Origin of the sequence: Nostocoides vanveenii, assembly GCF_039531165.1 — a bacterium.
In the GTDB taxonomy this organism is placed as follows: domain Bacteria; phylum Actinomycetota; class Actinomycetes; order Actinomycetales; family Dermatophilaceae; genus Nostocoides_A; species Nostocoides_A vanveenii.
In genome coordinates this window covers 56,087-113,078 of the sequence record NZ_BAAAPN010000047.1, presented here as the reverse complement: position 1 = coordinate 113,078, position 56,992 = coordinate 56,087, and the positions used below count along the sequence as shown (strand labels likewise).

Genomic DNA, 56,992 nt, shown 5'->3' with positions numbered 1-56,992 from the left:
GTCGCGTACTCGAGTGGGATGATCAGCAGATAGATCGGCTTCGGCAGGCCCCGCGGGATCATCTCCGACAGGTAGCGAACGGGCCCCTTCTTGCGGATGCCAGCGATGTGATAAACGACGTAGACGATCAGGGTCAGCGCAATGGGGAAGCCGATGCGCGACATCGTTGGGTACTGGATCGGCGGGATGATGCCGAAGAGATTGTTCAGCAGGATGCACATGAACAGGCTGAACAGCAGCGGCGTGAACCGCAGGAAATCCTTGCTGCCGATGGTGTCGCGACCGATGCCATTGCGCACGAAGTCGTAGGCCTGCTCGACCAGCCACTGCCCTTTGCTGGGGACAATCGCGGCCTTCTTCGTCAGGGCCACCAGGGCAACGCTCAGGATGAGGATCGAGATCGCGAAGGTGGCCATCGGCCGGGTGAAGGTCCAGTCGCCACTGCCGAAGATGGGCCAGTAGAACTCTTGCGGAGACGGAGCGTGGAAGCCTTCACCATCACCGGCCGTCGGCAGTGCGAGGGCACTTCCCAACAGGGTCAGACTCACGTGGTCTCCTCGTGGCAACTCGATTCAGTTCGACACCCTCGACAGCGCCGATCGACCGGGCCGATCCGGGGTCTGGCGGGGAAGTCAGGACCTACCGTACCGGACCCAAACCAGGTAGAGCGACACGGCACCACCGATCAGGACACCTGGCAAGACTAGCCAATCCGTGCCGAGAATTCGATCGAGCAAATAGGCGGGTAGGCCGAGCATGATCGGGCCGGTCAGCATGTAGGCCATGGCATCCCACATGGGCGGGGTCACGCGCGGCTCGTGGCCCGCATCCAGACGTTCTAGGGGGGTCATCGGCCGCTCGGTTCCGTCCGGGTCTCGCTCGGGGCCGGGCGCGCTCACAGCGTGTCGTAGACCGGGCGGCGGGCGCGCAGGTAGCCCAGGATGCTGAACGCCTGCCAGACGAGCGCAACCACCAGGGCCGTCAGGCCGAAGGCCCTGCCGTCGAGCCAGTCGGCGTCCTGCAGTAGCAAGATCACCAGCAGCAAAAAGATCAGTTGCCCGAAGAAGACCGCGAGCGCCGTCGCCATGAAGATCAGCGGCTGCCGGACGGTCGCGAACCGGATCATCACGATCATCCCGAGCGCGAAGAAGGTGAGCGTGACGGCATACCCCAAGAAGGAGCCGAGCACGCCCTTGCCGCCGCCCGTCAGCGCGGCGATCACCAAGGCGATGGGGCCGACGAGGATTGTCGGTATGGCAGCGGTGCGCAGCATCGCGGTCAGCGGCGTCGTCGCGGGGCGGGCCGGGGCGGCATACGCCTTGGTGGAGTCGCTCACGAGGCAAAGTATCTCAATACTTCTTGGGGCGATGGCCGGCAGCGGAGAAGCGCGGGAGCCAGCGGGTCAGCCCGAGGGCCAACATGAGCAGGCCGGCGAGGAGGGCGGTCGCCCCGCCGGCCGGGAGGAAGAAGTAGGCGACGCTGCCCACCGACGCGACCGCGGCCCACAGCCACAGCAGGAGCACGGCCCGTCGGTGGCCGTGACCGATCCGCAGCATTCGGTGGTGGAGATGTTGGGCGTCCGGGCTCCACGGGTGCCGACCGGCGCGAGTGCGGCGGATGACCGCGAGCAGCACATCGAGCAGGGGCAGCAGCAGGATCCCCGTGGGGACGAGCAGGGGGAGCACACTCGCCTTGACCGCATTGGCGGAGACCTGAGCCGGGCTGATGCCCGTCGTGGAGATCATCGCAGCGGCCAGCAGCAGCCCGAGCAGCAGGGCCCCGCTGTCGCCCATGAACAGCCGCGCCGGATAGAAGTTGTGCGGCAGGAAGCCAAGGCAGCACCCCGCGAGCGCCGCGGAGACGAAGGTCGCCGAGCTGAGGACATTCGGCGGATCGAAGGTGCGCGAGATGGAGTAGCTGTAGGCGAAGAACGTCAACGCGGCGATCGCGACGACTCCCGAGGCCAGGCCGTCGAGGCCGTCGATGAAGTTGACCGCATTGGTCGCCACGACGACCGTGAAGATCGTCAGAAGCACCAGCAAAGGGGCGGGCAGCACGGTCGTGACCCCGAAGACCGGGATGCTGAACAACTGCACGCCGAGGAAGGCCATCAACCCGGCGGCGATGATCTGCCCGGCGAACTTGGTCAGCGCATCGAGTTCGACGACATCGTCGATCGCGCCCACCGCGCAGACGATGGCGCCCCCGAGAAGCACGCCCCAGATCTCCGGGGTGTCGAAGACGGCCCGCAGGTAGGGCAGTTTGGTCGCCACCAAGGTCGCGGCGAGGAAGCCGACGAAGACCGCCACTCCCCCCAGGCGCGGGATCGGCACGGCGTGCACATCTCGGTCGCGGACCTGCGTGAAGGCACCGACCCGCACGGCGAGCCGGTAGGCCGCGGGCACGGCGACATAGGTCGCCACCATGGCGACGAGCAGGACGAAGAGGTACTCGCGCACCTAACTGCTGCTAGCGGGGGTATGCCGGGAAGCGCGTGACCAGTTCGGTCACCTGGCCCCGGACCTCCTTGCTCACCGCGTTCTCCGGGTCCGCGTCGCCCTTGGTCACGGCGGTCGCGATCAGGTCGGCGATCGTGCGCATCTGCTCGGTGCCCATACCCTGGGTGGTCACGCAGGGCGTGCCGACCCGGATGCCCGAGGCGACCGACGGCGGAGCGGGGTCGAAGGGGATGGCGTTCTTGTTGAGCACGATGCCCGCCGCATCGGCTCGGGCCTCGGCGTCCTTGCCCGTCACCCCGACGGCCTGCAAGTCGTGCAGCGAGAGGTGGGTGTCGGTGCCGCCGGTGGTGGGCCGGATGCCGTGCTCGGCCAGGCTGGTCGCGAGGACCGCGGCGTTCTCGAGGACCTGGCGGGCATACGCGGCATACTCCGGGGTCGCGCACTCCTTGAAGTTGACCGCCTTGGCCGCGATGGTGTGCATCTGCGGGCCGCCCTGCATCATCGGGAAGACGGCCTTGTCGATCGCCGCCTGATGCTCGGCGCGACAGACGATGGCGCCGGAGCGCGGCCCGCGCAGGACCTTGTGCGTCGTGAACGAGACGACATCGGCATACGGGACGGGGCTGGGGATGGCCTTGCCGGCGACCAGACCGATGAAGTGGGCGGCATCGACCCAGAAGATCGCGCCCACCTCGTCGGCAATCGCCCGGATGCGCTCGAAGTCGATCAGCCGCGGGATCGCGGAGCCGCCAGCGCAGATGACCTTGGGCTGGTGCTCCTTGGCCAACGCCTCCATCTGCGCGTAGTCGATGTCTTCGGTGTCTTTGTCGACGCCGTAGTGGACGGCATTGAACCACTTGCCGGAGAAGGAGATCTTGGTGCCGTGTGTCAGGTGGCCGCCATGCGGCAGGCTCATCGCCAGGATCGTCTCGCCCGGCTTCATGAAGGCGCCATAAACGGCCTGGTTGGCGCTCGCGCCGCTGTGCGGCTGGACGTTGGCGTGGTCGGCCTCGAAAAGGGCCTTGCACCGGTCGATCGCGATGGTCTCGGCCTTGTCGACCTCGGCGCAGCCGCCGTAATAGCGCCGGCCCGGGTAGCCCTCGGCGTACTTGTTGGACAACGTCGAGCCGAGCGAGGTCAGCACGCGGGGGGAGCTGAGGTTCTCGCTGGCGATCAGCTGCAGTCCGCCGCGGATGCGGTCGAGCTCGGACAGGAGTACGCCGGCGATGTCAGGGTCAAAGGCGGCCAGTTCGTCGTAGTCGGAACCGTAGAAGGTCATCGCGCTGCTCCAGGTGTCAATGGGGAGGCCGGTCTTGTCACTCTAGGCCCTCAGGCGTGATCGCCCAGGGCTTCGTCCGTATGCAGCGCGGGCGCGTCGTCGTCCGCGTCACCGTCCGTATGCCGTTCGCGCGCCTGCTCCCCCAGCGCGGCGATGGCGCTGAGATCGTCCTCGCTGATCGCGCCCTCTCGCAGCACGACCGGGGCCGGGCCGGTGCAGTCGAGGATGGTCGAGGGCTGCTGGGTGGCCCGGGGGCCGCCGTCGACATAGACGGCAACGGCGGCGCCGAGCTGGGTCGCGGCGTCCAGGATGGTGGTGGCCGCGGGCTGGCCGTGGAGGTTCGCGCTGGTCACGGCCATCGGGCCGGTCTCGGCCAGGACCGCCAAGGCGATCGGGTCGTCCGGCATCCGGACGGCGACGGTGCCGTCGGTGTCGCCGAGATCCCAGTGCAGCGAGGGCTGGGCCGACAAGACGACGGTGAGCGCGCCGGGCCAGAAGCGCTCGACGAGGTCACGGACATACGGCTGGATGTCGGTCGCGATGCCGTCGAGGGTGCGGACTTGACCGATGAGCACGGGTGGCGGGACGTCGCGGCCGCGGCCCTTGGCAGCGAGCAACGCACTCACTGCAGCGGCATCGAAGGCGTCACAGCCGATGCCGTAGACGGTGTCGGTGGGCAGGACCACCAGGCTGCCGTCGCGGACGGCCGCGACCGCCTGGGCGACGGCGTCCGCGCGAGTGGGCTCGGTGGTGGCATCGGCGACGGGACTCACGGGGGAAAGGGTATGTCGGCCCGCTGTCGGGGGCGGTATCGATGAGTGATATCGCGGCCCTGACCGCGATATCACTCATCAATCAGGGGAGCACGCTGTCCGGGACCACGAAGTCGATCTTGGTGTACTTCGTCGCGACCACCGTCACCGGTTGCGCCCCGTCGAGCGTGAACGCCGGGCGGTACTCCCCCGACATCACGCGCTTGAAGACGTACCGCCCCGCGGCATCGGTGTAGGCCTTGACGATATCGTCCGGTCCCGACAAGGTCTCGAATGGGAACTCCTCGCCGTAAAGGCGAACCCAGAGCTCCCCGAGCGGCTTGCCTAGGGGGCCGGTGACGGTGCCGGTGATGGTCGCGCCGAAGCGCAGGCGCGTATCGAGCAGCACACCCGTCGACCCGGCAGTGAGAGTGGGGCAGATGTGGCGGTCGGGGCACAAGGTAGGACCGAGTCGGCCGATCCGGCAAGGGGCGGCGTCACATCGTGACGAAGGGAACGACCTGTTCAGAGCGGGTCAAGGGTGGGAGCTGCCCGCGGCGAGGCGCTTGGCGAGCAGATCCTTCAGGGCCATCGACTCACCATCGCGCTCACCCACGCGCAGGGGGGCCGGGCTCGGGGGCAGCTCGACGCCCTTGACCCGGGCGAGGAGCAAGGGCGGACAGGAGAGGATGAAGAAGTTGGCGTCCGCGTCGACCGCGACCGACCGATCCGGCAGGAGATACCAGCCGTGCCGGCCGGTGCGATAGCGCGCATTGCCGCGGTATGGCCGCGCGGTCAGTTCGCTCGTCGGGAGTCCGGCGGCCTGCGCTTGGGTGACGAAGTCGGCGATCAGCCGGCGGCCGGCCTCGGCCTCCCCCGCCCTGGCCCGCGCGAGGGCGGCAGCGTGGAAGTCGGCGTTCTCCTTGGCCTTGGCGCTCCAGTCCTGCTCGCTCATCAGCCCAGTATGTCGGCCGCGATTCGTGGTGGCGAGTCGGCAGCCAGGCATGACACCTAGTCAGTTGCGTGGCAGCCAGGCGGGACTGAACCGGCCAGTCGAGCAAGGACTAGGACCAAGGTCCAATGGCGGGTGGCCACGGTGCGGGCGCACGCTGGGCGCGGTTGCCGGAGAGACCGGCGGCCGAAGGAGGATCGTGATGTCCCAGACTCGCGCACACCGCGCCACCACTCGCCGCGCCACCACCGCGGCAGCCGCCATCGTCGTCGCCCTCGGTATCGGCATGCCCGCCGCCAGCGCGGGTGACGGCGAAGTGCGCACCTCGGGCGCCTGCAGCCGGACCGCTGATTGGAAGTTGAAGGCCAAGCCGGACGACGGTCGGATCGAGATGGAGTTCGAGGTGGACGCCAACCGCGTCGGGCAGACCTGGAACGTCGAGATCCGCGACAACGGCATCCTTGTGCACTCCGGTACGCACCGGACCGTGGCACCGAGCGGATCCTTCTCGATCACGAAGCGGATCGCCAATCGGGCCGGTTCCGATGTCTTGACGGCGCGCGCAGTTCGCCCGGCCACCGGGGAAGTGTGCTCGGGGCGGCTGACCTTCCCGGGCTGACGGATCGCGGCCGAGCCGGCGCAAATCGCCGCACTGGCGCCGGCGGCCGAATAGCGGGGGACTCGCCGGACCCGCAGGGCTATTCGGCGCCAGAGCCGACCTGCCACACTCCAGAGCGGACGACGCCATGACAGATCGAACCAGTGCCTGAGCCCTCGGCCCTAAGGAGTGCCGCGCCGGTCCCGGAAGCCGGGGCCGGTGCCGCGGCACGCCGCTGGCATACGTTCTCGACGTCCGCGACGCGCGAGGCGGATCCCGCGGCCATCAGCCCGAGGCGCATCTTCACCCAGTTGTTCGCCGTCGTGCTCGTGCTGCTCCTGCTCGTGGGCGGAGCGAGCGCTCTGGTCGCGCGATCGCTGGCCGAGCGAGAGGCAGTCAGTGATGCTGCGGACCTGGCCGATGTGCTTGCCGAAGCCGTCGTGCAGCCCGCCATGACGAAAGCGCTGGCCGACGGCGACCCGGCGGCCGTCCACGCCTTCGACGCCTTGATCCACGAGCGGATGCTGGCCCGCAATGTCGTCCGGGTCAAACTCTGGACCGACCGTGGCCGGATCCTCTATGCCGACGAGCCGAAACTCGTTGGCGAGATATTCGCTCTCAGCGAGGAACAACTCGAGGTGTTGCGCAACCCGCAGACCCACGCGGAGATCTCCCGGTTGACCGAGTCAGAGAATGCCTTCGAACACGCCGACCGGCTGGTCGAGGTCTATCGGCCGGTGTGGTTCCCCGACAAGACGACCGCGCTCTTCGAGATCTATGTCTCCTACAACCCCGTCGGCGACCGGACCGCGACCCTATGGCGCAGTTTCGCCGCGCTGACCATGGCGAGCCTGGTGCTGCTGGCCATCTTGCCCATCCCCTTCCTCTGGCACCTGCTCGGTCGGCTCCGTCGTGGAGAACGGCTGCGGGCTGATCTGTCCGAACGTGCCCTGGATGCGTCGGCGCGCGAGCGCCGACGGATCGCGGCCACCTTGCACGATGGCCCAGTCCAGGAGTTGGCCGCGACATCCTTCGCGATCGCCGGCGGTGCAGCCGCGGCTCAGGCCCGGGGCGACGTGGCCGCCGCCCGCGATCTCGGTGATGCGGCCACGGTCGTGCGCCGCAGCATCCGGTCGCTGCGCACCCTGCTGGTCGACATTTATCCGCCGAGTTTGGAACATTCGGGCCTTGAGGCGGCGCTGACCGACCTTGCGCAAGGGGTCCGCGGCGAGGGCGTCGCCGTTCGGGTCCACCTGGACCCAGGTGTCGAGGATCGCCTCGGAGCCAAGGACGCCCGCCTGGTCTTTCGCGTCACTCAGGAGTGTCTGCGCAACGCCGGGCAGCACGCGGGTCCGGCGACGGTGCAGGTGCGCCTGGCGGCCGCGGGTCCGCAGGCCGTTCTCGACATCGTCGATGACGGGGTTGGCTTCGATATCGCTGCGGTACTAGCGGATCCAGCGCCTGGGCACTTCGGATTGCGGGTGCTGAGCGACCTCGCGGGAGAAGCAGGCGCCCGACTGGAGGTCGCGAGCGAACTCGGCGCGGGAACACATTGGCGCCTGACCGTGACCCCGACGAAGGAATCGTCATGATCCGCGTGCTCATCGTCGATGACCATCATCTGGTCCGCAGCGGTATCCGCACCCTGTTGTCCGCGGATCCCGGCATCGAGGTCGTCGGCGAGGCCGCGAACGGCCACGAGGGCGTGGCCGGGGCGGCGCGGCATACGCCCGATGTGGTGCTGATGGATCTGTCGATGCCGCAACTCGACGGCGTCGCCGCCACGCGCGCCATCACGGCGGCCGGGACCGCGGGGGCGGTGGTGGTGCTGACCAGTTTCTCCGACCGGGACCGCGTCAAGGAGGTGCTGGCGGCCGGAGCCACCGGCTATGTGCTCAAGGACTGCGAGCCCGGCGAGTTGCTCGCGGCGGTGCGCAATGCAGCCTCGGGGCAGGTGCCGCTCGATCCGAGGGTGGCGGGGGCGCTGCTTCCGCGGGTGGGGCAGTCCGCCAGGCCGGCACTCTCGCCGCGCGAGATCGACGTGCTGCGGCTCGTTGCTCAGGGACTCGCCAACAAGCAGATCGGGCGGGCTTTGGGGATCACCGAGCGGACGGTGAAAGCGCACTTGGGGCGGGTGTTTCGCGAAATCGGTGTGCCTGACCGGACGAGTGCAGCCTTGTGGGCGAGGGATCACCTGGGCTGAAGGCCACGCGGCGCGGGGAAGCCGGCTTGTGCTGGGTGGTGTGGGCGAGGTCGGCGGTGTGGGCAGAGGTCGGCGGTCTAAACCGCCCAGGCGTGCACGGAGCGTCGACCCGTGCACGAGCGTACGACCGGAGGTCAGCGCGTCGCGGTCGTGCGCGGCACAACGACCACAGCGCTGCCGCCGCGGGCGGGGTAGGCCTTGATGGCGGCCGCGAGCTCGAGGTCGGCGGCGGTGGGACGAAGGCCGGCGATGATGTTCTTCAGGAACTTGCTCATGTATCCAGCATGAAGCAGCCGAAGCCATGCGTCCAATAGCTATTGGTTAAGTGATCCATGCACCGTTTGCATGGGACTCAGCAGGCCCGGCGGCCAGCCAGGGCGCGCGGGCGACCGGCCAGGTCGCGGTGATCCACCAGGTCGAACCATTCGCCGGCGCTTGCGAGCGCACGGCTCAGGCCCGGCCCTTGCGCGTCCGCGTGCTCCATCACGAGCACGCCCCCCGGCTTCAGCAGGGTCGCCGCGCGCGCCGCCACCAGCCGCGGGATCGCGAGCCCGTCCGCGCTGCCGCCGTAAAGCGCGAGTTCAGGATCGTGGTTGCGCACCTCGGGATCGATCGGCACCTGGCCGGTCGGGATGTATGGCGGGTTGCTCACGACCACGTCCACGCTCCCGGCCAGCTCGGGGAAGGCCCCGACCGCGTCCCCCAGCCGCAGCTCCACGTCGAGGCCGAGCAACTCGCGATTGCGCTGCGCCCAGGCATACGCGTGCTCTGACTTCTCCACCGCCAAGATGCGCGCGGCCGGCAACTCGTCCTTGATAGCCAGCGCGATCGCCCCCGACCCGGTGCACAAGTCGACGACGACCGGCTCCCGTATGCCGGCGGCCACCGCCTCGCGCGCCGCCTCCAGCGCGAGACCGGTCACCACCTCGGTCTCCGTCCGCGGGACGAACACACCCGGGCCGACGGCAAGCGTCAGCCCGCGGAAATAGGCGCGCCCGGTCAAGTGCTGCAACGGGATTCGCGCCGAGCGCTCGGCGATCAGATCCGCCAGCCGACTGGTGGCGGCGTCGTCGATCGGGTCGCGCAGGACCATCCGGCGGCGCACCTCGCTTGTCGGCACCCCGAGCACGAAGGACGCGAGTTCGACGGCGTCGGCGTCGGGCGAGGCGATCCCGGCGGACGCGAGCTGGGCACGGGCGGCGGTCAGAACGGCATACAGGCTCGGGGTCATCGCGCGTCAGTTGCCGCCGACGGCGGCAAGGCGCGCGGCTTCGTCGGCGCTCATCAGCGATTCGATCGCCGGGTCCATCTCGCCGCCGAGGAAGATGTCGAGGTTGTAGGCCTTGTAGCCGGTGCGGTGGTCGCTGATGCGGTTCTCGGGGAAGTTGTAGGTGCGGATGCGCTCGGAGCGGTCGACCGTGCGCACCTGCGACTTGCGGGCATCGGATGCGGCGGCGTCCGCCTGCTCCTGGGCGATCTGGTGCAGCCGGGCGCGGAGTACGCGCATCGCGGACTCCTTGTTCTGCAGCTGGGACTTCTCGTTCTGGCACGAGACGACCGTGCCGGTGGGGAGGTGGGTGATGCGGACGGCCGAGTCGGTGGTGTTGACGCTCTGCCCGCCCGGTCCGGAGCTGCGATAGACGTCGATCCGAAGGTCGTTGGGGTCGACATGGACGTCGATTTCCTCGGCCTCGGGCATCACCCACACCCCCGCCGCGGACGTATGGATGCGCCCCTGGCTCTCGGTGACCGGCACCCGTTGGACGCGGTGCACCCCGCCTTCGAACTTCAAGCGCGCCCACGGGGCTTCGTCGGGGCCGGGCGTCCCCTTGGCCTTGACGGCGACCTGGACATCCTTGTACCCGCCGAGATCGGACTCGGTGGCGTCGATGACCTCGGTGCGCCAGCCGCGCTTCTCGGCGTAGCGCAGGTACATCCGCAGCAGGTCCCCGGCGAAGAGCGCGGACTCCTCGCCGCCCTCCCCCGCCTTGATCTCGAGGATGACGTCGCGGTCATCGTCGGGGTCGCGCGGGATCAGCAGCCGGCGCAGGCGCTCGTGCGCGGCGTGCTCGGCCTCCTCCAGAGCGGGGACCTCGTCGGCGAAAGCAGCGTCCTCGGCGGCGAGCTCACGGGCGGCGCCGAGGTCGTCGTGGGCCGCGTGCCACGTGTGGTAGGCGGCGACGACCGGGCCGAGCGCGGCATACCGGCGGCCGACCTCGCGCAGTCTGGCCTGGTCGGCGATGACCGCGGGATCGGCCATGGCTTGCTCGCACTCGGCATGCTCGGCGAGCAGGGCATCGACGGATTCGAACACGGCCGGGACTCCTTTGACGGGTGGCGAGGGGGGGCAGCGCTGGTGAGGCGGCGGCATACGGGCAGGGAAATGCGAACGCGCCGGCTCGCCTATGAGGGCGAACCGGCGCGTCGGGAAAGCTACTTGGCGGCCTTCTTGCCGTAGCGGGCCTCGAAGCGGGCCACGCGGCCCCCGGTGTCGAGGATCTTCTGCTTGCCGGTGTAGAACGGGTGGCAGTTGCTGCAGACGTCGGCGTGGATGACGCCGTTCTTGGCGGTGCTGCGGGTGGTGAAGGTGTTGCCGCAGGTGCAGGTCACCGTCGTCTCGGCGTAGGCCGGGTGGATGTCCTTCTTCATGGGGTGCTCCTCGATCGTGGGCCGGGTCGGCGAGTCGGGCTCGCTCTGCGCCATCGGTGGCGCGCGCCGTGAACCGGTCCGAAGGAATAGTGTGCCAGAGCGGCACACGCTCTCCCAAACGCGCGCGGGCGCCGGCGCATTCCCTCGGGACGCTCCCGGGCGGGCCGCATACTTGCCGGTGTGAGCGAGGACAAACCGAGCAAGCGACGTACGCCCCCGATCACCCCTGCGAATCTGGCGCGAGCGCTGCGCCGGGAGCGGGACGAGGCGCCCACGGACGTCGAGCCGGCCGAGTCGGCGCCCGCGGGGCCGGTGATCCGACGGGCCACCGCGCGCGATCTCGCGTCAGTGGTGGCCCTGCGGGCGCTGATGTTCACCGCACTGGGGGCGGGGGCGGAGGCCGTGGCCGACAATGCCTGGCAGGCCGCCGCCCACCGCTGGTTGCAGGTGCACCTGGGCAACCCGCGGGTCTACATCTGCGTCGCCGACCTCAACGGCTCCGCGGTCGCCTGCTCGATCGGCGAGGTCGTGGATCGCCCGCCGTCGCCGGCCAACCCGTCGGGGCGAGTCGGCATGCTGGGCAATGTCGCGACCTTCCCCGAATACCGGATGACCGGGCTCGGGCAGGCCTGCGTCGATGCGGTCATGGCGTGGTTCCGCGACGAGACCGATGTTTCCAGCGTCGAACTCTTCGCCACCCCCGAGGGCCGGCGCCGATATGCCGCGCACGGCTTCACCGAGCACGAGTTCCCCCAGCTCCGCGTCACGTTGGACCGGACGCCCCGGACCTAACCTCTGGTAGCAGCATTTAGGTGACGTCGAGCAGGGTCTACCCTGCTGGAGGTCATCTAACCTGTGCTGAGTGGCCGTGGTTGGTCGGCATCTCTACCGTTTGGCCGCGGCCTTGGCCAACTCCGCAGCAACCTCGGTTGCTTTGCCGTCCCTGAACTGGGCGCGTGTCCCGTCGAGACCGCCGTCGAATTGCTCGCCGCGGCCTAGCCGATCGCCGTCGTAGGCCATGATCGTGTCGCAGGACAAGGTATTCCACCCCGGACCGTCACCCGGTGGCATTTGTTGACCAGGGCGAGGTAGGAGTGGCCCACCATCAACCACGGGCACTCCGGCGACCTCATGGCTACCTCCCCGCTGCCGTCGAAGAGCCATCTGCCGCCTGCTAGCAGGGTTTAGGAACAGGGGCCGGCGCCACGAAGTTCTGCGCCGGGGCAGCGTCAGACCACGTCTTTGCTCGCCGAGCCGGGCCAGGAGATGACGCGCCAGTCCTCGTCGCCGGCCGGGCTCCGGAAGGGAGCAGATGCGGTGACGACGACATTGCGCCCGATGATGCCCTCATCAGCGGAATGTTCCTCGTCGTCAGGAGCCACCCGCACCGCACGCACGACGGTGAACGAGACGAGGTGATCGCCGTGTTCGGCCCACTGCGCGAGCGTTTCGGCGGCAAACCCCTCGTCCATCTCGACAACGGTGCCGCCCGGTCCGGTGACAGGGGCGACGGCATCCCCGGAGCAGCCGGTCAGCGCGAGCCCCACGGCACCGAGCAGGCATACGGCAGTCAGCCGGCGAACGCGCGCCACGTCGTCAATTGTGAGCGGGGACCGGCGGGGGTCACGCCCCACCGGTCCCCGCTGCACGTGTGCCGGAACGGCGCCGGTCAGTCCTTCTCGTCGTCGAGACGGATCGAGCTGGTCTGCTGAACCTGAACCAAGAACTCGTAGTTGCTCTTGGTCTTCTTGAGCCGGTCGATCAGCAACTCCACGGCCTGCTGCGCATCCAAAGCGGACATCACGCGGCGCAGCTTCCACATGATCTTCAGCTCTTCGGGGGCGAGCAGGATCTCTTCGCGGCGGGTGCCCGAGGGGTTGACGTCAACGGCCGGGAAGATGCGCCGATCGGCGAGCTGGCGCGAGAGGCGCAACTCCATGTTTCCGGTGCCCTTGAACTCCTCGAAGATGACCTCGTCCATCTTTGAGCCGGTCTCCACGAGCGCGGTCGCGAGAATGGTCAGCGAGCCGCCGTTCTCGATATTGCGCGCGGCGCCGAAGAAGCGCTTCGGCGGGTAGAGCGCCGAGGAGTCGACACCACCGGAGAGGATGCGGCCACTCGCCGGGGCGGCGAGGTTATAGGCGCGGCCCAGGCGGGTGATGGAGTCGAGCAGCACGACGACGTCGTGACCCATCTCGACGAGTCGCTTGGCGCGCTCGATGGCGAGCTCGGCGACCGTGGTGTGGTCGTCGGCGGGCCGATCGAAGGTCGAGGCGATGACCTCACCCTTGACCGTGCGCTGCATGTCCGTGACCTCTTCGGGGCGCTCGTCGACGAGCACAACCATCAGGTGGGCCTCGGGATTGTTGGTGGTGATCGCATTGGCGATCGCCTGCAGGATCAGCGTCTTGCCGGCCTTGGGCGGGGAGACGATCAGGCCACGCTGCCCCTTGCCGATCGGGGCGACCAGGTCGATGATCCGGGTGGACAACTGGTTGGGCTCGGTCTCCAGGCGCAAGCGCTCCTGCGGGTAGAGCGGGGTCAGCTTGCCGAACTCCGGGCGGTGGTGCGCGGCGTCCGGCGTCATCCCGTTGACGGTGTCGAGACGCACCAGCGGGTTGTACTTTTGGCGCTGGTTGCGACTGCCCGCCTGCACGGTCTGGGCCTCCTCGCCGTCGCGCGGGGTCTTGACGGCACCGGTGACGGCATCGCCCTTGCGCAAGCCGTGGCGCTTGACCATCCCGAGCGGGACGTAGACATCATTCGGTCCGGGGAGGTACCCCGATGTGCGCACGAACGCGTAGTTGTCGAGGATGTCGAGGATGCCCGCGCACGGTGTTAGAACATCGTCGTCGGCAACCTGCGGCTCCGCGTCGAAGTCCCCGCCCGCGGGCTGACCGGGCATGCGACGCTTGTCGCGGTTGCGACCACGGTTGCGTCCGCGGCGGCGGCTGCCGGGCCCGTCCTCATCGTCATACCGGCCCTGTTGGCCCTGGTTCTGCTGCCCCTGCTGGGCGCCCTGCCGGCCTTGCTGGTCGCGGCTTTGCCCGTCGCGGTTCGGCTGGCCGTCGCTTTGGCGACCCTGGCCGTCGCGCTGCTGGGTGTCCTGTTGGCCGCGTTGGTTTTGCTCCCGGACGTCGCTCTGGCGCGCCTGGCCGTCGCGGCCCTGCTGGTCCTGTTGGCCGCGCTGCTCGCCCCGGTCGCGATACTGCTCCCGGTTGCGGTATGCCTGCTCGCGCCGGCCGCCGTCCACCGGCTCGCCCTCGCCGGTGCGCCCGTCCTCGCCGCTCTGGCTGTGTTCGCCCTGGCGACGAGAACCCTGGCTGCGGCGCTCGCCTTGGCGGTCCTCGCCCTGTCGGTCGGCAGCGTCACGACGAGTCTGGGCGTCGCGGCGCGACTCGGCATCACGGCCGTCCGATCGCGTCTCTGCGCGGTCCTGCTCACGCGACGCGCTGTCCTCGCGAGAGATCGTCTCGCGCTCGGCCGCGCCCTCGAGCCGCTCGGCCTGCGGGGCGCCTTCACCGCGAACACCGCGCACGACGCGGCGGTTGCCGGTGGCGGGGCGCTCGGTCGTGCCGGCGGAGGATGAGGGGGCGACGGGAGCGCCGGACTGCTTCGCCCTGATCACGTCGATGAGGTCACCCTTGCGCATCTTGGCGGTGCCGGAGATGCCCATGCTGCTGGCCAACCCCTGCAATTCGGCCAAACGCATTGCGGTGAGCGCGCCGGAGCGGCGCGGCTTCTCGCTCGTCGGTGCGGCGACGTCGAGAGTGGTTGTATCGGTCACGAAGGACCCTTTCCCTCGTCATGGGCGTTGTTCCGAGCGCGTCGGAAAGGGCCCTGGATTACGTTGCAGCCGTAGGAAATCCGGCTACCTGAGGAAGTCCCCTGCATCGTCCCGTGCCCATGTCGGCCCGAGGGCACACATGGGGGGCGATCATCAAGTGGATTGCATTCGCGAATCAAGAGCTCTGCGGCTTATGCGAGTTCGCTATTGCGGTAGCACTGTATCACCGCACTACCCCCCACAACGCAACCAGGATGTCGGGCATTCCCGCGTGCTGAGATGGTGGCACCCATCAGGGTACGGATGCCCGGACTTGCCTGGCCGCGGAATCCTGGATGAGCGTCTGCCGCTCCCGCGCCCTCCATGAGCCCTTCCTGACTCAAAAGGAGGCGGCAGCAAACCCGTGCCGATTCAGGACGGGATGTACCGCAAATCTGCCGGCGATTATCCGTTGGCTACGCGTCCGAGACCGCGGGTACGACGGTGATCCCGGAGGCGGCGAAACCCGGGTCGAGCACCTGCCAGGGCCCGCCGGCCAGGGCCAGGACCTCCGCCGGCGCCGTCGTCAAGGCCAATACCGATGGTCCGGCGCCGGAGATGACGGCCGCGTGCCCCGCGGCACGCATGCGGTCCACGAGGGCCATCGACGCGGAATACGACGGGCGGCGGGCTTCTTGGTGCAACCAATCACGGGTGGCAGGGAGCAAGAGCTCCGGGTCAGTGGTCAGCGCGTGCACGAGGAGGGCGGCGCGCGCGGAATTCGCCGCGGCATCGCGCAGGAGCACCTGGCTCGGCAGCACGGAGCGGGCGGTCGCAGTGCTCAGTTGAGTGTCGGGGCAGACGACGATCGGCCGCACGTCGGGGTGAGGAGTCAGGCATACCGTCCGCGTATGCGCGAGCGGCCCGGCCTCAGGCGCATCGTCCGGCCAACTCAGCGTCAGCCCGCCGTAGACGCTGGCCGAGGAGTTGTCCGGATGCCCCTCCATCTCGGCGGCGAGATCGTTGACGAAGGCGAGATCGATTGCCGCCGGCCCGCCCGCCGCGAGCGCGGCGAGGGCGCTCGCGGCGCCGATCCCGGAGACGATCGCCGTCGCGGACGACCCCAGTCCACGCCCGTGGGGGACGGCGTTGACGCAGGTCAGCGTCATACCGGCCGGGCGGTCGACGCCCAACGCGTCCAATCCGCGCAGCAGCGATCGGATGACCAGGTGGCGTTCGTCGGTGGGCACCGCACCGGCGCCCTCGCCGGTGGCGACGACGCGAAGGCCCGGCTCTTCGGTGACCGTCACCGTGCACCGGTCACGAATGTCCAGGCCCACGCCGATCGCGTCGAACCCGGGGCCGAGGTTGGCGCTGCTCGCCGGGACGGTGACCGTGACCGACCGCCCCGGCTCCCACATCGGGAGCGAGGGACTCACCCCTCCAGGCCGAGCGCCACGGCCGCGCTGTAGACGTCGACCGGGATGCGCGTGGGCGTGATCGACTGGCCGTCGACGCCCTTGAGAGCCCAGTCCGGGTCCTTCAGGCCATGACCCGTGACGGTGCACACGATGGTCGCGCCGCTGGGCACGCCCCCCGCCGCATGGACCTTGAGCAGGCCGGCGACACTGGCCGCGGACGCCGGCTCGACGAAGATGCCTTCCGTAGCAGACAGCAGCCGGTGGGCGGCGAGGATCTCGGCGTCGGTCACGGCCTCGATGCGCCCGCCCGAGTCGTCACGCGCCTCCTCGGCCTGCGTCCACGATGCGGGGTTGCCGATCCGAATGGCGGTCGCGATGGTCTCGGGCTCGTCGACCGGGTGGCCGAGCACGATGGGCGCCGCGCCCGCCGCCTGGAAGCCCCACATCTGCGGGCGCTTCGTCGCCGGACCGTCGGCGACGCTCGGAATCCCATGTCCCGCAACGTATTCGCGATAACCCTTCCAGTAGGCCGTGATGTTGCCGGCGTTGCCGACCGGCAGGCAGTGGATGTCCGGGGCATCTCCGAGCGCGTCGACAATCTCGAAGGACGCGGTCTTCTGGCCCTCGATGCGCGCCGGGTTGACCGAGTTGACGAGGTCGACTGGATAGACCTCGGCGAGCTTGCGGGCGACCGTCAGGCAGTCATCGAAGTTCCCTTCGACCTGCAGCAAGGTGGCGCCGTGGGCGATCGCCTGGGAGAGCTTGCCCATCGCGATCTTGCCGTCCGGGACCAGGACCGCACACGTCATACCGGCCTTGGTCGCATAGGCCGCGGCGCTCGCGCTGGTATTGCCGGTGCTCGCGCAGATCACCGCCTTGGCCCCGTGCTTGGCGGCCATCGAGATCGCGGTCGTCATGCCGCGGTCCTTGAAGGATCCGGTCGGGTTGAGCCCTTCGTACTTGACCAGGACTCGGGCATCGACGCGCGCCGAGAGCTTCTCGGCCTCGATCAGCGGCGTGCCGCCTTCGTGCAGGGTGACGACAGGGGCGCCGGCGAGCATCGGCAACCGGTCGGCATACTCGCGGATCACGCCACGCCACTGGTGGGCCATGGGTTCACGCTCCTTCGACACGCATGACGGAGACGACCTCGGCGACCGACGGCGAGGCCGCCAGTGCATCGACCGTCGCGGACAGGGCGGACTCGGTGGCCCGGTGGGTGACGACCACGAGATTGGCATGCGCCTGGCCGGTCGCGGAGTTGGCGGGGATGTGCTGCCGCACCGTCTCGATGGAGACGTCATGGGCGGCGAACGCCTGCGCCACCTGGGCGAGCACGCCCGGCCGGTCCTCGACGTCGAGACTGATGTGGTAGCGCGTCGTGGACGTCCCGATCCCGAGCACTGGCAGATCGGCGTATGCCGATTCCCCCGGCCCGCGGCCGCCCGCCACCCGGTGGCGAGCGACGGCCACCAGGTCACCCAGGACGGCCGAGGCGGTCGGGTCGCCGCCCGCGCCGCGGCCGTAGAACATCAACTGGCCGGCGGCCTGGGCCTCGACGAAGACGGCGTTGTAGGCGTCGCGCACCGAGGCCAGCGGGTGGCTGCGCGGGATCATCGCGGGGTGGACGCGCACATTGATGCCGTCCCCGTCGGGGCCGGTCGTGCGCTCGCAGATGGCAAGGAGTTTGACGACGCAGTCCATGGCCTTGGCGGCGGCGATATCGGCTGCCGTGACGTCACTGATGCCCTCGCGGAAGACGTCCGCACCACGGACCCGAGTGTGGAAGGCAAGCGAGGCAAGGATGGCGGCCTTGGCCGCAGCGTCGAAGCCCTCGACGTCGGCGGTCGGGTCGGCTTCGGCATAGCCGAGGGCCTGCGCCTGGGTGACGGTCTCCTCGAAACCGGCGCCGCTGGTGTCCATCTTGTCGAGCACGAAATTCGTTGTGCCGTTGACGATTCCGAGGACCTTGCGCACGTCGTCGCCGGCGAGCGACTCGCGGATCGGGCGCAGGATCGGGATGGCACCGGCGACCGCGGCCTCGTAGTAGAGGTCGACACCGGCGGCGTCGGCCGCGGCATACAGGGTCGGGCCGTCCTCGGCGAGGAGCGCCTTGTTGGCCGTGATGACCGACGCCCCGTGCGCCATCGCCGAGAGGAGCAGCTCGCGCGCCGGGTCGATGCCGCCGATGACCTCGATGACGATGTCGGCGCGGGTGACCAGTTCGGCGGCGTCGGTGGTGAAGGTGGCCGGGTCGACCGGCAGGTCGGTGCGGTCCTTGGCCGGGCGGCGCACGGCGATGCCGACCAGCTCGACGGGCGCGCCGACGCGGGCGCGCAGGTCGGCGGCATTCGTCACGAGCATGCGCGCGACGGCGGAGCCGACGACGCCGCAGCCGAGCAGGGCGACGCGGATGGGCTTGGCGGGTTCGTCAGTCATCGGGCACTCATCCCACATCCAGGGCTAGCAGGTCGTCGATGGTCTCGCGCCGCACCAGCACCCGGGCCTGGCCGTCGCGGACGGCGATCACGGGTGGGCGGGGCGTGTGGTTGTACTGATTGGACATGCTGCGGCAGTAGGCGCCGGTCCCCGGGACGACGAGCAGATCGCCGATGGCGAGGTCGTCGGGGAGGTATTCGTCCAGGACGACGATGTCGCCGCTCTCGCAGTGGCGGCCGACGACGCGCGCCAGGCGCGGGGCCGCGTCGGAGGACCGGGACCCGAGGGTGACCGAGTAGTCGGCTTCGTAGAGGGCCGGGCGGATGTTGTCGCTCATCCCGCCGTCGACGGAGACATACCGGCGCGAAAAGCCTTCGCCCAGGCCGACATCCTTGATCGTGCCGACTTCGTAGAGGGTCACGCCGGAGGGGCCGGCGATGGCGCGCCCGGGCTCGATGGAGACGCGCGGGGTGGCAGTCCCATCACCGGTGCCGATGGCCTTGAACTCGCGCTCGACGATGCCGGCGAGTTGTTCGGCGAGCTGCCCGGGGGCGAGGGGTGTGTGCTGCGAGGTATAGGCGATCCCGTAGCCGCCGCCGAGGTCGATCTCGGGCAGGTCCGCGCCCGTTGCGTGCACGACATCGGCGTGCAATTGCACGAGGCGGCGAGCGGCCAGTTCGAAGCCGGTGGTGTCGAAGATCTGGCTGCCGATGTGGGAGTGAAAACCCTTGAGCGACATGGTGTCCGGGTGCGCAACGACGCGATCCGCTGCTTCGCGGGCCACGCCGTCGGCGAGGCTGAAACCGAACTTCTGGTCCTCGTGACCGGTGGCGATGAACTCGTGCGTGTGCGCCTCGACGCCGACCGTCACCCGGATCATCACCGGCGCGACGACCCCGAGCTCGCGGGCGATGGTGTCGACGCGGACGATCTCGTCGAAGGAATCCAGCACGATCCTGCCGACGCCGTATTCGAGAGCACGGCGAATCTCGGAACTGGATTTGTTGTTGCCGTGCAAGGCGATTCGCTTACCGGGGAAGCCGGCACGGATCGCGACCGCGAGTTCGCCACCGGTGCAGACGTCGAGATTGAGACCCTCCTCGGCAACCCAGCGGGCGACCTCGGTGCACAGGAAGGCCTTGCCGGCGTAATACACATCGGCGCCACCGGTGAAGCTGTCGGCGAAGGCGTCGCGGAAGGCGCGGGCCCGGGCGCGGAAATCGGTCTCATCCAGCACATAGGCGGCCGTGCCGAACTCGCTTGCGAGAGAGACCACGTCGACGCCGCCGATGACAAGTCGGCCGACGGCGTCACGGCATACGGTCTCGGGCCACAGCTGCGGCAGCAGCTCCATGACATCGCGCGGATAGGGCAGCCAGATGGGCGGCCCGCCATAGCCTTCGGCGTGGAGGGCACCGGCCTCGTGTGCGCGCATCGGCTACATCCTCTCGGGGGCCGAAACACCAAGCAGCCCAAGGCCATTCGCGAGCACAACCCGGGTGGCGTCATTGAGCCAGAGGCGGGTGCGGTGCAGGTCGGTCACCGGCTCCTCGGCGTTGAGCGGGCGGACCCGGCAGGTGTCGTACCACTTGTGGAAGTGCGCGGCGAGGTCTTCGAGGTAGCGCGCGACCCGGTGCGGCTCGCGCATCGCGGCGGCCTGGCTGATCACGCGCGGGAAGTCGCCGAGAATCGCCAGGAGCGCGGCCTCGGTTGGGTCAGTCAGGAGCGCCGGGTCGAAACCTTCGCTGCGGTCGACACCGTCCTCGGCAGCCAGGCGGGCGACATTCGCCGTCCGTGCGTGGGCGTATTGGACGTAGTAGACGGGGTTGTCATTGCTGCGCTTGATCAGCAGGTCAAGGTCGATGTCGATGTTCGAGTCGCTGGAGCTGCGGGTCAAGGCATAGCGTGCGGCGTCGCGGCCAACGGCGTCGACGAGGTCATCGAGCACGACGACGGTGCCCATCCGCTTGCTCATGCGAACCGGCTGGCCATCCTTGACGAGGTTGACCATTTGACCGATGAGGATCTGCAGGTTGCGGCCTGGCTCGTCACCGAAGAGCGCGCACATCGCCATCATCCGGGCGACATAGCCATGGTGGTCAGCGCCCAGCATGATGATGCACTCATCGAAGCCGCGCTCGCGCTTGTCGAGGTAGTAGGCCAGGTCGCCAGAGATATAGGCGGGCTGGCCGTCGGATTTGATGACGACCCGGTCCTTGTCGTCCCCGTGCTCGCTGGTGCGCAGCCAGAGCGCACCGTCCTTGTCATACACGGCACCGAGTTCGCGCAGGCGCGCGATCGCCCGCTCCACGGCACCGCTGGCATGCAGGTCGTTCTCGTGGAAATAGACGTCGAAATCGACACCGAAGTCATGCAGCGTCGACTTGATATCCGCGAAGGCCATCTCGACCCCAATCGCCCGGAAGCGCTCCTGCGCCTCCTCGCGGGGTAGCTCGGTGATGCCCGGCTCGCTCGCGACGATTTCCGCCGCGGTCTCGGCGATGTAGCCACCCCCGTAGCCGTCCTCGGGTGCCGGCTCACCAAGGGCAGCGGCGAGGAGGCTACGGGCGAACCGGTCGATCTGGGCACCGTGGTCGTTGAAGTAGTACTCCCGGGTGACGTCGGCCCCGGTCGCTTCGAGGACCCGGGCGAGCGCGTCGCCCACGGCCGCCCACCGCGTGCCGCCGAGATGGATCGGCCCGGTCGGATTGGCTGAGACGAACTCCAAGTTGACCTTGACGCCCCACCCCTGGGTGCCCTGCCCGTATGCCGCCCCCTCCTCCACGATGGTGCGCGCGAGTTCGCCGGCGCTCGCCGCGTCCACGGTGATATTGAGGAAGCCGGGGCCAGCAACGTCGACGGCGGCGACGCCGGTGACGGGGGAGAGAGCGGCGGCGAGCTTGGCCGCGAGGTCGCGCGGCGGCATACCGGCAGGTTTGGCGAGCTGCATGGCGATATTGGTCGACCAGTCGCCGTGCCCCTGCTGGCGCGGGCGCTCGACGCGAAGGGTCTCGGGCACCTCGACGTTCAGCTCGCCGGCGGCGACGAGTTCGGCCAAGGCAGCGCGGATCGCGGCGGCCAGCTGTTCGGGGGTCACCGGGCGATTCTACGGAGGGCTCGGGGTGCCCACGAACCGCATTCTGGGCCGCGAGACTCGCCCGGTGGCCGCCTGGGAGGGTTATCGATGAGTGAAAATGTGGTCAGGACCGCGTTATCACTCATCGTTGAGGTGCCAGGCTCGGTGGATGCTGGCGATTCACGTCCGCCTGGCTGGGCCTGCTACCCTCAACCCTCGTTGTCGCCCCCGTAGCTCAGGGGATAGAGCACCGCCCTCCGGAGGCGGGAGCGCAGGTTCGAATCCTGCCGGGGGCACCGATAGGCCGGCATCCACGAGGAACGAGTGGAGCCGGCCTTCGGTGACTCCGGCAGAAGTAACAGGCGCCTGGAATGAAATGAGAGCGCCGACGGGGGCACGCGTGGGAGTCGAGTGAAGCACAAGTTACCCGAGCGTTACCCTGTCGATGGGGCTGAATCGGCCTCTCGACAGGGCTGAATCGGCCACTCCCACGCAGAGCGGGGGACCCAGACGGGGGATCAGGGCGCGCACATCATCGATTGCCGCGCGCAGCAGCGCCACCAGCCGCTCCGGCCCGTCCGGGATGGCAGCCTGGTGCAGGCCGATGGTGGCGGTGTGCACCATCAAGGGCGCGACCTTGCGCACCAGATGGCCCTGGTCGATCGAACACGCGCCGACCGCCTGGCGCCGCTTCACGGCCCAGTCGCGTTGCGCCGGAACCAGATCCAGCGCCGCGGCGATCTCGGCGCGAAGCCGGGCACCGCCCGGCGGCTCGGCCGTCACCACATACTGGTCGCACGACAGTGCCCCGGCGCTGAGCACGTGCTGAGCCTCCAGCGGTGCCACGGGGAGCGCCGCGACGGCCGCCCGCACGGCGACGGCCACTGCCAGGATCGGATCGCTCCCGTTCAAACCCACAACCTCAGGAATCAAGCCCACCAACTCGGCCCGTCGCTCGTCACCGACGAAGTCGTTGACGTCACGCGCCAGCGCCGCGAGCACCGGGTGGGTGCAGTCCGGATGATCGCTCCACCGCTCCCCCGCCAGATACGACGCGAACTCCATAAAGCACCCACCCGACCGAGGCGTGCGATGCCGCCCGGGCGAGAGCACGGGAACACCGATCGGGACATGCATTCGGAAAGCCACGGCCACCACCACCTGAAGCCATTGTCGCGCGCTGCGGCGGGTTTGCGCCAGGGAAAGCCCGGGTCAGTGCCGCTGTGACGCGTCGATGACTTCGCCCACCAATATCTCCAGCACGTCCTCGAGGAAGATCACGCTCGTCGTGCGGCCCGCTTGATCAACCACGCGGGCCAGGTGCGAGCCCGAGCGCTGCATCGTCGCTAGGGCGTCCTCGACCTCGTCGGCCTCACCGACGGTTGCCAGGCGCCGGACGCGCTTGGCCGGGATGGGCACATCGTGCTCGGCCAAGTCGGCATACAGGATGTCCTTGAGGTGCACATAGCCGGTCAGCTCACCGGCGGCGTTGACCGTGGGGAAGCGGGAGAAGCCGTGCTTGGCGACCAGCCGCTCGATCTGCGCGGGCGTGGCGGACTCCGCCACGGTGACCAGGCGCGCGACCGGTACGCCCACGTCACGCGCGTCCTTGTCGGAGAATTCCAGGGCGGCCCCCAGCAGGTCGAACTGGTCCTCCTCCACCAGCCCCTCCCGGTGCGATTCGGCCACGATGTGGTGGACCTCCTCGGCCGTATAGGCGCTGGCCACTTCGTCTTTGGGTTCGATGCCCATCCGGCGCACGATCGCCTTGGACACCGTCTCCATGACGAAGATGAACGGCCGCAGCACGCGCGTGAGCCAATAGAGCGGCGGCACCAGGATCAGCGCAAAGCGTTCGGGCGAGGCGATCGAGAGGTTCTTCGGGATCATCTCCCCCACCACGACGTGCAGATAGACGACGATCAGCAGCGCGAGCGCCAGAGCCAGCCCACTGATCCCGGGCTCCGGCACGCCGAGGGAGTGCAAGGGCCCTTCGAGGGCGTGGTGCAGCGCGGCTTCCGAGATCGCACCCAGCAGGACCGAGCACAAGGTGATCCCGAGTTGCGCACACGCGAGCACGCTGCCCATGTGCTCGGACGCCTCGATGCAGGTCCGCGCGCGTCGGCTCCCCGCGTCGGCGAGGGGCTCCAACTGGCTGCGCCGCGCGGCCATGGCGGCGAACTCCGAGCCCACGAAGAAGGCGTTGAGCAGGAGCAGCACGATGGTGACCCAGGCGGCCGGGCTCATGTCCTCGCCCCTTCGTCCGCACCTTCGGCGGCATCCTCACCGTCGGCGGCATCCGCACCTTCGGCGGCCTCCGCACCGTCGGCGGCATCCGCACCGTCGGCGGCAGCCACATCGGCAACGGCCCCCTCGGGTGGCAGCGGGATCATGCGTAGCCGGTCCACCCGCCGGCCGTCCATATCCACGATGACGATCCGCCAGCCGGGCAGAAAGGTCTCGTCCCCGACGGCCGGCACCCGACCGAGGGCGGCCATCACATAACCGCCCACCGTCTCGTATGCCGGCCCGTCCGGCATGGGAGCGCCGACGCGCGTGCGCACCTCGTCCGGACGCCACATACCGGGCACGATCCAGGAGCCGTCCACCGTGCGGCGACCGGTCGTCTCCGACCGGTCGTGCTCATCGCCGACGTCGCCGACGATCTCTTCGATGACGTCCTCGAGGGTGACCACGCCGGAGGTGCCGCCGTATTCGTCGACGACGACCGCGAACTGCAAGCCGGCCTCGCGCAGGGTGTCCAGCAGCGGATCGAGCCGCAGGGTCTCGGGCACGACGACCGGGTCGACCATCAGCGCGGACACCGGAACCCCGGGGCGCCGGTCATACGGGACCGAGATCGCGGCCTTGACGTGGACGACGCCGTCGACGTCGTCCCAGTCGTCGGCGATCACCGGGAAGCGGGAGTGCCCGGTAGCCCGCGCGAGGGCGACGACATCGGCCGCCGACGCCGTACGTTCGATCGCGGACGCGCGCGAGCGGGGCGTCATGACATCGGCGGCCGTCTGCTCCCCGAAGCGCAAGGACGCGGTCACCAAACGTCCGGTGCTCTCATCCAGGGTCCCAGCAGCGACCGAGGACCGCACCATGGAGGCCAACTCCTGCGGTGTCCGAGCCGCGGACAGCTCCTCCTGCGGCTCGATGCCGACCGCCCGCAAGAAGGCATTGGCCGATCCGTTTAAGACAGCGATCAGCGGTTTGGCGATCAGCGCGAAGATGCGCACCGGTCGAGCCGCCTTCTTCGCGACCCGCAGCGGCGCGCTGATGCCGAGGAACTGCGGAACCAGTTCACCAACGATCATCGAGAAGAGCGTGGCAAGCACGAGCGCGAGCACGCTGCCGACGCGTCCGGCCATACCGACACTGACGCCCGCAGCCTCGAGCCCGCTGGTCAGCAGTGCACCCACCGACGGCTGGGTGATGAAACCGAGGATGAGGGTGGTCAAGGTGATGCCGACCTGCGCGGCCGACAACTGCGTCGACAACTGCTTCAGCGAGGCCAGCACCGACTCGGCTGCGCGATCGCCCTGGTCGACGGCCTTCTGGACGGTCGGACGGTCCAGGGCCACGAGCGAGAACTCAATGGCGACGAAGAGGGCCGTCCCCAAGGTGAGGGCAATTGCGGCAATCACCAGCAGCCACTCGCTCATAGTGCGGCCATGGTACCCAAGGATGCCTGGTTGAATGGGTGCGCACCACGGGGTGCGAGGACGGGGGCAGGGGCCCCGCATCGACCGGAAAGTTGACCCAGATGAGCGCGACCGCCGATGGCGGACGGATCGAGATCACCGATCTCACTAAGAGATTCGGTGACTTCGTTGCCGTCGACAACCTCAGTTTCAGCGTGGCACCGGGGCGGGTCACCGGCTTCCTCGGGCCCAATGGCGCCGGCAAGACCACCACGCTGCGGATCCTGCTCGGCCTGGTCAAGCCCACCGCAGGCACCGCCACCATCGGTGGCGTTTCGTATGCCGGGATCTCCACGCCGCTGACGACCGTCGGGTCCGCGCTCGAGGCCACCAACTTCCACCCCGGACGCTCGGGTCGCGACCACCTGCGCGTGCTCGCCGCCACCGCGGGCATACCGGATTCTCGGGTGGACGAGATGCTCGAACTCGTCGGCATCCCGGCCGCCGCCCGCCAGCGGGCGGGGGGCTACTCGATGGGCATGCGCCAGCGCCTCGGTCTGGCCGCCGCGATGCTGGGCGACCCGCAAGTGCTGATCCTCGACGAGCCCGCCAACGGCCTCGACCCCGAGGGCATCCGCTGGCTGCGCGGCTTCCTGCGCAGTCTCGCCGCCCAGGGCCGGACCATCCTGGTCTCCAGCCACATGCTGCAAGAGGTCGAGCAGACCGTCGACGACGTCGTGATCATCTCGAACGGCCGGCTCGTCCGGGCCGGGACCATCGAATCCCTGCACGGCCCGGTCACCGCGCTGGTGCGCACCTCGGACCCCGGCCGCCTCGCCGGCGCGCTCCGCGTCGCGGATGTGACGTCGACTCCGGGGGCCGACGGCAACTCACTCTCGGTGCAGACCGACGACCTGCGCCTCATCGGCGATGTCGCCCTGCGCGCCGGGCTGCCGATCTGGCAACTGCAGCCGCAGGCCAGCGACCTCGAAGAACTCTTCTTCGCCCTGACCGAGGGCCAGAACCGCAATCTCGGCGACGGGACCGCTCCCCAGGAGCAGGACGCGATCGCCGGCCAGGACGGGGGGAACGAAAAGTGATCGGCGCCATCCGCTCCGAGCTTCGGAAGGTCTTCAGCACCCGGTTGTGGTGGGGCATGGGGCTGGGTATGGCCCTGGTCGCCGCCTTGATCGCGATGGGCTTCGCCGCCCTGCTCGGCAACGCGAATATGGACAACGGCGACAACGGCGGCCAGGGCAACCCCTTCGCCAAACTGACCGTCGGCACCGCACAGCTGATCTACAACGCCGGCATCGTGCAGCAGATGTCGCTGCTCTTCCCGCTGGCCCTGGGGGTCATGCTGATCACCGGCGAATACCGGCACAAGACGATCAGCGCGACCTTCCTCTCTACCCCCAACCGGTGGGTCGTGATGATCTCGAAGATGATCGCCGTGGCCATCACCGGTGCTCTGTATGCCGTTGTCCACGCCGCCGCCAGCATCGCCGGCGCCGTGCCGATCATCAAATTCGTCAAGCACCAGCCGACCCTCCTCGGCGAACCGAAGGTGTGGGAGTCGCTCGGCATCGGCATCCTCGTCTTCGCCATCTGGATGCTCATCGGTTTCGGCGTCGGCATGCTGATCCGCAACCAGATCGCGGCTGTCCTGATCGCCGTCGGCTTCGCCTTCATCATCCAGACCGCCCTGTCCATCATCTTCACGGTCAAGCACTGGTATTCGGCGATGAAGTGGATCCCGGGCCAGCTGACCTCGAACATGCTCATCACCAGCGATCCCACGGCCGGTCAGAGCGTCGACCCTGCCGCCCAGGCTCAGTACTTCGATCACTGGTGGCAGGCCGGTCTCGTTCTCGTCCTGTATGCCGCCGTGCTCGCCATCAGCGGTGCCTTCCTGACCACTCGGCGCGATGTGACCTGACGTCGGCGCGCGGGCACCGCGGGAATCGGCCCACTCCTGGTGGCCCGGGTAGGCTGGACGGGTTGAAACAGTTCCGTCACCGCTGACGAGTGCGAAAGAGGCGTTACGGCCGTGCCCGACCCCAAGACTCCTGCCGACCCGATGGAAGCATTCGGACCCAACGAATGGCTCGTCGATGAGCTCTACGAGAGCTACCTGAAGGACCGGAACTCCGTCGACCGGGCCTGGTGGGACTTCTTCGCGACCTACCAGCCCGGGGATAATGGCACCTCGCAGAGCAATGGGCAGTCGCCCCCGGCCGCCGCACCGGCCCAGGCGCCCGCCGGAGCCCAGGCGCCCTCCGCGGCGGCCAAGCCGCCCACAGCTGCGGCGGCCCCCGCCGCGGCATCCCCCGCCGCGAGTCCGACAACGTCAACACCGGCTCCCGCACCCGCCGCACCCGTGGCCCCTGCCGCGAACGCCGCACCGCTCGCGCCGGCCCCAGCCCCTCGTAAAGCACCTGAGCGTCCAGCCCCGACCTCGCCCTCGGCCACCCCCCGCGACGCTGCGCCCAAGTCCCCCGCCGCCGCGACGGCAAGCACCGAGGTCAGCCCGATCCGCGGCGCCAGCGCACGCGTCGTGACCAATATGGAGAATTCGCTACAGGTCCCAACGGCGACCAGCGTGCGCAGCGTGCCCGCGAAGCTGCTGATCGACAACCGGGTCGTCATCAACAATCACCTCGCCCGCGCCCGCGGCGGCAAGGTCTCCTTCACCCACATCATCGGCTACGCCATGGTCAAGGCCCTGGCTCAGCTCCCGGCGATGAACAACAGCTTCACCAAGGTCGACGGCAAACCGGCCTTGTGCATTCCGGCCCACGTCAATCTCGGCATCGCGATCGACCTGGCCAAGGACGACGGCACCCGGCAGTTGCTCGTCCCCTCCATCAAGGCCGCCGAGAGCATGGACTTCTCGCACTTCTGGGCCGCCTACGAGTCCCTGATCAAGAAGGCCCGCGGCGGCAAGCTGACCATCGAGGACTTCCAAGGCACGACCATCAGCTTGACCAACCCCGGCACCATCGGCACGGTCAGTTCGGTTCCGCGGTTGATGCAAGGCCAGGGCACCATCATCGGCGTCGGCGCGCTCGAGTACCCGGCCGAGTGGCAGGGGGCCAGCCCGACGATCCTCAACCGCAATGGCGTCAGCAAGATCCTCACGCTGACCTCGACCTATGACCACCGGATCATCCAGGGTGCCCAGTCCGGCGACATGCTGCGGATCATGCACCAGCTCCTGCTCGGCGCGGACGGCTTCTATGACGAGATCTTCGCCAGCCTGCGCATCCCCTACGAGCCGGTGCGCTGGGTCCAGGACATCGACGCCTCGCACGACGACGACATCAACAAGGTTGCCCGCGTCCAGGAGTTGATCCACGCCTACCGCGTGCGTGGCCACCTGATGGCCGACACCGACCCGCTCGAATACCGCCAGCGGCGCCACCCCGACCTCGACGTCACCAGCCACGATCTGACGCTGTGGGACCTCGACCGGCACTTCGCCACCGGCGGCTTCGGCGGCGTCCCCTTCCTGCCGCTGCGCAAGATCCTCGGCATCCTGCGCGACTCCTACTGCCGCTCCGTCGGCATCGAGTACATGCACATCACCGACCCCGAGCAGCGCCGGTGGATCCAGCGCAAGGTCGAGATCGGCTACGCCAAGACCTCGCGTGAGGAGCAACTGCGGATCCTGCGCCGCCTCAACTCCGCCGAGGCCTTCGAGACCTTCCTGCAGACCAAGTTCGTCGGCCAAAAGCGCTTCTCGCTCGAAGGCGGCGAGTCCGTGATCGCGCTGCTGGACCGGGTGCTCTCGCGGGCCGCCCAGGACGGCCTCGAAGAGGTGTGCATCGGTATGCCGCACCGCGGCCGGCTCAATGTGCTCGCCAATATCGCCGGCAAGCAGCCGAGTCAGATCTTCCGCGAGTTCGAGGGCAAGCAGGACCCCCGCTCGGTGCAGGGCTCAGGGGACGTGAAATACCACCTCGGCACCGAGGGTGTTTTCACCGCCGAGTCCGGCGCGACCACCAAGGTCTACCTCGCGGCCAACCCCTCGCACCTCGAGGCCGTCGACCCAGTCCTCGAAGGCATCGCCCGCGCCAAGCAGGACCGGATCAACCTCGGCGGCGAGGACTTCACCGTCCTGCCCATCCTGCTACACGGTGACGCGGCCTTTGCCGGCCAGGGCATCGTGGCCGAGACGCTGAACCTCTCGCAACTGCGCGGTTACCGCACCGGCGGCACCGTGCACGTCGTCATCAACAACCAGGTCGGATTCACGACTGCGCCGACCAGCTCGCGCTCGTCGATTTACTGCACCGATGTCGCCAAGATGGTGCAAGCACCGATCTTCCACGTCAACGGCGACGACCCGGAGGCGTGCGTGCGGGTGGCGGAGCTGGCATACGAGTTCCGTCAGGAGTTCAACAAGGACGTCGTCATCGATATGGTGTGCTATCGCCGCCGCGGACACAATGAGGGCGACGACCCCTCGATGACGCAGCCGCTGATGTACAAGCTGATCGAGGCCAAGCGCAGCGTCCGTAAGCTCTACACCGAGGCCTTGATCGGCCGCGGTGACATCAGCCAAGACGAAGCCGACGCGGCCTTGCGCGACTACCAGCAACAGCTGGAAAAGGTCTTCGTCGAGACCAAAGCGGCCATGCAGCAGCAGGACATGCCGGCCGATGACCCCTCTGTGCGCGGCACCGACGTCGAAGGCCACGCCGGGCTGGAGCGACCGACCGCCCAAACCCCGACCGCGCCGCGCCACTCGGCCACTCAGACCGCCATCTCCACCGAGATGCTCCAGCACATCGGCGATGCGTTCGTCTCGCCACCGCCCGGCTTCACGGTCCACCCGAAGCTCGCGCAAGCGATGGAGAAGCGCGCCTCCTCCACCCGCGAGGGCGGCGTCGATTGGGGTATGGGCGAGTTGCTCGCCTTCGGTTCCCTCCTCATGGAGGGCACGCCGGTGCGGCTGGCCGGACAGGACAGCCGGCGCGGCACTTTCGTCCAGCGTCACGCGGTCCTGATCGACAAGCAGAACGCCGACGAGTGGACGCCCCTGCGTGAGTTGAGCCCGGACCAGGCGAAGTTCTGGGTTTACGACTCCCTGCTCTCGGAGTACGCCGCCATGGGCTTCGAGTACGGCTATTCGGTTGAGCGGCCCGACGCACTCGTCTTATGGGAGGCCCAGTTCGGCGACTTCGTCAACGGCGCTCAGACGATCATGGACGAGTTCATCTCCTCCTCCGAACAGAAGTGGGGCCAGCACTCATCGGTCGTCATGCTGCTGCCCCACGGCTACGAGGGCCAGGGCCCGGACCACTCATCGGCGCGGATCGAGCGCTTCTTGACGCTGTGCGCCGAGGACAATATGACCGTCGCCTACCCGAGCACGCCGGCGAGCCACTTCCACCTGCTGCGCCGCCAGGCGTATGCCCGCCCCCGCCGCCCGCTGATCGTCTTCACGCCGAAGTCCATGCTGCGGCTGAAGGCGGCGTCCTCGATGCCCGAGGACTTTACGACCGGCGGCTTCCGACCCGTCCTGCCGGATACGACCAAGCTCGATGGCCACCAGGTCGACCGGGTGCTGCTGGCCAGCGGCAAGGTCGTCTACGAACTCGAGGCGGAGCGCGAGAAGCGCGGCGACCAGCGCACCGCCATTCTGCGGCTGGAACAGATCTACCCGCTGCCGGCGGACGAGATCGCCGCCGCCCTGGCGCAGTATCCCAACGCCGAGTTGGTCCTGGTCCAGGACGAGCCGAAGAACCAAGGGTCCTACCCGTTCCTCGGCCTCAACCTGCCTCCGGAACTGGCCGAGCGGGGCTACACCAAGCCGCTGCGTGTCGTGTCGCGGCCCGCTTCGGCCTCGCCCGCGACCGGCTCGTCGAAGAAGCACGCGGCCGAGGAGGCCATCCTCCTGGCTGCCGCCTTCGATCGCTGACGGGATCGAGGATGTACTTCACCGATCGCGGCATCGAGGAGTTGGAGACCCGGCGCGGGGAGGAGGAGGTCAGCCTCGCCTGGGTCGCCGACCAATTGCGCTCCTTCGTCGACGAGCACCCCGAGTTCGAGGTGCCCATCGAGCGGTTGGCCGCCTGGCTGGCGCGCCTGGACGACCTTTTCGCCGAGGACTGACCAGTCGCTCCGGGCCGGATCAACCGGCCCGGAGCGCCGCCAGATCGGACGGCGTCATGGTGGCCGCGAGTTGCCGGTCGTTGCCGCCGGCACCGACATTGTCGGTATGCAGCGCCTGCTCGCCTTGACTGCGCGGGATGCTGAGCATCGCCATCCCCCTTTGCATCGATGGTGCGCACGGTGATGCCGGCCCGCAGCGCGCAGGCGTTTGTCCAGATGTCGTCCGCACGCGGGCATACGTCCATGAAGGCCGCGCCGGCGGCGGCGATGGCCGCGCGCAGGGCGGCGGGGAAGACCACGCCCGCACCCCCGGTGAGGAAGACGCGCGGGGCCGGAGGACCCGCGGGGGCCGCCGGCCACTGCGCGTAGGGAGCCAACTGCCCGTTCTCCTCGAAGGACACCGTCTTGGCGCGATAGCCGACGAAGTCACCGGGTGCGGCCGCCTGCCCGCTGGCCAGGCCCGCGAGCCAGCCGCGGGGGTAGAGCAAGTCGTCATCTGCCGTGACCAGGTCCAGGCCGTCCCCGCCGGCCAGCCTGCAGTAGGGGTAGCTCTTCTTGTGCGGGCCGAAGTCATTGGTGGCGAGGACTTCCAAACCCCGCTCGGCCAGCCGGTCGATCATCCTTGCTGGCTCGGGCCGCGTCCGGGTTATCGACCCACAGCAGAAATCGGGCCGGCCGGACACGACCGGCGGCGAGCGACTCGATGGCATAACCGACGACACTCATCCGCCGGCCGTAGGAGGTGATGGACAGGGTGACCGGCGAATCCCCGGTGACGGGTGCGCTGCTAAGCCGGTCCGGGCCGCAAGGAACCCAAGGGTGGCCAACTTGACCACCTTGCGGGGCTTATCGTGCCTCGGGCTCGAGTCGATCTCCACCGAAGCATCTCTCTTTCTCAGGCAGGGACCCGGCGGATGCGCCGAGTCAACAGGCGGACCACTGCGAGCAACTGGTCGGTGTCATGGCGGCTCCAGCCGTAGAAGCCGCGCCAGGGGATACCGAAATGGCGATGCAGCCAGATGATGTTCGCGGTGCCGGCGACCAGGCTTGCGGCGACCATGGCCAGGCCGCCACCGAACGCACCCACACGAGGCGTCGCCACCACCAGTACCAGCACATTCGCCGCTGCCGCGAAGGCCATACCGAGTCAGCGCCGGCGCGGGTCGGCCGCGAGCGCCCAACCCGCGCCGGCGATCGACCCATTGGCCCCGAGGTAGGCCGCGCGGAGCACCGCCGGATGCCGGACAGAATGGCCAGCAGGATCGCGAGGATGACGGCGACAGCCGGGATGATGTCGCGCGACTTGGTCCGCGACCGGCGCCCGGCGGCACGCGTGGCGCCGCCACCTCCCCAGAAGCCTCCGCCGCGTTTGGTGGCCTGGTGCCGGTCGGTCGACTCCTGGCCATCGGCAGGCACGAACGAACTCCAATAAGTGCAGAAAGTGAGACCGGGTGGGGCCTCCCGGCCCACAAAGTCTAGGACAACGCGGCGACAATACTCGCCACGCGTGGTGCGACCCGGGGGTCGAAGACGCTCGGGACGATGGCATCCGAGGTGGGTTCGTCGACCAGGTCGGCAATCGCCCGCGCCGCAGCAATCTTCATCGCCGTCGTGATGGCGCGGGCCCCGGCATCCAGGGCGCCGCGGAAGATCCCGGGGAAAGCGAGCACATTGTTGATCTGGTTCGGGAAGTCCGAACGTCCCGTGGCAACGATGGCGGCATACCTGCCGGCGATGTCCGGGTGGACCTCCGGCGTCGGATTGGCGAGCGCGAAGATCATCGCGTCTGGGGCCATCGCGGCGACATCCGTCTCCTCGATGGTGCCTCCGCTCACGCCGATCAGGACCTCGGCTCCGATCAGCGCCTTGCCGATCGGGCCGGTCAGTTGACGCGGATTGCTCCATGCCGCAACCCTGGCTTTGTGGCCGGAGATGTCGCGCCGGTCCGGGCCGAGGATGCCGCGGGAATCGCACACGACGACATCGGCGACGCCCACCTCGTGCAGCAAATTGGCGATCGCGATGCCGGCCGCACCGGCCCCGCTGATGACGATCCGCAGATCCGCCAGATCCTTCCCGACCACCCGACAGCCGTTGATCAGGCCGGCGAGAACGACGATCGCCGTGCCGTGCTGATCGTCGTGGAAGACGGGAATCGGCAGCCGACGGGCCAGTTTGTCCTCGATGTCGAAGCAGCGCGGGGCGGAGATGTCTTCGAGGTTGATGCCACCGAAGCCGGGTGCCAGGCGGGCGATCGCCTCAACGAGTTCGTCCACCGTGCCGGTCTCCAGGCACAGGGGGACGGCATCGAGGCCGCCGAACTCCTTGAACAGCACGGCCTTGCCCTCCATGACCGGAAGAGCCGCGAGCGGGCCGATATTGCCCAGCCCGAGGACCGCCGTGCCGTCGGTGACGACCGCGACCGTATGCCGTTTGCTCGTGTAGCGCTCGGCCAGCCGGGCGTCCGCGGCGATGGCGGCGCTCACCTTGGCGACCCCAGGGGTGTAGAGCAGGGCCAGATCCTCCCGGCCCGCGAGTGGCTTGGTTGCGACTACCCCGAGCTTGCCGCCTTCGTGCGCGATGAAGACCGGGTCGTTCGCAAAGGGATCGCCCGCCTCTCCGGGCGTCGATGGATCGGTGGGGGTGCGCATGGTTACGGGCTCCAATCGAGACAGCAGGGCAGACTGATCGTGGGCGCCGGGCCACGTCGGATTCCGGGCGGGTGGGCCCGGATGGCGCCACGGGGATGACCGTAACGTTAGGCATCGTGTCATACCTGCCGGCGCCGATCGGGGTGGTTCGTGTCGAAGGCCACTCCATGTCGCCGACACTGTGGCCGGGCGATCTGCTGCTGATCCGTCGCACCCGTCGGCTGAGCTCGGGCGCTCTGGTGATCGCCCGGCTCCCGGCCGAACGCGACGGCACACCGCGCCCGGTTGCCGTCAAACGGCTCGCGGGGCGCGATCCCGCGGACCCGGCGCGCTGGTGGCTCGAGCGCGACAATCCCTCGGTCGGAGCCGACAGCTGGCTCTTCGGTTCGGTGGCCAGCAGTGACGTGCTCGCGGTGGTCGCGTGCCGACTCTGGCCGCCCCCGCTCCGGCTGCCGAGGCGATCGGCCGGGTAGGTTTGATCGCGAGCGATCCGCGTCCGGCTCGCCCGGCCAAGCACTGAGAGGACATCATGTTCCGCCGACTCATTCGCATCCCGACCGTCAGCGCCCACTGCGACCTGCCCTGCGGTGTCTACGACCCCGCGCAGGCGCGCATCGAGGCCGAATCCCTCAAGGCGATCTGCACCAAGGTTGCCGACAACGACGACCCCGACTTCCGAGTGCGGGCCGCGATCATCAAGGAGCAGCGCTCCGAGTTGGTCAAGCACCACCTGTGGGTGCTGTGGACCGACTACTTCAAGGCCCCGCATTTCGAGAAGTACCCGAACCTGCACACCCTGGTCAACGAGGCCACCAAGCTCGCCGGCGCCAGTGGCACCAAGGGCAGCTTCGATGTCGACGTCGCCGACCAGCTGCTGGCCAAGATCGACGAGATCGCGACGATCTTCGCCGACACCAAGAAGGCCTGAGCAGACCGCAGACCCGGTCGCCCGAAGGTCACCGAGCGCCTAAGCGGCGGGTGCGCGCCAGCCCCCCCCCCGTTTAGGCGTTCTCGGTGACCCGGGCGAGCGCGTCGACCACGGCCGGGTCGTATTCGTAGCCGAGGCCCAGGTGGATCCGCTCCAGGGCCGCAGCCCGGGCCGAGCGCCGGCCCCGGGTCAGGTCGTCATAGGCATTGGCGACCTTGACGATGCGGCCGGTCACGGGGATCGTCTGGCCCTGTTCGCGCAACTGCCGGAACTGCACGATGCTCCCGCGCACCGCTTCGACCATCGGCTCGGGCAGCCCGGCGGCCTCGATGATGCGCACGGTGTCGAGGACGACCTGCGCCTGCTCCGCCGGGGCTGCGCCGAGCGTGGCGCCGTCCGGGATCGGTTCCGCCAGCGTGACCTGCCCGACGTCGTGGACCAGGGCGGCGTCCCGCACCGCCAGCAGATCCAACGGCCCCAGCCCCAGTTCCTCCCCCAGGGCCACGCTGAGCCGGGCGACGCGCTGCGCATGGCCAGGGTTCGTATGACCGGTTTCGTCACTCAGGCGCGACAGCGCGGTGATCAGTTGGTGTTGAATATCGCGGATCCGTTGGGCGCGGCGCAGCGCGATGACCGCCGTGGCGATCGGCACGAGATAGAGCGGAAGGGCCCACACGCCGATGGCCGGGTAGGCGAACGCCATCAGCGCGCCGACATTGGTCATGATCGCGCCGACGGCCCCCGAACGCTCCAGATCGGCGCGGACCAGCGCCAGCCAGGAGATGCGCCAGGTGCGTGAGCGCGAGGCGGTCCATAGGGCGATCTCGACGCCGACGCCCACGGTGGCCGCGCCGATCAGCGCTAGGGCGCCGAGCCAGCGCGGCACGTCGGGTCGCTGCCACCACTGGATCAGATCCGGCCCGAACATCTGGCTTCTCCCGAGCGCGGCCACAAAACCGACGCCGATGAAGCGTGCCGCGAGATCGCTCAGTGGCGCCGGGCGCCCGGTGAGCGCCAGCACGGCGCCACCCGCCGCCAGTCCAAGCGCGACCGCCAGGACGGCTTGCGCCAGCGGCAGCCCGCCACCGTCACGCCCAAGCGGCGCCAACACCAGCCCGACCGCCGTCGCCGTGCTCACCGGCGCCAGGAGCCGATCGCCGAGGTCAAGGCGGACCAGTTCGCCCGCGGCGATCACGACCAAGGCGAGCGCGACGAAGGGCAGGGCACGTCGATCCACGGCCTGACCCGACTGGATCCACCCCACGACGGCGGCGATGACGATCCCGGCGGCCAACGCCGGCACCACCGTCGCGCCGCTGCGCAACGGCACGCTCATCCGGACGTCCCGGGGTCGCCGGCCACGGTCTCGGCGGACCGAGCGATCCCGCGATCGAGGGGGTCGACGCGTTCGAGGACCCGGCCCAGGGCCGCGATGACCGAAGGATCGAAGCGGTCGTCCTGCTGCTCCAGCAGCCGCCCGTAGGCGAGCAGGTGCGGCTCGCGCGCACCGGCGGGCACGTCACGAGCGCGCACCCGTGCATACGCATCGGCGACGGCTAGCACCCGGGCGGGCCGGAGCGGCCGGCCGACGCCGTCGTCGGGGTCGCGGTAGCGCTGCAGGATGGGCAGCGCCGGGGCCAGCACGTCCACGGAGTCGAGTGCGGAGATCGCCGAGCGGCGGCCACTTCCGTTGGGCAGCGCGAGCGCGTCGATGCCGTGCAGCGCTCCGGCTAGGCCGAGCGCCTGCGCATCTACCGAACTCATCGCCAGCTCATCGGCGATCCATTCGCAGATGCGCGCAACATCAGCGGCGTGGACCGCCGCACCGGGATGGCGCTCGTCCATGGCGGTGGTGAAGGCACTGACGGCACGTACCTGGGCGGTCCACTCATTGCTCCACTGCGCGACAGCGAATCGACTGACGACAAATATGGGCGCCAGCAGGACCACGCTCACGGCGCCGGCCCCGACGGGCACCCACGTCACCACGATGAGGAAGGCCAAGCCGATGGTGGCGAGATAGTCCAGGCCGGACTCTCGAAAAAGCCCCCGCATGGTTGTGCGCATCGAGATCCCGCGGCTGGCCCAGAGCACCCCCGCCACCAAGGTGGCTGTGGTGAGCGCCTGCACGATGATGCCCACCACGAGCCCGAGTCCCATCTGGATCAGGCCTCGGGTCTCGCCCAGGGCGGCTGCCGGGACCACGGGGGCGCCGAGGATCACATAGACCATGGCGGCCAGGACGCCCGCAAGGCAGCCGGTCGCGGCGTTGAAGACGATGCGCTGGGCGCCGACGGAGCGCCAGTTCGCGGCAGCGCCGACGATCGCGATGAGAGGGATACCCAGACCTGCGCCGACGGGGATCGCGGCCAGCATGATCGCTCCGGTCAGCGAGAGTCCGCGCCCGCGCCGGGAGTCGCGCCGCGCCAGATTGCTGATGCCGGCAACCAGGGCGAGCACCAGGGCATCGCTCCACCGACCCACCCCGTCGAGCACGAACCACGACGCGCCGAAGGCCACCAGGGCGGCCAGCGACGTTGCCAGAACGACCGCATCGGTGCGCAAGGCGAACTCGCGCTCGCGGCGCTCCTCACGCGTATAGGCGTCGCTGGCCCGGGGCGCCGGGGAGGTCACGCCATGGGAGCCTACTGGCCCTCGACCGTCCATTCCCAGATATCCGGACGGACACACCTGCCGTTACCGGCCTGCGGGGGGACTCCCGTGCACGGTGCCGGGGTGGCCGCCTGTGACGGGGGCGGGGGCGGGTCAGCCGCCGCGACACCGGCGGGAAGAACGACGGCCGAAGCGGCCAACACGGCGCCGGCGAGGAAACGACGAGGCGACATTCTGTGGCTCCGAGGAGGTCGGCGATCAGGGCGTGATCGCGGGCTGATGTGGTGCGATTGACCAAATATTCCCACCAGGGCGACACGCAGCGAAATGCCTTTCCTACCGAGCGGGCGCGGGACCGGTACGCACGGGTGCGACGCGGCATACCGAGATCAGGCGCACGGGTGGCCGAGCGAACGGCGTCTGGGCGAACTATGGGAGAATGGCCGGTATCGGGACGCTAAGTCGGCGACCCACGAACATCCCCCACCGGTATGGAGAAGGACCATGAGCAAGCGTGCCCGCAAGCGCCGCGACCGCAAGAAGAAGGGCGCCAACCACGGCCGCAAGCCGAACGCCTGAGCGTCGCATCACCAACGCCGCCACCCCGGGACGGGGCGGCGGCGTTTTGTCTGGTGGCCGTATGCGGCATTGGCCGGCTCGGTGGGCGGATGCCGGCGTGGGCGGCTCAGTCGGAGTAGCGAACCTCGATCGTGGTGATCCGCTGGACGATCATCGCGCGCAGGTGGGTCGGTGCCGACTCTGGTGGGCAGGACCGCTTGACCAGGGCCTTGACCATTGTGTCGAGGTCGTATTGCTGCAGGCAAGCGGCACAATGCGCCAGGTGGGCGGCGATCTTGGCGCTGTCGTCGGAGCCCATTTCACCGTCGAGATATTCGAAGACGCGGTGTAGGGCCTCGGAGCAGTCGGCCTCGTCGAGGTGGTGGCTCACGACTCCTCCGCTCCGGTGCGGGCGGCAGCGAAGCCGCGCTCGGCGGCATAGTCGGCCAGCAGCTCGCGCAGGAGGCGACGACCGCGGTGTAGGCGCGACATCACGGTCCCGATCGGGGTGCCCATGATCTCGGCGATCTCCTTGTAGGCGAAGCCCTCGACGTCGGCGAAATAGACCGCCAGACGGAACTCCTCCGGCAACTCCTGCAACGCCCGCTTGACCTCGGAGTCGGGCAGGTGGTCCAGCGCCTCGACCTCCGCGCTGCGCAGGCCGCGCGACGTGTGCGACTCGGCGCGTGCGAGCTGGTAGTCCTCGACCTCGGCCGCGTCGGACTGCAGCGGTTCGCGCTGCTTCTTGCGGTAGGTGTTGATGTAGGTGTTGGTCAGGATGCGGTACATCCAGGCCTTGAGGTTGGTGCCCGGTTTGAACTGGTGGAACGCGGCATACGCCTTGGCGTAAGTCTCCTGGACCAGGTCCTCGGCGTCGGCAGGGTTGCGGGTGGTGCGCAGGGCGGCGGAGTAGAGCTGGTCGATCAGCGGCATCGCCAGAGCCTCGAAACGCGCGCGGCGCTCCTGCGCGGTTTCGGTCGCGAGATCCACCTCCGGCTCGGGTGACACGTCGGTCGGCGGGGTGGGTGGGGTGGCAGTCATTGCCGACCAGCCTAGCCCCGCTTCGACGGGGGAGGGGGTCAATAGGACGAGCACGGGGCCTCCGGAGCAGGATGCGAGAGTCTGGTGAAGTTCAGCGCGGACGAGCCGGGCGGTATTCCCCGAGGTCCGACATGACAGACTTGCCGCGTTTAGTCCGGCGCTCCGCCGGCCCGCCGTTCCCGATTCACAAGGAGCCCGCTCGATGTGCGCCACCCCCTCCCCCGAGTTGACCGCGCTGGCCCAGGCCTATGGTGTGGCGACCGAGTTCTGGGACTGGCAGGGACGGCATACGACGGTCAGCGCCGAGACCATCGGGCAGGTCCTGGACGCCCTGGGCGTCCCGACTTCGACACCCGCCGAGTTGGTGGACGCGCATCGCCATCTGTGGCTGCGCCACTGGCGCCGGACGTTGCCGGCGACCGTCGTGCTCCGCGCGGGCTGGCGGCCGCACGTGGCCGTTCACGTTCCGCACGGCACGGCCGTCGGCCTGGTCGTCGAACTCGAGGAGGGTGGGCTCGTCGCGGTCCGCCAGGTCGAGAACTGGGTCGAGCCGCGCATGGTCGACGAGGTGCTGACCGGGGAGGCGACCTTCGAGGTGCCCGGCGACCTGCCGCTGGGCTGGCACCGCCTGCACGCCTTCGTCGGCGAGGCGAGCGAGCCGTCAGCGACCGCCGCGCTCATCGTCACTCCGGGACGACTAGATCTACCCGCGGGGCTGGCGCACCGGCGGATGTTCGGGTTGATGACGCAGGTCTATCAACTGCGATCGGCCAACTCGTATGGCATCGGCGATCTCGCGGACCTCGCCGACCTCGCGACGTGGGGGGCGGCCGATCTTGGCGCCGACTTCGTCCTGGTCAATCCCCTGCATGCCGCGCAGGCGACGGCACCCATGGAGGCCTCGCCCTATCTGCCGACGACGCGGCGCTTCGTCAACCCGGTCTACATCCGGGTCGAGGACATCCCGGAGGTCGGCTATCTGCGCTCGTCGCGGCGTTCGGCGGTGGCAAAGCTCGCCAAGCGCGCCCGCAAGCTCAACACCGCCGACGTCATCGACAGGGACGCGGCCTGGTCGGCCAAGAGCGCGGCGCTGCGGATCGTCCACGCCAGTGGCCTCAGCGCCCGGCGCCAGCGCGCCTTCGACGGCTTCTGCGAGCGCGAAGGCCAGGGACTCGTCGACTTCGCGACCTGGTGCGCCCTGGCCGATGTGCACGGACAGCCCTGGCGTCACTGGCCGCTCGATCTGCAGGATTCCGCGAGCGAAGCGGTCGCCGCGTTCCGTGACGAGCACCGCGCCGATGTCGACTTCTACTGCTGGTTGCAGTGGATCCTGACCGAGCAACTCGCCAGCACGCAGCACCTGGCCAAAGAGGCCGGCATGGCGCTCGGTGTCGTCCACGACCTGGCGGTGGGCGTCCACCCCGACGGGGCCGACACGTGGTGCCTGACCGACGCGCTCGCCCAGGGCATCAGCGTCGGCGCGCCCCCGGATCAGTTCAACCAGATGGGCCAGAATTGGTCACAGCCGCCCTGGCGGCCCGACCGGCTCGCCGAACTGGGTTATGCGCCCTATCGCGACATGTTGCGCACGGTGCTCCGCGATGCGGGAGGCATCCGCGTCGACCACATCATCGGCCTCTTCCGGCTGTGGTGGGTGCCGGACGGTATGACAGCGAAGGACGGCACCTACGTCCACTACGACCACGAGGCGCTCATCGGCATCCTGTGCCTGGAGGCCCACCGTGCCGGCGCTGTCGTTGTCGGCGAGGACCTCGGCGTCGTGCAGCCCTTCGCGCGCGACTTCATGTTCGAGCGCGGCATCCTCGGCACGTCGATCCTGTGGTTCGAGTGGGCCGACGGCCAGCCCTTGCCGCCGGAACACTACCGCGAGCTGTGCCTGGCCAGCGTGACCACCCACGATCTCCCGCCGACCGCCGGCTATCTCGGGCTGGAGCACGTCGCGATCCGAGAGGAACTCGGGCTGCTCACTCGGCCGGTCGAGGTCGAGCGCGAGCACGAGTTGGAGGCGATCGGCAAGGTCGCCGACGCCCTGGCCGCCCGCGACCTCCCGCACGACTCGGCCGATGTCGCGCCGTTCGTCGAATCGCTGCACCGCTATCTGGCCCGGACCCCGGCCAAGCTGCTCGGGGTGAGCGTCACCGACCTGGTCGGCGACCGCCGGGCGATCAACCAGCCGGGCACCGACAAGGAATACCCGAATTGGAAGCTGCCGCTGACCGGGCCGACGGGCGAACTGGTGACCATGGAGATGCTCACCCGGGGCCCGGGCCCACGCCGGATCACCCGCTGGTTGCGTCAGGAGACGGCGGTCCCGAAGAGCCGGCCGATGCCATAGGTCACGGCCATCGCCAGGATGCCGCCGAGAACCACACGCAGCACCGCGCGGCCGATGGCCGCGCCCCCGAGGCGGGCGCTGATATAGCCGGTGAGGGCGAGGGCGACCAGCACGACGACCACGGTCCCCGGGATGCGCCAACCCGTGGCCGGGTTGAGGATGGCCAGCAACGGCAGGAGTGCGCCCATGGTGAAGGAGATCATCGAGGCGATGGCGGCGTGCCAGGGATTGGTCAAGTCGTCGGGGTCGATGCGCAACTCGGCCTCGGCGTGCGCGGCCAGGGCATCGTGTTCCGTGAGCGCCTTGGCGACATCGAGAGCCAACCTCGGCGGCAGGCCCTTGCCCTCGTAGATCTCGGCCAACTCGAGCAACTCGGTGTGGGGCAGTTGGGCCAGTTCGAGGCGCTCCTTGGCGACCATCGCCCGTTCGGAGTCGCGTTGGGTGCTCACCGAGACGTATTCACCGACGGCCATGCTCATGGCGCCCGCGGCCAGACCCGCGAGGCCGGCGGTGAAGATCGCCGCCCGGTTGTTGGTGGCGGCGGCCACGCCGATAACCAGGCCCGCCGTCGAGACGATGCCGTCATTGGCGCCGAGGACCCCGGCACGCAGCCAGTTCAGTCGGCCCATCGCGCCGGCGTCGTGCGGCTCGTGGTGGGCACCCCCCGTCTCGGCGGCGGCCGCGGCGAGGAGCGTGGGATCCGCCTCGCTCATGCCTGATCGGCAGGCTGCGCGCCGAGCGCGTCGGCGTGCAACGCGATCCGGTGGGCGAGTTCGATGTCGAGTTGAGTCAGGCCGCCCGCGTCGTGCGTGCTCAGCACCCACGTCGTCGTGCGCCAGCGGATGTCGATGTCGGGGTGGTGATTCATGTCCTCAGCCTCGAGCGCGACCTCGTCGACCAGGGCGATGGCTGCGGGGAAGGTGGGTGCGGCATACGCGCAGCGGATCTCGTCGCCGGAGCGGGCCCAGCCGGGCAGGTCGAGCAGTTGGCGCGTGATCTCGTCGTCGGTCAGCAGTCGGGACACGCTGCCCACGCTACAGCGGGTCGGCGCTGGTGGCCTCACCGATCGACGACGGACCGATCAGGGAGCCGTCCAGGCTCGGATCGGATTGGACCAGCGTGGGATCGACGGCCTTCGCGCTGACCCGGTGCGCCGCGATCGCGCCGGAAGCGATGTCCTCGACATAGTGACAGGCCACTCGGTGCGTGGCCGGAATGCCCTCGATTTGCACCGTGCGCAACTCGGGTCGATCGGTGTCGCACCGGGTGGGCTGACGCCACGGACAGCGCGTATGGAAGCGGCACCCGCTGGGCGGGTTGGCCGGGCTGGGCAGGTCACCGGTCAGCAGGATGCGTTCGCGGCGATCCTCGATCACCGGGTCGGGGACCGGGACGGCCGACATCAAGGCGCGCGTGTAGGGGTGCAGGGGTGCGGCATACAGGTCATCGGCACCGGCCTCCTCGACCAGGGCACCGAGATACATCACGCCGACCCGGTCGCTGATGTGCTTGACCACGGCCAGGTCGTGGGCGACGACGAGATAGGTCAGGCCGAAATTGTCCTGCAACTCCTCGAGCAGGTTGATGACCTGGGCTTGCACCGAGACATCGAGAGCCGAGACCGGCTCGTCGGCGACGATCAACTTGGGGTCCACGGACAATGCCCGGGCGATGCCGATGCGCTGGCGCTGCCCGCCGGAGAACTCATGGGGGTATTTGCTCAGCGACTTGGCCGGCAGGCCGACGGCCGTGAGCAGTTCACGCAGGCGCCGGGTCGCTGCCGCCTGGTCCTTGGCCAGACCGTGCGCCTTCATGCCCTCCAGCAGGAGGGACTCCACAGACTGTCGCGGGTCGAGGCTGGAGAGCGGGTCCTGGAAGACCATCTGCATCTCGCGGCGCTTGCGGCGCAACTCCTCGCCCTGCAGTGAGGCGACGTCGACGCCGTCGAAATGCACGCTTCCTGCGGTCGGGGGTTCCAGCTTGAGAATCGCCCGGCCCAGGGTGGACTTGCCGCAGCCGGACTCCCCCACCAAGCCATAGGTCTCGCCGCGGCGGATGGCCAGATCGACGCCGTCCACGGCATACACATAGCCGACGGTCTTGTCGAAGATCACGCCCCGCTTGATCGGGAAGTGCACCTTGACGCCCTCGACGCGCAGCAGGACGTCATCGCCATCGGCGGGCGAGCCGGCCGGACGGGACTCGGTTTCAGTGGCCACGGGGCACCTCCACGGGGTTGTGGCAGCGCAGCGCCGTGCGGCCGTCGTCCTCGAACTCGGGGGTCTGCTCCCGGCACACCGGCAGCGGCTGGCTGCACCGGGGGGCGAAGGCGCACCCGTGCGCCCACGGCAGGTTGTCGGTCACCGATCCCGGTATGGGGTGCAGCGGCTCGCCCCGGGCGCCGTCCAGTCGCGGGATGGAGCCGAGCAGCCCGTGGGTGTAGGGATGCCGCGGAGCGGCGAAGAGTTCGTGGCGCGGGCCGCGCTCGACGATCCGGCCGCTATACATCACGTTGACCTCGTCACACAGGCCGGCGACCACGCCGAGGTCGTGGGTGATCATGATCAGCGCGGTGCCGCTGTCGCGGACGAGTTCCTTCAGCAGCTGGAGGATCTGCGCCTGGATGGTGACGTCGAGGGCGGTGGTGGGCTCGTCAGCGATGAGCAGGCGGGGTTCGCAGGCGAGCGCCATCGCGATCAGTGCGCGCTGGCGCATGCCGCCGGACAGCTGGTGCGGGTATTCCTTCAGGCGCCGGGTGGGGTCGGGGATGCCGACCTTCTCCAGCATTTCCCGGGCGTGCGGCATGGCCGCCTTACGCGACATCCCCTTGTGGCGTTCGAGGACCTCGGTGACCTGGATGCCGATCGGGACGACCGGGTTCAGCGAGGAGAGGGGGTCCTGGAAGATCATGCCGAGGTCGCGGCCCCGCCGCTCGCGCATGGCGCCCTTGGGAAGGGCGAGCAGGTCAGTGCCGGCGAAGACGGCGTTGCCGGAGACGCGGTTGCCGCGCTCGGGCAGCAGCCCCATGATCGCCAGCGAGGTGACCGACTTGCCGCTGCCCGACTCGCCGACCAGGCCGACGGTCTGACCGGGGCGGACCGAGAAGCTGACGCCGTCGACCGCGGTGAAGGGCTTCTCGCCCTGCCGCGAGAAGACGACCGAGAGGTCCCGGACGTCGAGCAGGGGCTCCTGCGCCCCCGGCGTCGGGGTCGAGGCGCTTGCCGTGGTCAACGTGGCCACGTCGTCACCGCCGCGTCTTGGGGTCGAGGGCCTCGCGCAGCGACTCACCCATCAGCGTGAAGCCGAAGGCGACGATGATGATGCAGGCCGCTGGGTAGAACGCGAGGTGGGGGTAGGAGCTGAGGTATTCCTGCGCGACACCGAGCATCTGTCCCCATTCAGGCTGGCGCTGGTCGGGATTGCCCATCCCGAGGAAGGACAAGGCGGCCGCGTCGATGACCGCCGTGGCGAGCACCAGTGTGGCCTGGACGATGACCGGCCCGAGCGCATTGGGCAGCATATGCCGGAAGACGATGGCGCCCCGCTTGACGCCGAGCGCGCGAGCGGCGAGGACGTGGTCGCTGTGGCGTTGGGCGAGCATGGTCCCGCGCAAGAGCCGGGCGAAGACGGGAATATAGGTCACCGCGATGGCGATGATGACCGTCCATTGACTCGGCTTGCTCGCCAACACCGCGATCGAGAAGGCCAGCAGCAACGAGGGCATCGAGAGCATGACGTCGACCGCGCGCATGACGGTCGAGTCGACCCAGCCGCCGATGGCACCGGCGAGCGTGCCGAGCACCAGTCCCCCGATGACCGAGATGATGGTGACGAAGACGGCGACGATCAGCGTCTGCTGGCTGCCGACGATCAACCGCGAGAGCAGGTCGCGGCCGCGGTCGTCGGCGCCGAGCGGGAAGCCGGGCTCCGGGCCGGGCACCGGGTTGGACTGCCGGCGGACCTTGTCGATCAGGTAGGCCTTGATCGGGTCGTGCGGGGCCAGCCATTGGGCGAAGACCGCGACCAGGACGAAGACGATGGTGATGGCGAGGCCGACCAGGAACACCCGGTCGCGGCGTAGCCGGCGCCAGGCGCTGGCGATCAGCGAGACACCGGGTCCCTCGTCCACGGCCCCGGCCTCGTCGACGCGCCCTGCCGTGGCGGCAAGGTCGTCGATCCGCTCCTTGCGCCGGGCACCGAAGGCGTGCCGGGACGTGCGGGCCACGGCGTCGTCGGCAGTGCCGGTCTGCGGTCGCTGCGTGGTGTCCTTCTCGGGCATACGGCTCACCTCGTCCGGACGCGGGGGTCGATGACGGCGTAGAGGATGTCGACCAGAAGGTTGACCAGGACGAAGATCGCCGCCGAGGCGAGGATCAGGACTTGGAGCACCGCGTAGTCCTTCTTCTCGAAACTGATCGCGAGCGCCTCGCCGATGCCGCCGAAGGAGAAGACCGTCTCGGTCAGGATCGCCCCGGCGAGCAGGCCGCCGACCTGCAAGCCGACCGTCGTGACGACCGGGAGCATGGCATTGCGCAGGACGTGGCGGCCGCGGATGACGCGGTTGGTCAGGCCCTTGGACTCGGCCGTGCGCACGAAGTCCTCGTCGAGCACTTCGAGGACCGAGGCTCGGGCGATACGGAAGATCACCGCGAAGGGGATGGTCGCCAGCGCCAGGCCGGGCAGGATCAGATGTTTGAAGGCGTCCCAGGCCGCGTCCCACTCGCGGGTGATGAGGCCGTCCAGGACGAAGAAGCCGGTGACGCGGGTCGCGTCCAGTCCGGCACTCTGGCGGCCGGAGACCGGGAGCCAGCCGAGTTTGACGGCGAAGAAGTACTTCAGGAGGAAGGCGAGGAAGAAGACCGGGACCGCGACACCGATCAGCGAGACGATGACGCTGGCGTTGTCGAACAGGCTCGCGCGCCGGCGGGCGGCGAGGTAGCCGAGCGGGATGCCGGCAGCCACCGCGACGATGATCGCGAAGGTCGACAGTTCGACGGTGGCCGGGAAGCGAGTCAGGAAGACGCCGAGGGCGTCCTTGCCGGGCTGGACGCCGTTGGAGGCGCCGAAGTTGCCCGTCGCGGCGCGTTTGAGGAAGCGCCAATACTGCACATAGAGCGGATCATTAAGGCCGAGTGCTGCCTCCAGGCGAGCACGAGACTCGGGCGTGGCACGGTCACCCAGAATCGCCGACACGGTGCCACCGGGCAGCGAACGCAGCCATAGGAAGAGGAGGAGCGACAAGACGAAAACGACGCCGACCATTTGGCCCAGGCGACGGATGATGAAGCGCAGCACCTTCTCACCCTCCCTTCTTCTCGTGGGCGAAACGTTAGCCGCCCCAGCACCGCTGGGGTGCTGGGGCGGCGTTCGTGTTGCGGGTCAGTGCCCTTCAGCGTCAGCTCTTGGTGACGACGACCTGGTCAAACATCTCCGCGGTCAACGGGCTGGCCGTGACACCGGAGACGCCCTTGCCGACGACGAGGGCCGGCGGGCTGTGGCTGATCGGCAGACCGGGGAGGTACTCCTCCATGATCTTCTTGTTCAGCGCTTCGTAGGTCGTGGTGCGCTCCGCCTCGTCGACGACGCCGTCCGCCTTCCGCAGCTCGCTCGTCAGGGTCTTACCCCAGTCGTTGGCGTAGGTGTGGAAGTCGTTGGTGTCGGAGGAGAAGAAGGTCCCGATGAAGTTGTTCGCCGAGTTGTAGTCACCGGTCCAGCCCAGCAGCCACGCGTCGAACTGCCCGTTGTCGACCCCGTCGAGGTAGCCGCCGTTCCACGGCTTGGTGACGGCCTCGACCTTGATGCCGATGTCGGCGAGGTTGGCGGCCAGGGCCTCGTGGATCTTCTGCGGGTCCGGCATATAGGGCCGGCTGACCTCGGAGGGATAGGCGAACTGCAGAGTCATCCCCTCGGCGCCGGCTTCCTTCAACAGGGCCTTGGCACCCTCGGGGTCGTACTTGACCGGCTGCAGGTCCTTGTTGTAGCCGGCAACCGTGTCAGGCATGAACTGCGTTGCGACGGTGGCGCCTTCGGGCAGCTGGCTCTGAACCATCTGCTCACGGTTGAGCGCCATGTAGATCGCCTTGCGGACGCGCAGGTCCTTCAGCTTGGGGTTCTTGTCGGGGTTGAAGCCCATGTAGAGGATGTTGAAGGCCGGGCGCACGAGCACCTGGTTGCCCCCGTCCTCCAGCGCCTTCCAGTCCACCGGGTTCGGCAGGTCGTAGGCATTGATCGAGCCGGCCTCGAGCTCCTGGCGACGGGTCGACTCGTCGGGGATGATCTTGAAGATCAGCTTGGCGGTCTTGGCCTTGTCGCCCCAATAGTCGTCATTGCGGACCAGGGTGATGGTCTTGTTGGCCTGGTCGTACTTGTCCAGCTTGTAGGGGCCGGTGCCGACAGGGGCCATCGCGTAGGCGGGGTACTTGAAGCCTTCGCCTTCCTTGGCCACATTGTTGGCGTCGCCGTCCTTGAGTGCCTTGGGGCTCTGCATGGAGAAGGAGTCCAGGGTCAGCAGGACGGGGAAGTCGGAGGTCACACGGGTCAGGTTGAGCACGACGGTGGCGTCGTCCTTGACCTCGCACGACTTATAGAGCGAGTCGTCCTTGCCGCCCTTGAAGCCGCCCATGGTGTAGGCCCAGTACTCGGCCGGGCCGGCGGCCGCGACCTCGTTCTGGGTGAACATGCGCTCGAAGTTGTAGCAGACGGCCTCGGCATTGAAGGTCTCGCCGTCGGTGAACTTCACGCCCTGGCGCAGCTTGAAGGTCCAGGAGAGTCCGTCGGCCGAGGGCTCCCAGCTCTCGGCAAGCTCGGGCTCGGGGTCGGCGGTGCCGTCCTTGATGCCGAGCAGACCCTGCATCATCTGCCGGGTCACCCGGAAGGTCTCACCGTCGCTGGCGTAGAAGGGGTCGAAGACCTCGGGCGCGCCGGCGGCGCCGAAGGTGAAGGTGTCGCTGGCCGCACCGCCCCCGCCCCCGGAGGTGGCGCTCGAGCCAGTCGAACCGCTCGTGCCGGTGCTGCCGGTCTCCCGGTCAGACTTGGCACAGCCAGCCAGTCCGAGCGCGACGACACTGGCGAGGACGACGGGCGTGGCCGTCTTCCGCGAAAGTTTCATGGGCTACCTCTTCGGTCGTATGCCGCCCTGGCGGCGGTTGCCGTGGCGGTCTTGTCAGGGCCTTCGGTGCGGACGAGCCGGCGGCGGACGAGCCGTCGCGACGAGGGCGTTCCGCACTGAACGCTCATCGCACCCTAGTGACCGACTTGCCGCGGTCGCGCGACGCCGCGGGCTTTGTTACCGAAGGGATACCCCGCGAGCGCGCCTTTTGCGGCGGGAGGGGAACCAAAGGCGCGCTTTTCCCGCGGGGCGGGCGCACGGCATACGGGCTGGGATGCAGGAACGCCCCCGACCTGCGTGGGTCGGGGGCGTTGCTGAGCCGCTTGTCGGAATCGAACCGACGACCTATTCATTACGAGTGAATCGCTCTGGCCGACTGAGCTAAAGCGGCGGGCGCTGGGCGCGTCGTCAAGTATACGAGACGGATCGGGCACCCAATCTCCGCCCCGCAGGTAGCGGCCTGGACATTGCGGCCGGCGAAGGTCCCTGGAAACGAGGACTACCGCGCGGCGGCCTCCGGCACGATCCTGGCGAGGATTGTGAGCGGGCCCAGCACGCTCGGTCCCTTCAGGAGGCACGTGATGAGCAGGCGCGGAATGCGTGAACTCGACCGCCGGACGGGGACGACATGGTAGGCGAGCGCAGCGCTCCCCCACCGGCCATCACGGGGTATACGCCGATCCAACGCATCAGTTCCGGCGGCTACGGCGACGTCCATCTCTATGACGAGCCACGGCTCAACCGCAAGGTTGCCATCAAGGTGATCCGGGACCCGCTCGCCGACCCGCACGTGCGTCAGCGCTTCGAGACCGAGGCGCACACCATGGCCAAGCTCGAACATCCGCATGTTGTGCGGATCTATGGCACGGGGACAACAGACGCCGGACAGCCCTTCATCAGCATGATGTTCTGCCCCAACGCAACGATGGCGGAGCGCTGCCTCCGCGAGCACTTGAGCGTCGATGAGGTCCTGCGCATCGGCATCGCGATGAGCGGTGCCCTGGAGAGTGCCCACCGAGCGGGCATCCTGCACCGCGACGTCAAGCCGGCGAACATCTTGACGACGCCCTGGGACGAGCCGGGGCTGTCGGACTTCGGGGTGGCCGCGAATGCGGCGGCCGCGGACGACGGCGACATCGGCGTGTCGATCCCCTGGTCCCCGCCGGAGATGCTGCTCGGCCGGGCCAAGGGGTCGCCGGTCACCGATGTCTACTCTCTGGGCGCGACGGTCTGGACCTTGCTGGTCGGGCGCAGCCCGTTCGAAATCCCGCGGGGCGACAACTCCCGGATGGCACTCATCGGGCGGATCGGCAATGCGCCGGTCCCGCGGACCGGGCGCAATGACGTACCGCCCGTGCTCGAGCAGATTCTGGCCCGGTCGATGGCCAAGGATCCGGCGGCGCGCTTCCGCAGCGCCGCTGACTTCGGTCGAGCCCTACAGTCGGTGGAAATCCGGTTGCAGCGGCCGGTGAGCAATATGGTCGTGCTTGGCGCGGGCACGGCCACCGAGGCGCGCAGCTGGCCGCGCGAGGAAGCCCTGTGGCTGAGCAATGACGACGACCAGCCCGGCGCGGCGTGGCCGTCGCGGCCCTACCCCCTCGCCACCGAAACCGCCGGTGGCCTGTCCCCGTCGGGTCCCGGTGGCCAAGCGTCGAGTGGCCAGGGAGTCGGCGCAGCGGCCTTCGGCGGGCAAGCCGCCGGCGGGGCGTTCGTGCCGCCGAGTGCCACCGGCGGGGCGCCCGGTGTATCTGCGGCGCGCGCGCCGAATGGCAATGCGCCCTGGACCACAGGGCCGGTGGGAGCGTCGGGGCTCCCCGCGACGTCGTGGTCGCCGATACCTTCTGGGCCGACCACCGGTGGGGCGACATCGTGGTCCGCGGCGCCTTCCGGCCAGCCGGGTGGTCTCGCACCTGGCTGGTCGTCGGGCCCGGACACCTACACCGCCAACACGGTGCTGAGGTCGCCGGTTGGGGGCGCCTCGCCGTCGGTGACGACCTCGCCGCCGAAGCGTTCGGGCAATCATGAACGCTGGGTCATCGGCGGCCTGGTGGCGGCCTGCCTGGCGGTGGCGATCCCCTTGGCCTGGGTGATCGTGGGGCACAAGAAGGCACCCGACAACCCCAGCCGGGCCGGGGGCCAGATCAGCACCAGTCAGGGAGCGACGACCGGCATCGCCGGGAGCACGACGAGCGCAGCGGCCGAGAGTGGCACACCGACATCCTCTTCCTCGCATCAACCGACCAGCACCGGGACGTCGTCCGGGTCGCAGCCGAGTAGCACCCCGACTCAGAAAGCATCTCGGCTCCCGTCGCGGAGCACCACCAGTGCCCGACCTTCCCCGACCACGAGCCGGCCGGCGTCGAGTAGTACCCCGTCGCCGACAACGGCGACCACAGTCCCGCCCCCGCCCACCCCGCCGATCCCCGACAACGCCTTGCCTCCGGCCTTGTCAGTGGGTAGCGGTTGGACCTATGCCTCGTCGCCGTCCACCGAGCCAGTGCAGATCAGCACGGTTTTCGACCATGACTGCAATCAGAAATACGTGCCGACCGGTTCGCTCTCCAACACCCTTGTCGACCCGAACGGCCGGCACACCGAGATCCGGATCTCGCGGCTACCGGCGGGGCAGTCCAGCAGCGCGATGGCCGACATGGCCGTGATCATCGCCAACTGCCACTGGACCAGGGCCGGAGATGGACAGCCGCAGAGCGCCATCGTCACGCCGTGGGACGGGCACGACCAGGGCTACCTCATCGAGCGGACGAACACCAAGACCGCCAGTGGCGTCCCCTGGGCCTATGTACCCGGCCTGGTCATGCAGGTCGTCGGCGACTACGTGATCATGGTCGAGTCGTCCTATCCCACCATCGAGGAGGCATTGAGCGTCGCCGAGCAGGTGTCCCACCTGGTCGCCGACAATGTTCGCGCCAACGGTTGATCAGGGTTTCCTCGGGTCGCCTGCGGGTTCAGCAGCGCGTGCCGTCGGCGGGCACGGCGTCCTTGACGTAATAGTCGTTGATCGCGTTGTCGATGCAGGTGTTGGCCCGCATATAGGCCGTATGACCGTCGCCGTCCATCGTCAGCAGGACTCCCGACTCGAGCTGGCCGGCGAGGTCGACCGCCCAGTCATACGGGGTGGCGGGGTCGCGGGTGGTGCCCACGATGACGATGGGAGCGGCGCCGGGGGCGGTGATCTTCTCGCCCTTCCCCGTGGGCTTGATCGGCCAGTTGCCACACACCAGGCCCGACCAGGCCAGCAAGCGCCCAAAGACGGGGGCCGCCTGCTCGGCGGCCTTCGCCCTCTCGCGGTAGACCGCCGGGTCGGCGCTGTCGCCATTGTCGAGGCAGTTGACGGCGTTGATGACCTGCATCAAATTGCCCGAGTAGCTGCCATTGGGGCGGCGCTCGGCGTAGTCGTCGGCCATCGCCATCAACTCGGTGCCGTCGCCGGCCACCACGGCGCGCAGCGCCTCGGTCAGGGCGTCCCAGCGGCCCTGGTCGTACATCGCGGCGGCGACGCCATAGGACGCCCAGCCCTCGGTCAGCTTGGTGACGCGCGCGTCCCCGGTGACCGGGGCCGCCGTGGCGTCGAGCTTCGCGAGCAGGTCGATCAGGCCGGTCACGACGGCGTCGACGTCCTTGCCGAGGGGGCATTTGCCAGACTCGACGCAATCCTGGGCCCACGCCTTGGTGGCAACGTCGAAGCCCTTGGCCTGGCCGACCGCGAACTGCTCCGGGGTGAGATTGGGCGCGACCGCTCCGTCGAGGACGAAGCGACCCACGCGGTCGGGAAAGAGACCCGCATAGGTGGCACCAAGGAAGGTGCCATAGGACTTGCCGAGATAGGTCAGCTTGGCATCGCCTAACGCGGCCCGCAGGATGTCCATGTCCTTGGCCGCCTCGACGGTCGAGACGTGCGGCAGCAGCGGGCCGGCATTCGCCTGGCAGGCGGCGCCGAAGTCCTTGGCCAGCCGGACCGCCTCATCCTCCTCGCTGCGGTCATCGGGGGTGGGGTCCTGCCCGAGGAAGGTGTCCATCTGCGCCGGCTTCACGCACTCGATCGGGGCCGAAGCCGCAACGCCGCGCGGGTCGAAGCCGACCACGTCGTAGGCCTTTCGGACCGGGGTCCCGACGATGAAATCGGCATACTTCGCGTAATCGACGCCGCTGCCGCCCGGGCCGCCCGGGTTGACGACCAGGGAGCCGAGCGCCGTGCCGCCGCCGCGGCGCGACACCTTGAGCACGCTGAGTTGAATGATCGCGCCCTGCGGATCGGCATAGTCGATCGGGACGGTCAGCTTCGCGCACTGTGGGCCGCCGCAGTCGGACCAGGTGAGCGTCTGCTCGTAGAACTTCGCCAGCGCCTCCTGGCCAGGCGGGACCCGGTCGCTCGTGGCCAGCGCGGGCGACGGGGTGGCGTCACGGTCGAAGGGATTGGGGATGGAGCAGCCGGTCAGGGCGAGGCCCGCGCCGGCGAGCAGAGCGACCGCGCGTCGGTCAGTGCGCCGGTATCGCGGGACGGACGCGGGGCGGTGGCGGCGCGGCACGTCCACACGTTAACTCACGGATCTGGTGCGGAGCCGAGTGCCGCAGCGCCGGCGGGCGCTTTGGTGGTCCTCAGCGGGGCAGCTGCAGCGAGATAGCCATCGCTTCGAGCGCGAGCAGCGGCGGGACGTTGGCGGCGATCCGCTCGCGCGCCAAGCCGATGGCATCCATCGCCCGCAACAGGCCTTCGCTGCCGAAGGCGCGCCCGAGTTGGCCGACGACGGCGAGATTGTCTTCATTGACCAGGCCGACCCGTCCGCCCTGCCGCTGAACGAGAGCATCGCGATAGACCGACATCAGGTCGATCAAGGTCCGGTCGACGACATCGCGCGTGAATCGCGTGCCCCGGGTTTTCTGCTCCTTCTCCAGCGTGGCGAGTTGGGAGCGGATGTGGGGCGGTTGGGTGCGCGCGGCGGGATCCGCGCCGAGCGTCTGCATCAACCGCTCGCGTTCACGGGAGTTGCGCTCGGTCAGCGCCCCCTCCTTCTCCTCCTCGGCGATGGCCATCAGGTCCGCAGCCGCAGCAACAGCATCGCCGACGCCGCCGAGTTTGGCCGGCAAGGTCACGACCTGGCGGCGGCGGATCCGGGCGCCTTCGTCGCGGGCCAGCCGACGCGCGAGGCCGACGTGGCACTGAGCGGCCCGGGCGGCATACGTGGCCATGGCGGGGTCGATGCCGTCACGCTCGACGAGCAGCCGGGCGACGGCGGCGACGGGCGGAGTGCGCAAGCGCACGTGACGCGAGCGGGAGCGCAGGGTGATCAGGACGTCCTCGACGGAGGGGGCGCAGAGCAGCCAGATCGTCCGCGCGCCGGGCTCCTCGATCGCCTTGAGCAGGCTGTTGCCGGAGTGATCGGTGAGGCGATCGGCGTCCTCGACGATGATGACCCGCCACGCACCGACCGACGGTCGGCGGGCGGCGATCTGGACCAGGTCGCGCGCGAGGTCGACCTTGATCGAGAGGCCTTCGGTGGCGACGAGGTCGACATCGGCATGGGTGCCGTCGAGGGCGGTTCGGCATTCGCGACACTCGCCGCACCCGGCGCGCGGGCAGAGGAGCGCAGCCGCGAACGCCCGGGCCGCGACCGACCGGCCGGAGCCCGGCGGGCCGGTGAAGAGCCACGCGTGAGTCATGGCGTCGGGCCGCGCGACGGCCCGCTGCAGGATCTCTAGGGCGGGCTCCTGGCCGACCAACTCGCTCCAGACGCTCATCGATTCGCCGCCATCAGGCCGCGGTCGATCAGGGCCGCGACGATCCGGTCGTGGATGGCGACCGGATCGAGCGAGCCGTCCACCACGGCATACCGCTGGGGGGCGGCGGCTGCCAGCGCGAGGAAGTGGGCGCGCACGGCAGCGTGATACTCGTCGGCCTCGGACTCGAGGCGGTCGTGCACGGCGCCGCGACGGCGACGGCCTTCCTCGGCGCTGATGTCCACGATGACGGTCAGGTCGGGGAGCAGGTCGTCGACGGCCCACAACTGCAGGGTGCGCACCTCCTCGGCGCCGAGCGCGCGGCCGGCGCCTTGATAGGCGACCGCGGAGTCGGTATAGCGATCGGTCAGCACGACCTGCCCGGCGGCCAGGGCGGGACGGACGACCTCCTCGACATGCTGGGCTTTGTCGGCGGCGAAGATCAGCGCCTCGGCGCGCGCGCTCATGTGGTCGCCGTGCAGGAGCAGATCGCGCAGAGCCCGGCCGAGTTCGGTGCCCCCGGGCTGGCGGGTGACCAGGACGCTACGGCCGAGCAGGGCATACGCCGAGGCGAGCAGCCGCACCTGGGTGGACTTGCCCGCCCCGTCGCCGCCCTCGAAGGCGATGAAGATCCCGTCACTCACGGCCGCCACCCTAGTGGGGGCCGGTGACACCGCCCTGCGCCTCCTTCGGCGCGAGCAAGGCGCTGAGGGCGACAAGCGAGACCTTGCCGGTCTCGTTGCGAGGTGACGCGTCGACGACGCGGACCTCCCGGGGCAGGGCGAAGCGCGAAATGTGACCGCGCAGTGCCGCGCGCACGGCCTCCCCGTCGACGTCGGCGCCCGGAGCGGCCACCACGAAGGCGATCAGCCGCTGGCCGAACTCCGGGTCCGACACGCCGAGGACGGCGGCTTCGGCCACGCCCTCGAGCGCGCAGAGCGCGTCCTCGACCGCGGCGGGATAGACGTTCTCGCCACCGCTGACGATCATCTGATCGACCCGGCCGTCGACGTAGTAGAGCCCGTCCACATGGCGTCCGAGGTCGCCGGTGGCGATCAGACCGTCGTGCCGGTGACTGTCTGCCCCGCCGAGATAGCCCTCGAAGACCATCGAGTTCGCGACATAGAACTGCCCCACGTCGCCGTCGGGGACTTCGGCGAGGTCGGCATCCAGGAGCGCGACCCGAGTCGCCAGCGGCGGGGTGCCGGCCGTGTCGGGATGCGCGCGCAACTGCTCCGGGACCGCGATCGTCACCCAGGACGCCTCGGTCGAGCCGTAGAGGCTATAGAGCACGTCTCCGAAGTCGTCCATGAAGGGCACCGGCAAGGTGGCGGGCAGCCGCGATCCGCTTGTCGCCACCACCCGCAGCGCCGGCGGCTGCGGCCCAGGGTTCGCCGACCGCCATTCGTGCAGCCGCTGGATCATCACAGGCACGGCGAACATCACCTGGCAGTCGTGCTCGACCAGATCGGCGTAGGCCGTGGCCGACTCGAACCGCCGCCGCAGCACGATCGTCGCCTGCAGCCCGAAGCACAACTGCAGCGCCGCAAACCCCCACGTATGGAAAATGGGTGCGCTGATCAGGACGCGATCCGTCGCGTGTAACGGAATGCGCTCGATGATCGCGACGAAGGAGTCGACGCCTCCGGGATTGCGCCGCGGGGCACCCTTGGGCGTCCCTGTCGTGCCGCTGGTCAGCACGATGACGTGGCCCCGACGCGCAGGCGGGCGCACGGCACGCCCCCGTCCGGCCGGGCCGTCACCGAGGGCCATCAGGTCAGCCAGGTCGAGGGCCGCGACCGCGGTATCGGCGAGGAGTGGGCCGAATTCCTCGTCGTGCACCACCAGACCGATCCCGTATGCCTGCGCGGCCGCGGCCAGCTGCTCGGCGGCGAATCCGGTGTTGAGCAGGACGACGTCACCGCCCAACTGGTCGATGGCGAGCATCGCGATCACCAGGTCGCGACTATTGCGTGCCAGCACGGCGACGCGATCCCCGGGACGCACGCCGCGGGCGAGCAGCACGCGAGTGACGCGCTCGGCTTGGGCGATCAACTCGGCATACGTCAGGCGTCCGGACTCATCGACGATCGCGATGCCCGACGGGCGGCGCGCCGCCGCCCCGCGAGCCTCGCCGCTCAGGCCGAAGCCCCAGGTCGTCAGGGCCCGGACCTGACCGAGGCTGCGGTGTGGCAGCGTCGGCTGGAGCAGGCCGCGGCGCGCAAGCACGCTGACGATCTGATAGGGGCGCATGGCCCGAGCCTAGGAGGTTCGAGGCTTGCGGGTCGTCGTCGTGCGGGCAGCCGCCTTGCTCGCGGAACTCTTTGTCGTCGTGGTTTTGCGGGTGGTGGTCTTGGCCGACTTCTTGGCCGCCGCGCGCTTGCGCGGGGCCGGTCCCTTGGCCCGCTTCTCGGCCAGGAGCTCGAAGCCGCGCTCGGGCGTGATGGTCTCGACGTCGTCATCGCGCCGCAACGTCGCATTGGTCTCGCCGTCGGTGACATAGGGTCCGAAACGCCCGTCCTTGACGGTGACCGCCTTGCCGCTGACCGGGTCGGCGCCGAGTTCGCGCAGCGGCGGCTTGGCTGCCGCCCGCCCGCGGACCTTGGGCTGGGCATAGATCGCCAGCGCCTCGTCGAG

55 protein-coding genes and 2 tRNA genes (2 of these 57 cut by a window edge) are annotated in these 56,992 nt (G+C 69.1%); 14 read left to right on the top strand and 43 right to left on the bottom strand.

Going from position 1 to position 56,992, the window contains the following annotated elements; genetic code table 11:
• From atpB to ABD209_RS10490, 8 genes are all read right to left on the bottom strand, one after another.
• Positions 1-548 carry the 5' portion of a F0F1 ATP synthase subunit A gene (gene atpB, locus ABD209_RS10525; RefSeq protein WP_324385752.1) on the bottom strand. 265 nt of this gene lie to the left of the window's left edge, so the window shows 548 of its 813 coding nt (coding positions 1-548); its start codon is at positions 546-548; its stop codon lies beyond the left edge, outside the window.
• A gap of 84 nt (positions 549-632) precedes the next feature.
• On the bottom strand, positions 633-851 hold the full coding sequence (locus tag ABD209_RS10520; protein WP_324385753.1) for a hypothetical protein: 219 nt from the start codon (positions 849-851) through the stop codon (positions 633-635).
• Between the two features lie 44 nt (positions 852-895).
• Positions 896-1,336: a Cg1360 family ATP-synthase-associated protein gene (locus ABD209_RS10515; RefSeq protein WP_344065806.1), complete on the bottom strand. Its 441-nt coding sequence runs from the start codon at positions 1,334-1,336 to the stop codon at positions 896-898.
• Positions 1,337-1,349: 13 nt separating this feature from the next.
• Entirely contained in the window at positions 1,350-2,459 is a 1,110-nt protein-coding gene (locus ABD209_RS10510; RefSeq protein WP_344065803.1) for a glycosyltransferase family 4 protein, read from the bottom strand.
• 10 nt (positions 2,460-2,469) lie between these two features.
• Complete coding sequence (locus ABD209_RS10505) at positions 2,470-3,738, bottom strand: serine hydroxymethyltransferase (protein ID WP_344065801.1); 1,269 nt, start codon at positions 3,736-3,738, stop codon at positions 2,470-2,472.
• A 50-nt stretch (positions 3,739-3,788) separates the two neighbouring features.
• The gene (locus tag ABD209_RS10500; protein WP_344065798.1) at positions 3,789-4,511 is read right to left on the bottom strand and encodes an L-threonylcarbamoyladenylate synthase; all 723 of its coding nucleotides are present in this window, start codon (positions 4,509-4,511) and stop codon (positions 3,789-3,791) included.
• A gap of 82 nt (positions 4,512-4,593) precedes the next feature.
• On the bottom strand, positions 4,594-4,899 hold the full coding sequence (locus ABD209_RS10495) for a carboxypeptidase-like regulatory domain-containing protein (protein WP_344065795.1): 306 nt from the start codon (positions 4,897-4,899) through the stop codon (positions 4,594-4,596).
• Between the two features lie 126 nt (positions 4,900-5,025).
• Positions 5,026-5,445: a hypothetical protein gene (locus ABD209_RS10490; protein WP_344065792.1), complete on the bottom strand. Its 420-nt coding sequence runs from the start codon at positions 5,443-5,445 to the stop codon at positions 5,026-5,028.
• A 199-nt stretch (positions 5,446-5,644) separates the two neighbouring features.
• Here ABD209_RS10490 and ABD209_RS10485 point away from each other — a divergent pair, with 199 nt between their 5' ends.
• The 3 genes from ABD209_RS10485 to ABD209_RS10475 all read left to right on the top strand — a co-directional run bounded on the left by ABD209_RS10485 (position 5,645) and on the right by ABD209_RS10475 (position 8,243).
• Positions 5,645-6,061: a hypothetical protein gene (locus tag ABD209_RS10485; RefSeq protein WP_344065789.1), complete on the top strand. Its 417-nt coding sequence runs from the start codon at positions 5,645-5,647 to the stop codon at positions 6,059-6,061.
• A gap of 143 nt (positions 6,062-6,204) precedes the next feature.
• Complete coding sequence (locus tag ABD209_RS10480; protein WP_344065786.1) at positions 6,205-7,632, top strand: sensor histidine kinase; 1,428 nt, start codon at positions 6,205-6,207, stop codon at positions 7,630-7,632.
• A complete protein-coding gene (locus ABD209_RS10475) occupies positions 7,629-8,243 on the top strand; it encodes a response regulator (RefSeq protein ID WP_344065783.1) in 615 nt (204 codons plus the stop codon). Before ABD209_RS10480 ends, ABD209_RS10475 begins: the two co-directional genes overlap by 4 nt.
• A gap of 134 nt (positions 8,244-8,377) precedes the next feature.
• On the opposite strand, the gene ABD209_RS10470 is transcribed toward ABD209_RS10475, so the two are convergent.
• The 4 genes from ABD209_RS10470 to rpmE form a co-directional block, all read right to left on the bottom strand.
• Positions 8,378-8,518, bottom strand: a complete 141-nt coding sequence (locus tag ABD209_RS10470; RefSeq protein WP_344065780.1) for a hypothetical protein — start codon at positions 8,516-8,518, stop codon at positions 8,378-8,380.
• Between the two features lie 77 nt (positions 8,519-8,595).
• Positions 8,596-9,474 carry a peptide chain release factor N(5)-glutamine methyltransferase gene (gene prmC / locus ABD209_RS10465; RefSeq protein ID WP_344065777.1) on the bottom strand — a complete coding sequence of 293 codons (879 nt, stop codon included), beginning with the start codon at positions 9,472-9,474 and terminating at the stop codon, positions 8,596-8,598.
• Positions 9,475-9,480: 6 nt separating this feature from the next.
• On the bottom strand, positions 9,481-10,557 hold the full coding sequence (gene prfA / locus ABD209_RS10460) for a peptide chain release factor 1 (protein WP_344065775.1): 1,077 nt from the start codon (positions 10,555-10,557) through the stop codon (positions 9,481-9,483).
• Positions 10,558-10,676: 119 nt separating this feature from the next.
• The gene (gene rpmE, locus ABD209_RS10455) at positions 10,677-10,892 is read right to left on the bottom strand and encodes a 50S ribosomal protein L31 (RefSeq protein WP_344065883.1); all 216 of its coding nucleotides are present in this window, start codon (positions 10,890-10,892) and stop codon (positions 10,677-10,679) included.
• Between the two features lie 180 nt (positions 10,893-11,072).
• Between rpmE and ABD209_RS10450 the strand changes: the two genes are divergently transcribed.
• Positions 11,073-11,684: a GNAT family N-acetyltransferase gene (locus ABD209_RS10450; protein WP_344065772.1), complete on the top strand. Its 612-nt coding sequence runs from the start codon at positions 11,073-11,075 to the stop codon at positions 11,682-11,684.
• Between the two features lie 93 nt (positions 11,685-11,777).
• Here ABD209_RS10450 and ABD209_RS10445 read toward each other — a convergent pair whose 3' ends face one another.
• The 8 genes from ABD209_RS10445 to argS all read right to left on the bottom strand — a co-directional run bounded on the left by ABD209_RS10445 (position 11,778) and on the right by argS (position 21,615).
• A complete protein-coding gene (locus tag ABD209_RS10445) occupies positions 11,778-11,963 on the bottom strand; it encodes a hypothetical protein (RefSeq protein WP_344065769.1) in 186 nt (61 codons plus the stop codon).
• 158 nt (positions 11,964-12,121) lie between these two features.
• On the bottom strand, positions 12,122-12,484 hold the full coding sequence (locus tag ABD209_RS10440; RefSeq protein ID WP_344065766.1) for a hypothetical protein: 363 nt from the start codon (positions 12,482-12,484) through the stop codon (positions 12,122-12,124).
• A gap of 77 nt (positions 12,485-12,561) precedes the next feature.
• The gene (gene rho / locus ABD209_RS10435) at positions 12,562-14,679 is read right to left on the bottom strand and encodes a transcription termination factor Rho (RefSeq protein WP_344065763.1); all 2,118 of its coding nucleotides are present in this window, start codon (positions 14,677-14,679) and stop codon (positions 12,562-12,564) included.
• 455 nt (positions 14,680-15,134) lie between these two features.
• A complete protein-coding gene (gene thrB / locus ABD209_RS10430; protein WP_344065761.1) occupies positions 15,135-16,097 on the bottom strand; it encodes a homoserine kinase in 963 nt (320 codons plus the stop codon).
• Complete coding sequence (thrC, locus tag ABD209_RS10425) at positions 16,094-17,191, bottom strand: threonine synthase (protein WP_344065758.1); 1,098 nt, start codon at positions 17,189-17,191, stop codon at positions 16,094-16,096. The genes thrB and thrC overlap by 4 nt, the downstream gene beginning before the upstream one ends.
• A 4-nt stretch (positions 17,192-17,195) precedes the next feature.
• Complete coding sequence (locus ABD209_RS10420) at positions 17,196-18,518, bottom strand: homoserine dehydrogenase (protein WP_344065755.1); 1,323 nt, start codon at positions 18,516-18,518, stop codon at positions 17,196-17,198.
• 7 nt (positions 18,519-18,525) lie between these two features.
• A complete protein-coding gene (gene lysA, locus ABD209_RS10415) occupies positions 18,526-19,953 on the bottom strand; it encodes a diaminopimelate decarboxylase (protein WP_344065753.1) in 1,428 nt (475 codons plus the stop codon).
• Positions 19,954-19,956: 3 nt separating this feature from the next.
• A complete protein-coding gene (gene argS, locus ABD209_RS10410; RefSeq protein ID WP_344065750.1) occupies positions 19,957-21,615 on the bottom strand; it encodes an arginine--tRNA ligase in 1,659 nt (552 codons plus the stop codon).
• Positions 21,616-21,818: 203 nt separating this feature from the next.
• Here argS and ABD209_RS10405 point away from each other — a divergent pair.
• Positions 21,819-21,890, top strand: a tRNA-Arg gene (locus ABD209_RS10405).
• 127 nt (positions 21,891-22,017) lie between these two features.
• Here the strand turns inward: ABD209_RS10405 and ABD209_RS10400 are convergent.
• From ABD209_RS10400 to ABD209_RS10390, 3 genes are all read right to left on the bottom strand, one after another.
• Positions 22,018-22,596 (bottom strand): hypothetical protein, encoded by a 579-nt coding sequence (locus ABD209_RS10400; protein WP_344065747.1) that lies wholly within the window; start codon positions 22,594-22,596, stop codon positions 22,018-22,020.
• Positions 22,597-22,806: 210 nt separating this feature from the next.
• On the bottom strand, positions 22,807-23,841 hold the full coding sequence (locus ABD209_RS10395; protein WP_344065744.1) for a hemolysin family protein: 1,035 nt from the start codon (positions 23,839-23,841) through the stop codon (positions 22,807-22,809).
• Positions 23,838-25,265: a hemolysin family protein gene (locus tag ABD209_RS10390; protein ID WP_344065742.1), complete on the bottom strand. Its 1,428-nt coding sequence runs from the start codon at positions 25,263-25,265 to the stop codon at positions 23,838-23,840. Before ABD209_RS10390 ends, ABD209_RS10395 begins: the two co-directional genes overlap by 4 nt.
• Positions 25,266-25,366: 101 nt before the next feature.
• On the opposite strand from ABD209_RS10390, the gene ABD209_RS10385 reads away from it, so the two are divergent.
• The 4 genes from ABD209_RS10385 to ABD209_RS10370 all read left to right on the top strand — a co-directional run bounded on the left by ABD209_RS10385 (position 25,367) and on the right by ABD209_RS10370 (position 31,364).
• Positions 25,367-26,344 (top strand): ABC transporter ATP-binding protein, encoded by a 978-nt coding sequence (locus ABD209_RS10385; protein ID WP_344065738.1) that lies wholly within the window; start codon positions 25,367-25,369, stop codon positions 26,342-26,344.
• A complete protein-coding gene (locus tag ABD209_RS10380) occupies positions 26,341-27,183 on the top strand; it encodes an ABC transporter permease (protein ID WP_344065735.1) in 843 nt (280 codons plus the stop codon). Before ABD209_RS10385 ends, ABD209_RS10380 begins: the two co-directional genes overlap by 4 nt.
• A 141-nt stretch (positions 27,184-27,324) precedes the next feature.
• On the top strand, positions 27,325-31,170 hold the full coding sequence (locus tag ABD209_RS10375) for a multifunctional oxoglutarate decarboxylase/oxoglutarate dehydrogenase thiamine pyrophosphate-binding subunit/dihydrolipoyllysine-residue succinyltransferase subunit (RefSeq protein WP_344065880.1): 3,846 nt from the start codon (positions 27,325-27,327) through the stop codon (positions 31,168-31,170).
• Positions 31,171-31,181: 11 nt separating this feature from the next.
• Positions 31,182-31,364: a DUF6104 family protein gene (locus ABD209_RS10370; RefSeq protein WP_344065732.1), complete on the top strand. Its 183-nt coding sequence runs from the start codon at positions 31,182-31,184 to the stop codon at positions 31,362-31,364.
• Between the two features lie 19 nt (positions 31,365-31,383).
• Here ABD209_RS10370 and ABD209_RS10365 read toward each other — a convergent pair whose 3' ends face one another.
• The 3 genes from ABD209_RS10365 to ABD209_RS10355 all read right to left on the bottom strand — a co-directional run bounded on the left by ABD209_RS10365 (position 31,384) and on the right by ABD209_RS10355 (position 34,015).
• Positions 31,384-31,512 (bottom strand): hypothetical protein, encoded by a 129-nt coding sequence (locus tag ABD209_RS10365; protein ID WP_344065729.1) that lies wholly within the window; start codon positions 31,510-31,512, stop codon positions 31,384-31,386.
• Between the two features lie 747 nt (positions 31,513-32,259).
• Complete coding sequence (locus ABD209_RS10360) at positions 32,260-32,505, bottom strand: hypothetical protein (protein ID WP_344065726.1); 246 nt, start codon at positions 32,503-32,505, stop codon at positions 32,260-32,262.
• 334 nt (positions 32,506-32,839) lie between these two features.
• Positions 32,840-34,015 carry an NAD(P)-dependent malic enzyme gene (locus ABD209_RS10355; protein ID WP_344065723.1) on the bottom strand — a complete coding sequence of 392 codons (1,176 nt, stop codon included), beginning with the start codon at positions 34,013-34,015 and terminating at the stop codon, positions 32,840-32,842.
• Here ABD209_RS10355 and ABD209_RS10350 point away from each other — a divergent pair.
• Positions 33,994-34,488, top strand: coding sequence for a S24 family peptidase (locus ABD209_RS10350; RefSeq protein ID WP_344065720.1), 495 nt, complete (start codon positions 33,994-33,996; stop codon positions 34,486-34,488). The two genes, ABD209_RS10355 and ABD209_RS10350, sit on opposite strands and share 22 nt — an antisense overlap.
• Positions 34,489-34,544: 56 nt before the next feature.
• Positions 34,545-34,943 (top strand): superoxide dismutase, Ni, encoded by a 399-nt coding sequence (sodN, locus tag ABD209_RS10345; RefSeq protein ID WP_344065718.1) that lies wholly within the window; start codon positions 34,545-34,547, stop codon positions 34,941-34,943.
• Positions 34,944-35,016: 73 nt separating this feature from the next.
• Here the strand turns inward: sodN and ABD209_RS10340 are convergent, their stop codons facing one another.
• Positions 35,017-36,279: an HD-GYP domain-containing protein gene (locus ABD209_RS10340; RefSeq protein ID WP_344065715.1), complete on the bottom strand. Its 1,263-nt coding sequence runs from the start codon at positions 36,277-36,279 to the stop codon at positions 35,017-35,019.
• A complete protein-coding gene (locus tag ABD209_RS10335; protein ID WP_344065713.1) occupies positions 36,276-37,577 on the bottom strand; it encodes an HD-GYP domain-containing protein in 1,302 nt (433 codons plus the stop codon). The genes ABD209_RS10340 and ABD209_RS10335 overlap by 4 nt, the downstream gene beginning before the upstream one ends.
• Positions 37,578-38,060: 483 nt before the next feature.
• On the opposite strand from ABD209_RS10335, the gene ABD209_RS19835 reads away from it, so the two are divergent.
• Entirely contained in the window at positions 38,061-38,135 is a 75-nt protein-coding gene (locus ABD209_RS19835) for a 50S ribosomal protein bL37 (protein ID WP_369299113.1), read from the top strand.
• A gap of 106 nt (positions 38,136-38,241) precedes the next feature.
• Here ABD209_RS19835 and rsrA read toward each other — a convergent pair whose 3' ends face one another.
• Both rsrA and ABD209_RS10325 read right to left on the bottom strand, forming a co-directional pair.
• Positions 38,242-38,505 (bottom strand): mycothiol system anti-sigma-R factor, encoded by a 264-nt coding sequence (gene rsrA, locus ABD209_RS10330; protein ID WP_324386580.1) that lies wholly within the window; start codon positions 38,503-38,505, stop codon positions 38,242-38,244.
• Positions 38,502-39,155, bottom strand: coding sequence for a sigma-70 family RNA polymerase sigma factor (locus tag ABD209_RS10325; protein WP_324386581.1), 654 nt, complete (start codon positions 39,153-39,155; stop codon positions 38,502-38,504). The genes rsrA and ABD209_RS10325 overlap by 4 nt, the downstream gene beginning before the upstream one ends.
• A gap of 202 nt (positions 39,156-39,357) precedes the next feature.
• On the opposite strand from ABD209_RS10325, the gene malQ reads away from it, so the two are divergent.
• The gene (gene malQ, locus ABD209_RS10320; RefSeq protein WP_344065711.1) at positions 39,358-41,511 is read left to right on the top strand and encodes a 4-alpha-glucanotransferase; all 2,154 of its coding nucleotides are present in this window, start codon (positions 39,358-39,360) and stop codon (positions 41,509-41,511) included.
• Here malQ and ABD209_RS10315 read toward each other — a convergent pair.
• The 8 genes from ABD209_RS10315 to ABD209_RS10280 form a co-directional block, all read right to left on the bottom strand.
• The gene (locus ABD209_RS10315) at positions 41,472-42,224 is read right to left on the bottom strand and encodes a VIT1/CCC1 transporter family protein (RefSeq protein WP_425564645.1); all 753 of its coding nucleotides are present in this window, start codon (positions 42,222-42,224) and stop codon (positions 41,472-41,474) included. The two genes, malQ and ABD209_RS10315, sit on opposite strands and share 40 nt — an antisense overlap.
• Positions 42,221-42,535, bottom strand: coding sequence for a 4a-hydroxytetrahydrobiopterin dehydratase (locus ABD209_RS10310; RefSeq protein WP_344065709.1), 315 nt, complete (start codon positions 42,533-42,535; stop codon positions 42,221-42,223). The genes ABD209_RS10315 and ABD209_RS10310 overlap by 4 nt, the downstream gene beginning before the upstream one ends.
• 10 nt (positions 42,536-42,545) lie before the next feature.
• The gene (locus ABD209_RS10305; RefSeq protein ID WP_344065706.1) at positions 42,546-43,730 is read right to left on the bottom strand and encodes an ABC transporter ATP-binding protein; all 1,185 of its coding nucleotides are present in this window, start codon (positions 43,728-43,730) and stop codon (positions 42,546-42,548) included.
• A complete protein-coding gene (locus ABD209_RS10300) occupies positions 43,720-44,742 on the bottom strand; it encodes an ABC transporter ATP-binding protein (protein WP_344065875.1) in 1,023 nt (340 codons plus the stop codon). The genes ABD209_RS10305 and ABD209_RS10300 overlap by 11 nt, the downstream gene beginning before the upstream one ends.
• A gap of 13 nt (positions 44,743-44,755) precedes the next feature.
• On the bottom strand, positions 44,756-45,790 hold the full coding sequence (locus ABD209_RS10295; protein ID WP_344065703.1) for an ABC transporter permease: 1,035 nt from the start codon (positions 45,788-45,790) through the stop codon (positions 44,756-44,758).
• A 5-nt stretch (positions 45,791-45,795) separates the two neighbouring features.
• Positions 45,796-46,806 carry an ABC transporter permease gene (locus tag ABD209_RS10290; protein ID WP_324386586.1) on the bottom strand — a complete coding sequence of 337 codons (1,011 nt, stop codon included), beginning with the start codon at positions 46,804-46,806 and terminating at the stop codon, positions 45,796-45,798.
• 100 nt (positions 46,807-46,906) lie between these two features.
• Positions 46,907-48,619: an ABC transporter substrate-binding protein gene (locus ABD209_RS10285; protein ID WP_344065700.1), complete on the bottom strand. Its 1,713-nt coding sequence runs from the start codon at positions 48,617-48,619 to the stop codon at positions 46,907-46,909.
• Between the two features lie 317 nt (positions 48,620-48,936).
• Positions 48,937-49,010 (bottom strand) — tRNA-Thr (locus ABD209_RS10280).
• A gap of 237 nt (positions 49,011-49,247) precedes the next feature.
• Between ABD209_RS10280 and ABD209_RS10275 the strand changes: the two genes are divergently transcribed.
• Positions 49,248-51,557: a protein kinase domain-containing protein gene (locus ABD209_RS10275; protein ID WP_344065697.1), complete on the top strand. Its 2,310-nt coding sequence runs from the start codon at positions 49,248-49,250 to the stop codon at positions 51,555-51,557.
• 28 nt (positions 51,558-51,585) lie between these two features.
• Here the strand turns inward: ABD209_RS10275 and ABD209_RS10270 are convergent, their stop codons facing one another.
• The 5 genes from ABD209_RS10270 to topA form a co-directional block, all read right to left on the bottom strand.
• On the bottom strand, positions 51,586-53,166 hold the full coding sequence (locus ABD209_RS10270; protein WP_344065694.1) for an alpha/beta hydrolase: 1,581 nt from the start codon (positions 53,164-53,166) through the stop codon (positions 51,586-51,588).
• 70 nt (positions 53,167-53,236) lie between these two features.
• Complete coding sequence (locus ABD209_RS10265; RefSeq protein ID WP_324386641.1) at positions 53,237-54,376, bottom strand: DNA polymerase III subunit delta'; 1,140 nt, start codon at positions 54,374-54,376, stop codon at positions 53,237-53,239.
• Positions 54,373-54,999: a dTMP kinase gene (gene tmk / locus ABD209_RS10260; protein WP_344065690.1), complete on the bottom strand. Its 627-nt coding sequence runs from the start codon at positions 54,997-54,999 to the stop codon at positions 54,373-54,375. The genes ABD209_RS10265 and tmk overlap by 4 nt, the downstream gene beginning before the upstream one ends.
• A gap of 10 nt (positions 55,000-55,009) precedes the next feature.
• Positions 55,010-56,608, bottom strand: coding sequence for an AMP-binding protein (locus ABD209_RS10255; RefSeq protein WP_344065687.1), 1,599 nt, complete (start codon positions 56,606-56,608; stop codon positions 55,010-55,012).
• A 9-nt stretch (positions 56,609-56,617) separates the two neighbouring features.
• Positions 56,618-56,992 carry the final stretch of a type I DNA topoisomerase gene (topA, locus tag ABD209_RS10250; RefSeq protein WP_425564649.1) on the bottom strand. The gene runs 2,418 nt beyond the window's last position, so the window shows 375 of its 2,793 coding nt (coding positions 2,419-2,793); its start codon lies off the right edge, out of view — the gene reads right to left on this strand; it ends in the stop codon at positions 56,618-56,620.

Coding starts and splice junctions, on each gene's coding strand:
- ABD209_RS10520 (WP_324385753.1), bottom strand. CDS start 851: ATGACCCCCCTAGAACGTCTGGATGCGGGCCACGAGCCGCGCGTGACC.
- ABD209_RS10505 (WP_344065801.1), bottom strand. CDS start 3,738: ATGACCTTCTACGGTTCCGACTACGACGAACTGGCCGCCTTTGACCCT.
- ABD209_RS10490 (WP_344065792.1), bottom strand. CDS start 5,445: ATGAGCGAGCAGGACTGGAGCGCCAAGGCCAAGGAGAACGCCGACTTC.
- ABD209_RS10485 (WP_344065789.1), top strand. CDS start 5,645: ATGTCCCAGACTCGCGCACACCGCGCCACCACTCGCCGCGCCACCACC.
- ABD209_RS10475 (WP_344065783.1), top strand. CDS start 7,629: ATGATCCGCGTGCTCATCGTCGATGACCATCATCTGGTCCGCAGCGGT.
- ABD209_RS10470 (WP_344065780.1), bottom strand. CDS start 8,518: ATGAGCAAGTTCCTGAAGAACATCATCGCCGGCCTTCGTCCCACCGCC.
- prmC (WP_344065777.1), bottom strand. CDS start 9,474: ATGACCCCGAGCCTGTATGCCGTTCTGACCGCCGCCCGTGCCCAGCTC.
- rpmE (WP_344065883.1), bottom strand. CDS start 10,892: ATGAAGAAGGACATCCACCCGGCCTACGCCGAGACGACGGTGACCTGC.
- ABD209_RS10445 (WP_344065769.1), bottom strand. CDS start 11,963: ATGCCACCGGGTGACGGTCCGGGGTGGAATACCTTGTCCTGCGACACG.
- thrC (WP_344065758.1), bottom strand. CDS start 17,191: ATGGCCCACCAGTGGCGTGGCGTGATCCGCGAGTATGCCGACCGGTTG.
- ABD209_RS10420 (WP_344065755.1), bottom strand. CDS start 18,518: ATGACTGACGAACCCGCCAAGCCCATCCGCGTCGCCCTGCTCGGCTGC.
- lysA (WP_344065753.1), bottom strand. CDS start 19,953: ATGCGCGCACACGAGGCCGGTGCCCTCCACGCCGAAGGCTATGGCGGG.
- ABD209_RS10395 (WP_344065744.1), bottom strand. CDS start 23,841: ATGAGCCCGGCCGCCTGGGTCACCATCGTGCTGCTCCTGCTCAACGCC.
- ABD209_RS10390 (WP_344065742.1), bottom strand. CDS start 25,265: ATGAGCGAGTGGCTGCTGGTGATTGCCGCAATTGCCCTCACCTTGGGG.
- ABD209_RS10385 (WP_344065738.1), top strand. CDS start 25,367: ATGAGCGCGACCGCCGATGGCGGACGGATCGAGATCACCGATCTCACT.
- ABD209_RS10375 (WP_344065880.1), top strand. CDS start 27,325: ATGGAAGCATTCGGACCCAACGAATGGCTCGTCGATGAGCTCTACGAG.
- ABD209_RS10370 (WP_344065732.1), top strand. CDS start 31,182: ATGTACTTCACCGATCGCGGCATCGAGGAGTTGGAGACCCGGCGCGGG.
- ABD209_RS10365 (WP_344065729.1), bottom strand. CDS start 31,512: ATGCTCAGCATCCCGCGCAGTCAAGGCGAGCAGGCGCTGCATACCGAC.
- ABD209_RS10360 (WP_344065726.1), bottom strand. CDS start 32,505: ATGGCCTTCGCGGCAGCGGCGAATGTGCTGGTACTGGTGGTGGCGACG.
- ABD209_RS10350 (WP_344065720.1), top strand. CDS start 33,994: ATGGATCGGTGGGGGTGCGCATGGTTACGGGCTCCAATCGAGACAGCA.
- ABD209_RS10355 (WP_344065723.1), bottom strand. CDS start 34,015: ATGCGCACCCCCACCGATCCATCGACGCCCGGAGAGGCGGGCGATCCC.
- sodN (WP_344065718.1), top strand. CDS start 34,545: ATGTTCCGCCGACTCATTCGCATCCCGACCGTCAGCGCCCACTGCGAC.
- ABD209_RS10340 (WP_344065715.1), bottom strand. CDS start 36,279: ATGAGCGTGCCGTTGCGCAGCGGCGCGACGGTGGTGCCGGCGTTGGCC.
- ABD209_RS10325 (WP_324386581.1), bottom strand. CDS start 39,155: ATGACTGCCACCCCACCCACCCCGCCGACCGACGTGTCACCCGAGCCG.
- malQ (WP_344065711.1), top strand. CDS start 39,358: ATGTGCGCCACCCCCTCCCCCGAGTTGACCGCGCTGGCCCAGGCCTAT.
- ABD209_RS10315 (WP_425564645.1), bottom strand. CDS start 42,224: ATGAGCGAGGCGGATCCCACGCTCCTCGCCGCGGCCGCCGCCGAGACG.
- ABD209_RS10295 (WP_344065703.1), bottom strand. CDS start 45,790: ATGCCCGAGAAGGACACCACGCAGCGACCGCAGACCGGCACTGCCGAC.
- ABD209_RS10285 (WP_344065700.1), bottom strand. CDS start 48,619: ATGAAACTTTCGCGGAAGACGGCCACGCCCGTCGTCCTCGCCAGTGTC.
- ABD209_RS10275 (WP_344065697.1), top strand. CDS start 49,248: ATGGTAGGCGAGCGCAGCGCTCCCCCACCGGCCATCACGGGGTATACG.
- ABD209_RS10265 (WP_324386641.1), bottom strand. CDS start 54,376: ATGAGCGTCTGGAGCGAGTTGGTCGGCCAGGAGCCCGCCCTAGAGATC.
- ABD209_RS10255 (WP_344065687.1), bottom strand. CDS start 56,608: ATGCGCCCCTATCAGATCGTCAGCGTGCTTGCGCGCCGCGGCCTGCTC.